The organism is Massilia rhizosphaerae (assembly GCF_016093545.1).
Classification (GTDB): Bacteria; Pseudomonadota; Gammaproteobacteria; order Burkholderiales; family Burkholderiaceae_D; genus Telluria; species Telluria rhizosphaerae.
Map to the genome: position 1 here is coordinate 1 of NZ_JADKYX010000016.1, position 57671 is coordinate 57671.

Annotated in this window: 41 protein-coding genes, 2 tRNA genes and 5 pseudogenes (1 of these 48 running past the window's edge); 27 read left to right on the top strand and 21 right to left on the bottom strand. The window is 64.3% G+C overall.

What is annotated here, in order from left to right:
- Positions 1 to 107, bottom strand: a pseudogene (locus tag ISF28_RS20980) (IS5/IS1182 family transposase); the annotation flags it as partial.
- A gap of 1037 nt (positions 108 to 1144) precedes the next feature.
- On the opposite strand from ISF28_RS20980, the gene ISF28_RS20985 reads away from it, so the two are divergent.
- Together ISF28_RS20985 and ISF28_RS31245 are read left to right on the top strand one after the other, a co-directional pair.
- A complete protein-coding gene (locus ISF28_RS20985) occupies positions 1145 to 3988 on the top strand; it encodes a M16 family metallopeptidase (RefSeq protein ID WP_198119134.1) in 2844 nt (947 codons plus the stop codon).
- A gap of 188 nt (positions 3989 to 4176) precedes the next feature.
- Positions 4177 to 4828 (top strand): annotated as a pseudogene (locus ISF28_RS31245) (transposase); the annotation flags it as partial.
- A gap of 59 nt (positions 4829 to 4887) precedes the next feature.
- On the opposite strand, the pseudogene ISF28_RS20995 reads toward ISF28_RS31245, so the two are convergent.
- Positions 4888 to 5190: pseudogene (locus ISF28_RS20995) on the bottom strand (transposase); the annotation flags it as partial.
- Positions 5191 to 5509: 319 nt separating this feature from the next.
- On the opposite strand from ISF28_RS20995, the pseudogene ISF28_RS21000 reads away from it, so the two are divergent.
- A pseudogene (locus ISF28_RS21000) lies at positions 5510 to 6537 on the top strand (IS5 family transposase).
- Between the two features lie 327 nt (positions 6538 to 6864).
- On the opposite strand, the gene ISF28_RS21005 reads toward ISF28_RS21000, so the two are convergent.
- Both ISF28_RS21005 and ISF28_RS21010 read right to left on the bottom strand, forming a co-directional pair.
- A complete protein-coding gene (locus ISF28_RS21005) occupies positions 6865 to 7122 on the bottom strand; it encodes a hypothetical protein (RefSeq protein WP_198119135.1) in 258 nt (85 codons plus the stop codon).
- 251 nt (positions 7123 to 7373) lie between these two features.
- Entirely contained in the window at positions 7374 to 7589 is a 216-nt protein-coding gene (locus tag ISF28_RS21010; protein WP_198119136.1) for a hypothetical protein, read from the bottom strand.
- A 1400-nt stretch (positions 7590 to 8989) separates the two neighbouring features.
- Between ISF28_RS21010 and ISF28_RS21015 the strand changes: the two genes are divergently transcribed.
- The 3 genes from ISF28_RS21015 (at position 8990) to ISF28_RS21025 (ending at position 13432) form a co-directional block, all read left to right on the top strand.
- Positions 8990 to 10249, top strand: a complete 1260-nt coding sequence (locus tag ISF28_RS21015; protein WP_198119137.1) for an HlyD family secretion protein — start codon at positions 8990 to 8992, stop codon at positions 10247 to 10249.
- An 8-nt stretch (positions 10250 to 10257) separates the two neighbouring features.
- Positions 10258 to 12408 carry a peptidase domain-containing ABC transporter gene (locus ISF28_RS21020; RefSeq protein WP_229519259.1) on the top strand — a complete coding sequence of 717 codons (2151 nt, stop codon included), beginning with the start codon at positions 10258 to 10260 and terminating at the stop codon, positions 12406 to 12408.
- A 571-nt stretch (positions 12409 to 12979) separates the two neighbouring features.
- Complete coding sequence (locus ISF28_RS21025) at positions 12980 to 13432, top strand: cupin domain-containing protein (protein WP_198119139.1); 453 nt, start codon at positions 12980 to 12982, stop codon at positions 13430 to 13432.
- A gap of 346 nt (positions 13433 to 13778) precedes the next feature.
- On the opposite strand, the gene ISF28_RS21030 is transcribed toward ISF28_RS21025, so the two are convergent.
- The 4 genes from ISF28_RS21030 to serS all read right to left on the bottom strand — a co-directional run bounded on the left by ISF28_RS21030 (position 13779) and on the right by serS (position 17226).
- Positions 13779 to 13868, bottom strand: a tRNA-Ser gene (locus ISF28_RS21030).
- Between the two features lie 76 nt (positions 13869 to 13944).
- Entirely contained in the window at positions 13945 to 15279 is a 1335-nt protein-coding gene (locus ISF28_RS21035) for a glycoside hydrolase family 5 protein (RefSeq protein ID WP_198119140.1), read from the bottom strand.
- A gap of 477 nt (positions 15280 to 15756) precedes the next feature.
- Positions 15757 to 15846, bottom strand: a tRNA-Ser gene (locus tag ISF28_RS21040).
- A 90-nt stretch (positions 15847 to 15936) separates the two neighbouring features.
- Positions 15937 to 17226 (bottom strand): serine--tRNA ligase, encoded by a 1290-nt coding sequence (gene serS, locus ISF28_RS21045; protein ID WP_198119141.1) that lies wholly within the window; start codon positions 17224 to 17226, stop codon positions 15937 to 15939.
- A gap of 114 nt (positions 17227 to 17340) precedes the next feature.
- On the opposite strand from serS, the gene ISF28_RS21050 reads away from it, so the two are divergent.
- A complete protein-coding gene (locus tag ISF28_RS21050) occupies positions 17341 to 17874 on the top strand; it encodes a DUF421 domain-containing protein (protein WP_198119142.1) in 534 nt (177 codons plus the stop codon).
- Here the strand turns inward: ISF28_RS21050 and ISF28_RS21055 are convergent, their stop codons facing one another.
- The 3 genes and pseudogenes from ISF28_RS21055 to ISF28_RS31375 all read right to left on the bottom strand — a co-directional run.
- Positions 17875 to 19194, bottom strand: coding sequence for a replication-associated recombination protein A (locus ISF28_RS21055; RefSeq protein WP_198119143.1), 1320 nt, complete (start codon positions 19192 to 19194; stop codon positions 17875 to 17877).
- Positions 19195 to 19274: 80 nt separating this feature from the next.
- Positions 19275 to 19886 carry an outer membrane lipoprotein chaperone LolA gene (lolA, locus tag ISF28_RS21060; protein ID WP_229519260.1) on the bottom strand — a complete coding sequence of 204 codons (612 nt, stop codon included), beginning with the start codon at positions 19884 to 19886 and terminating at the stop codon, positions 19275 to 19277.
- A 105-nt stretch (positions 19887 to 19991) separates the two neighbouring features.
- Positions 19992 to 22571: pseudogene (locus ISF28_RS31375) on the bottom strand (DNA translocase FtsK); the annotation flags it as partial.
- A 241-nt stretch (positions 22572 to 22812) separates the two neighbouring features.
- Here ISF28_RS31375 and trxB point away from each other — a divergent pair.
- From trxB to ISF28_RS21080, 3 genes are read left to right on the top strand one after another with little or no spacing between them, the layout of a single operon-like run.
- Entirely contained in the window at positions 22813 to 23766 is a 954-nt protein-coding gene (trxB, locus tag ISF28_RS21070; protein ID WP_198119146.1) for a thioredoxin-disulfide reductase, read from the top strand.
- A 13-nt stretch (positions 23767 to 23779) separates the two neighbouring features.
- Positions 23780 to 24454, top strand: coding sequence for a Smr/MutS family protein (locus ISF28_RS21075; RefSeq protein WP_198119270.1), 675 nt, complete (start codon positions 23780 to 23782; stop codon positions 24452 to 24454).
- Positions 24455 to 24477: 23 nt separating this feature from the next.
- Positions 24478 to 25083, top strand: coding sequence for a trimeric intracellular cation channel family protein (locus ISF28_RS21080; protein WP_198119147.1), 606 nt, complete (start codon positions 24478 to 24480; stop codon positions 25081 to 25083).
- A gap of 15 nt (positions 25084 to 25098) precedes the next feature.
- Here ISF28_RS21080 and ISF28_RS21085 read toward each other — a convergent pair whose 3' ends face one another.
- Positions 25099 to 25437 carry a P-II family nitrogen regulator gene (locus ISF28_RS21085; protein WP_198119148.1) on the bottom strand — a complete coding sequence of 113 codons (339 nt, stop codon included), beginning with the start codon at positions 25435 to 25437 and terminating at the stop codon, positions 25099 to 25101.
- Between the two features lie 45 nt (positions 25438 to 25482).
- Positions 25483 to 27546 carry an NAD(+) synthase gene (locus ISF28_RS21090; RefSeq protein WP_198119149.1) on the bottom strand — a complete coding sequence of 688 codons (2064 nt, stop codon included), beginning with the start codon at positions 27544 to 27546 and terminating at the stop codon, positions 25483 to 25485.
- Positions 27547 to 27573: 27 nt separating this feature from the next.
- Between ISF28_RS21090 and ISF28_RS21095 the strand changes: the two genes are divergently transcribed.
- On the top strand, positions 27574 to 28743 hold the full coding sequence (locus ISF28_RS21095; RefSeq protein WP_198119150.1) for a GNAT family N-acetyltransferase: 1170 nt from the start codon (positions 27574 to 27576) through the stop codon (positions 28741 to 28743).
- Here the strand turns inward: ISF28_RS21095 and ISF28_RS21100 are convergent.
- Together ISF28_RS21100 and ISF28_RS21105 are read right to left on the bottom strand one after the other, a co-directional pair.
- Positions 28668 to 29213, bottom strand: a complete 546-nt coding sequence (locus ISF28_RS21100; RefSeq protein ID WP_198119151.1) for a GNAT family N-acetyltransferase — start codon at positions 29211 to 29213, stop codon at positions 28668 to 28670. The genes ISF28_RS21095 and ISF28_RS21100 overlap by 76 nt on opposite strands.
- Positions 29210 to 30130, bottom strand: coding sequence for a LysR family transcriptional regulator (locus ISF28_RS21105; protein WP_198119152.1), 921 nt, complete (start codon positions 30128 to 30130; stop codon positions 29210 to 29212). Before ISF28_RS21105 ends, ISF28_RS21100 begins: the two co-directional genes overlap by 4 nt.
- A 349-nt stretch (positions 30131 to 30479) precedes the next feature.
- On the opposite strand from ISF28_RS21105, the gene ISF28_RS21110 reads away from it, so the two are divergent.
- The 10 genes from ISF28_RS21110 (at position 30480) to ISF28_RS21155 (ending at position 41497) form a co-directional block, all read left to right on the top strand.
- A complete protein-coding gene (locus tag ISF28_RS21110) occupies positions 30480 to 32840 on the top strand; it encodes a TonB-dependent receptor (protein ID WP_198119153.1) in 2361 nt (786 codons plus the stop codon).
- 95 nt (positions 32841 to 32935) lie between these two features.
- Positions 32936 to 33808 carry an alpha/beta fold hydrolase gene (locus ISF28_RS21115; protein WP_198119154.1) on the top strand — a complete coding sequence of 291 codons (873 nt, stop codon included), beginning with the start codon at positions 32936 to 32938 and terminating at the stop codon, positions 33806 to 33808.
- Between the two features lie 48 nt (positions 33809 to 33856).
- Positions 33857 to 35053, top strand: a complete 1197-nt coding sequence (locus ISF28_RS21120; RefSeq protein ID WP_198119155.1) for a substrate-binding domain-containing protein — start codon at positions 33857 to 33859, stop codon at positions 35051 to 35053.
- Position 35054: 1 nt separating this feature from the next.
- Positions 35055 to 35822 (top strand): ABC transporter ATP-binding protein, encoded by a 768-nt coding sequence (locus ISF28_RS21125; protein ID WP_198119156.1) that lies wholly within the window; start codon positions 35055 to 35057, stop codon positions 35820 to 35822.
- Between the two features lie 22 nt (positions 35823 to 35844).
- Positions 35845 to 36570 carry an ABC transporter ATP-binding protein gene (locus tag ISF28_RS21130; RefSeq protein WP_198119157.1) on the top strand — a complete coding sequence of 242 codons (726 nt, stop codon included), beginning with the start codon at positions 35845 to 35847 and terminating at the stop codon, positions 36568 to 36570.
- An 11-nt stretch (positions 36571 to 36581) separates the two neighbouring features.
- A complete protein-coding gene (locus ISF28_RS21135; RefSeq protein ID WP_198119158.1) occupies positions 36582 to 37601 on the top strand; it encodes a branched-chain amino acid ABC transporter permease in 1020 nt (339 codons plus the stop codon).
- Positions 37601 to 38671 carry a branched-chain amino acid ABC transporter permease gene (locus ISF28_RS21140; RefSeq protein WP_198119159.1) on the top strand — a complete coding sequence of 357 codons (1071 nt, stop codon included), beginning with the start codon at positions 37601 to 37603 and terminating at the stop codon, positions 38669 to 38671. The genes ISF28_RS21135 and ISF28_RS21140 overlap by 1 nt, the downstream gene beginning before the upstream one ends.
- A gap of 310 nt (positions 38672 to 38981) precedes the next feature.
- Entirely contained in the window at positions 38982 to 39650 is a 669-nt protein-coding gene (locus ISF28_RS21145) for a choice-of-anchor J family PEP-CTERM protein (protein WP_198119271.1), read from the top strand.
- Positions 39651 to 39663: 13 nt separating this feature from the next.
- A complete protein-coding gene (locus tag ISF28_RS21150; protein WP_198119160.1) occupies positions 39664 to 40053 on the top strand; it encodes a post-PEP-CTERM-1 domain-containing protein in 390 nt (129 codons plus the stop codon).
- On the top strand, positions 40040 to 41497 hold the full coding sequence (locus ISF28_RS21155; RefSeq protein ID WP_198119161.1) for a PA domain-containing protein: 1458 nt from the start codon (positions 40040 to 40042) through the stop codon (positions 41495 to 41497). Before ISF28_RS21150 ends, ISF28_RS21155 begins: the two co-directional genes overlap by 14 nt.
- Before the next feature lie 96 nt (positions 41498 to 41593).
- Here the strand turns inward: ISF28_RS21155 and ppa are convergent, their stop codons facing one another.
- Positions 41594 to 42130 (bottom strand): inorganic diphosphatase, encoded by a 537-nt coding sequence (gene ppa, locus ISF28_RS21160; RefSeq protein WP_198119162.1) that lies wholly within the window; start codon positions 42128 to 42130, stop codon positions 41594 to 41596.
- A 284-nt stretch (positions 42131 to 42414) separates the two neighbouring features.
- Between ppa and ISF28_RS21165 the strand changes: the two genes are divergently transcribed.
- The gene (locus ISF28_RS21165; RefSeq protein WP_198119163.1) at positions 42415 to 42615 is read left to right on the top strand and encodes a hypothetical protein; all 201 of its coding nucleotides are present in this window, start codon (positions 42415 to 42417) and stop codon (positions 42613 to 42615) included.
- Between the two features lie 21 nt (positions 42616 to 42636).
- Here ISF28_RS21165 and ISF28_RS21170 read toward each other — a convergent pair whose 3' ends face one another.
- From ISF28_RS21170 to hemC, 4 genes are read right to left on the bottom strand one after another with little or no spacing between them, the layout of a single operon-like run.
- A complete protein-coding gene (locus ISF28_RS21170; protein WP_198119164.1) occupies positions 42637 to 43833 on the bottom strand; it encodes a heme biosynthesis protein HemY in 1197 nt (398 codons plus the stop codon).
- 17 nt (positions 43834 to 43850) lie between these two features.
- Entirely contained in the window at positions 43851 to 45017 is a 1167-nt protein-coding gene (locus ISF28_RS21175) for a uroporphyrinogen-III C-methyltransferase (RefSeq protein ID WP_198119165.1), read from the bottom strand.
- Positions 45014 to 45784 carry a uroporphyrinogen-III synthase gene (locus ISF28_RS21180; RefSeq protein WP_198119166.1) on the bottom strand — a complete coding sequence of 257 codons (771 nt, stop codon included), beginning with the start codon at positions 45782 to 45784 and terminating at the stop codon, positions 45014 to 45016. The genes ISF28_RS21175 and ISF28_RS21180 overlap by 4 nt, the downstream gene beginning before the upstream one ends.
- Positions 45777 to 46754: a hydroxymethylbilane synthase gene (gene hemC / locus ISF28_RS21185; protein WP_267876967.1), complete on the bottom strand. Its 978-nt coding sequence runs from the start codon at positions 46752 to 46754 to the stop codon at positions 45777 to 45779. The genes ISF28_RS21180 and hemC overlap by 8 nt, the downstream gene beginning before the upstream one ends.
- Before the next feature lie 171 nt (positions 46755 to 46925).
- Between hemC and ppc the strand changes: the two genes are divergently transcribed.
- From ppc to ISF28_RS21210, 5 genes are all read left to right on the top strand, one after another.
- On the top strand, positions 46926 to 49733 hold the full coding sequence (ppc, locus tag ISF28_RS21190) for a phosphoenolpyruvate carboxylase (RefSeq protein WP_198119167.1): 2808 nt from the start codon (positions 46926 to 46928) through the stop codon (positions 49731 to 49733).
- A gap of 265 nt (positions 49734 to 49998) precedes the next feature.
- Positions 49999 to 52815, top strand: coding sequence for a type VI secretion system Vgr family protein (locus ISF28_RS21195; protein WP_198119168.1), 2817 nt, complete (start codon positions 49999 to 50001; stop codon positions 52813 to 52815).
- Positions 52812 to 55169, top strand: coding sequence for a T6SS effector phospholipase Tle3 domain-containing protein (locus ISF28_RS21200; RefSeq protein ID WP_198119169.1), 2358 nt, complete (start codon positions 52812 to 52814; stop codon positions 55167 to 55169). The genes ISF28_RS21195 and ISF28_RS21200 overlap by 4 nt, the downstream gene beginning before the upstream one ends.
- Positions 55166 to 56932, top strand: coding sequence for a type VI lipase adapter Tla3 domain-containing protein (locus tag ISF28_RS21205; protein ID WP_198119170.1), 1767 nt, complete (start codon positions 55166 to 55168; stop codon positions 56930 to 56932). The genes ISF28_RS21200 and ISF28_RS21205 overlap by 4 nt, the downstream gene beginning before the upstream one ends.
- A 51-nt stretch (positions 56933 to 56983) precedes the next feature.
- Positions 56984 to 57253, top strand: coding sequence for a PAAR domain-containing protein (locus tag ISF28_RS21210; protein ID WP_198119171.1), 270 nt, complete (start codon positions 56984 to 56986; stop codon positions 57251 to 57253).
- An 18-nt stretch (positions 57254 to 57271) separates the two neighbouring features.
- Here the strand turns inward: ISF28_RS21210 and ISF28_RS21215 are convergent, their stop codons facing one another.
- On the bottom strand, positions 57272 to 57671 hold the 3' portion of the coding sequence (locus tag ISF28_RS21215; RefSeq protein ID WP_198119172.1) for a transporter. Its footprint extends 380 nt past the window's final position; 400 of the gene's 780 nt are visible here — the last part of the coding sequence; its start codon lies off the right edge, out of view — the gene reads right to left on this strand; it ends in the stop codon at positions 57272 to 57274.

Consider the following 57671-nt stretch of genomic DNA (forward strand, 5'->3'; position numbering starts at 1 on the left):
TTGTGACCACCGAGCGGATGCGGTTTGCGTGGCGGCAGAAGCGGTTCCATCTGCTCCCAAATCTCATCTGGCAAACGCCAGCCATCGTCTTGCTTCAGCATGCCCATGATAGTTCTCCTGATCATGGGCTTAGACTCAAAAATGCGTCAGATGTCCCTCTGGATGAGCTCTACTGGGATACGCTCTTAGTAGGGTGGGCACTCCTGTGCCCACCATGCGTTACCGCGGCGCATACATTTGGTGGGCGGGGGCCGCCCACCCTACGAGTTCGCGCCTACCGAGATAGGTTCTTAATGCCTGAGAAGCCTGGGTCGATACGCACCGCCATCCTGCAAACGCGGTCTCGTTGTCGTGCAGGATGGCGCACAAAGAAATTTTTATCGTCACTGCCTGTCGTGTAGTACCAACAACCGCCTCAGGCCAAGAAAATATCCCCGATGCAAACAAAGGTCCGTGGCGGGACCCTATCCTTGGATCGGCACGTCCCCGTAGCCTTCGCCATACCCGTTCCCGACAGGCCCGTCGGTCTGATGTGTTTTGTACATCACTGTAGCGTTGGCTTGTTGCGGCAACCGGCCCAAAAGCCAGTGTGACAATATCTATTGGAGAAAATAATGGAAGAACTCTCAATCGCCCAAATCGAACAAGTGTCTGGAGGCACCACCGTAGAGCCTGTGTGCATCGGCATCATCGTCTGCAGCGACCCTATTCCGGTTGCACTCTACCCTATCCAGAGTTGATGCTTTTTCCGCATCGTCAAGGCGTTGGCTTGTCGCGGCAATGCCTTGGCCTTAGGCATTGGAACGGTTTTTCGCGAAATCGAACTTGACGACTGACGAGTCGACCTCAACGCAGATTTCGATTCATGCCATTCTGACAACCACTGCCTGAGAAAAACTTCCGCGCGGGAGAAGACAAACCGAGGCTGGCTTGCGCACCAATATTCCGCGCACAGTGAACTTCCCGACATCGCCGGTTTTCGCTCGTTATCCGCCCACCCTTGGTGCCCTGCCGGCCCCTCGGCCTGGCGCCTTGTGCGTAAAAGAATGCTGGGCTCGCCACATCGTGACAATGTGCGTATTTATCTGGTCATTTTGCCTGTTATCCTCTGCGGATCGTATTTTATTTCTACTTGGAAATTTCAATGTCACGTCTCTTCCGCACTGCACTGCTCACGGCCGCTATCCTGACAACCATTCCGCCGGCAAGCGCCATCGACCTGAACGCACCCATCCCGGTCGGCCCCCAGGTCAAGGTCGGCAAGCTGCCGAACGGCTTGACGTACTACATCCAGCGCAACGGTAAGCCGGAGCACAAGCTCGAACTGCGCCTCGTGGTGAAAGCGGGTTCGGTGCTCGAAGAAGACGACCAGCAGGGCCTCGCGCACATGCTCGAACACCTGGCGTTCAACGGTTCGACCCACTTCAAGCAGCAGGATCTGGTCTCGTACCTGCAATCGATCGGCCTGAAAGTTGGTGCCGACCTCAACGCCTATACCGGCCCGGACGAGACGGTTTATACGCTGCCCGTCCCCACCGACCGCAAGGAAAACGTCGACACGGCGTTCACGATGCTCGAGGACTGGGCCCATGGCATATTGTTGAGTCCCGAAGCCGTCGACAAGGAGCGCGCCATCATCCTCGAGGAAGCGCGCAGTCACAAGGGCGTCGTGCAGCGCGTGCAACTGGCGCTGCTGCCGAAGGCATACAACAATTCGCGCTACGCGTCGCGAATCCCGATCGGCAAGGAAGACGTGATCCGCACGGCGAGCCCGGACACCGTACGCCGTTTCTACCACGACTGGTACCGCCCCGATCTGATGGCTGTGATCGTGGTCGGCGACATCGATCCGGGCGACGCCGAGCGCCAGATCAAAATGCACTTCCTGGGACTGCAGAATCCGGCCGGCGAGCGGCCGCGCAATTATTCGGACATCCCGGCACGCAAGGGTACCGACGCCTTCGTGTTCACCGATGCCGAAATGCCCGTGAACAGGGTCGGCCTGACCTTTTCGCCGCGCCTCGAGCCGAATCTCGGCACCTATGGGAGCTACCGCGACAAGACGATCGAAAACCTGTACACGCTCATGCTGGATCTGCGCCTGGCGGAACTGGCGCAGCAACCCAATCCGCCATTCATGTTCGGGAACGGCGGCAACGATCCGCTCACCGCGCGCTACAAGGCATTCGCGCTGGGCGCGGTGCTCGGCGCGGGCGGTCAGGCGCCGGCGCTCGCGGCGCTGCAGCAGGAACTGCAGCGCGTGCGCCAGTATGGCTTCACGATGCCCGAACTGGAGCGCGCACGGAAGGACATCCTGACCGGGTTGGAACACGGTTACAACGAACGCAATACGACCGACTCGGCCGCTTATGCGGCCGAATACCAGCGCAACTTTCTGGCCAATGAAAGCATCCCGGGCGTCGAAGCGGAATACCACCTGGCCCAGGCGCTGCTGCCGACGATCAGCCTGGAAGACGTCAACGCCGCGGCCCGCAAGGCCTTCGCGGCGGACGCAGGCAAGCTGGTGACATTCATCGGCGGCACCAAGGCGGGGCCGGCGCCGACCGAGCAGGAGCTGGTGGCCGAGGTGACGAAAGGTGAGCACGCGCAAGTCGCGAAACGAGAAGAAAAAGCACTGCCGACGCACCTGATGGAGCGCCCGGCCAAGCCCGGTACCATCGTCGCCGAAAGCCAGGACAAGAAGCTGGGACTGACCCGGCTGACGCTGTCGAACGGCGTCAAGGTGATCCTGAAGCCGAGCGACTTCCGCAAGGACCAGGTGTTGCTTGGCGCCAAGCGCTACGGTGGCCAGACGCAGTTCGACGCCCAGGACATGCCGAACGCCCGCCTGGCGAGCTCGCTGGCCACCGCGATGGGCGTGCGCGACTACAACCAGCTCGACATGCAGAAGATCCTCACCGGGCGCAACGCCGCCGCTGGCGTCAACCTCGGCACCTACACGGACGAGATCGGCGGCCAATCGGGCAGCAGCCGGGAAGACCTGGAGGCGATGTTCCAGATGCTGTGGCTACGCTTCGATGGCGTGCGCCGCGACGAGAACGTGTACAACGCGATCAGGAACGGCGTGACGGAACTGGTGCGCAACCGTACCGTCTCGCCCGAGGCGCGTTTTGGCGACGCGATTGTCGACGCAATCTATGGCGGCCATCCATATGAGCCGCGCTCGTTCGTTCCGGCCGACGTCGCCAAGATCAATCTCGACCGCAGCATCGCGCTGTACCGCCAGCGCTTCGCCAGTGCCAAAGGCCTGACGTTCGTCCTGGTCGGGGACTTCGACGTAGCGGCGATCAAGCCGCTGGTCGCGGCCTACCTCGGCACGCTGCCCACGCCGGACCTGCCGCTGAACTTCCGCGACGTGGGACTGCGGGAATCGAGGGGCATTATCAAGAAGGAAGTGCTGGCGGGAACCGAGCCGAAGAGCGTCCTGTCGTTGACGTTCTCCGGGCCCGCCAAGTGGTCGCCGGCCGAGTCGCTGCGCATGAGTGCGCTGACCGAGGTGATGAACCTGCGGGTGTTTTCCGTGCTCCGCGAGAAAGATGGGCTGATCTACGGCGGTCAGGCCCGCGGCACCGTCGAGCGTATTCCTTACGAGCACTACCAAATCGGCATGCAGATGCCGACCGGCCCGGACAAGGTAGAAAAGCTGGTTGCGGCAGTATTCGGCGAAATCGACGACCTCAAGGCGCACGGTCCGACGCAGGCTGAACTCGACAAGGTCAAGGCCAACTGGCGCCAGAGTTACCGCCAATGGCAGCATGAAAACAATTACTGGCTCGAGCACTTGCAGTCATCCTTGCTGGACGGCACCGATCCGGCACGCCTGCTGACGATAACGGATGAGATCGAGAAACTCTCGGTAGCCGACGTGCAGCGCGCCGCGCAACGCTACCTGGACAAGAAGAATTACGTTGAAGTGGTGTTGAATCCGGTTGGCTCGGCTGACGCGAAAAGCGCTTCGACCCACTAATCCGAAAGCAGCCGGCTTCTTTTGAAAGGAGCCGGCTTCTCGCCATCAAAAAATCAGCGTGACGCTCACGGCTTTTGTCGGCTAATCACCGGTGGAGTAGTTTGGCCAGTGATAACGCTGAATTACCAAAAATGCGCAAAAGCCAGGTGAACGCAATCCTGGGTTATGCTGGACGGCTTTGTTGCACCATGGAGCTACCTGACGGCGGCATGCTGGAATTCATTCTCGCCGTGCACGAGCTGGCGCTATGGCGACTTTGCCGACCTGCTGGCGCCCTTTCATGCGGAACAATGCGTCAACGCAGAACAGGAAGTGCTGGGTGAAACCAAGTGGATGAACTGCGCCCGATTATCGCCCACGATCTCGGCAATGCGCGCGAAGCCGGCGCCAAGCGCGATGCCGTCATTCAGGAACTCGAGCGCAAGGCTGCCGAATGAAGCGCCAAACTGGACGATCAGGATGGAGGCAAACGCAAGCCCGGCCGCAAGCTCTCCGATGGAGGCGCCCGCGCCCGCTTTTTTACCATGACCTGAAATCAGAAATCGAGATCGGCCCGGTATATCACCGCTTGCCCGACCGCATCCGCGCTCATGCCGCAATCTACTTCATGGCGCTGATTCTGTACCGCATCATGCGTTCCCGTCTGCATGCCGGCGCCACCGCACTCTCGCCGGAGCGGGCGCTGACCAATTTGCGCCGCATCCAGCATCACCGCGTCACCTTGAACGGCGCCGATACGATCGCCGGCGTTTCGACCATCAGCGACGAACAGTCCAGTATTTTTGCCGCCCTGACCATCAAAAAAAGCCGACCCTGAATACCCAATTGACCCTGCTGTAGTGGCATTTCTTAAAGTCGAACCTATACAAATCAATCACTTACGCGTTTAACTGTCGAACTCGGGGGCGCCGGCTGATCGTGCTGAAGTCGGGTACTTTCCAGTCGAGGCCGGACAGTTTGAGAAGGCTTTGCGCCATACCCATCGCCTGGCGCAAGGGCAGGTTGAACAGGCCCTTGATGGTCAGGCAGAACTGGATTGCCGCCTCGCTGTACGTCGGGCTGCGGCCGCGCTCACCGCTGGCACAGCCTTGCCAGTGCATATCCTTATCCAGCCAGATGAGCAGCGAGCCACGCGTCTTCAGCGCCGCGTTGTATTCTTTCCAATTGGTCGTTCGGCACTTCGGCTTTGCAGGCGCACTCATGCCGTCAGCTTACCCGTGCCCCGCCTTTCCCGCTGCCGGGGCGGATTTATGCAACAAAGCCAATTGCAGCGAGTGGTGATCAAGCTTTCGTCCGCCGGAAGTCCGTTTGCATTTCATGCATGCATGATACTAACCTTCTAGCGAGTAAAGTCACGTTTTCTCCTATGCGAGACCATGACTCTACTTTCAAGAAAGCTAGTATTACGAACTAACATTACTTTCTGGATTGTTAGTAAAGACCACCTCGAAAAACCTCGGCCGAGACGCGTACGGCTAAGCAAAATCCTGACATCGAACCAAGCCAGCGAGTGCCGTCATGATGAAACCCCGGATCAGTCTGTTTGCCGAGCAGGAGCGTGAAGACCGACGCACGAAACTGGGCGATCCGTTGGTGGGCTTGACCGAGCACGTGGATTTCGAAGCGCTGGCGGCACGCATCGATGCCGCGGCGCCGCGTCCTTCGCCCGCCAGGGGCGGCCGTCCACCGTATCCGACGGTACTGATGATCACGATCCTGGTGCTGCAACAGCTCTACAACCTGGCCGATGACGCGCTGGAGTATAGTTGCTGGACCGCCGCAGCTTCCTGCGTTTCCTGGACCTGACTGAAAGCAGTAGCATCCCGGACGCCAAGACGATCTGGCTGTTCCGTGATCGCCCGGCGCAGGCCGGCGTCGGCAATCAGATATTCGAACAGGTCCAGCAGCAACTGCTGTCGCAGGGCTATCTGGCACGCTGCGGCCAGATCGTCGACGCCTCGCTGGTGCAGGCCCCGGTCCAGCGCAACAAGCGCGAGGAAGCTGAAACGGTCAAGGAAGGCACGATGCCTTTGAATTGGAAACCGCACAAGCGCGCGCAAAAGGACGTCGATGCAAAGTGGACCCAAAAGCACGGCAAGAACCACTTCGGCTACAAGCTGCACGTGAGCGTCGACAAGCGCTGCAAGCTGATCCGCAAGATCGCCATCACGCATGCTGCCTTAGCCGATACCGTCGTCTTCGAGGAGTTGCTCGACCTGAGCAACACCAGCCGGAACGTCTACGCCGACCGTGGCTACCCCAGCATTGAACGCGAAGCCAGGTTGAAGCAAGCCGGCTGGCGCGTACACATTCAGCGGCGCGGCCATGCGACCAAGGGCATTTCCGAGACGCAGAAACGACGCAACCGCGCAATTGCCACGCCGCGTGCCCGTGTCGAGCATGTATTCGGCGCCTTGGCCCAGATGGGTGAAAAACTGGTGCGTTGTATGGGAATCGTGCGTACCACGTTCGTTCTTCAGTTGAAGGCTGCCAACTACAACCTCAAGCGCCTCGTCTTCTTGAAAGAACGCGGCCTGGCGCCGTTCTAAAACCGCAGTTCGGTAGCCTGCGGCTGCCGGACATGCCAGGCTCGACGCGCTTGGCGCTTTCAAATCAGGCTGCCGAGGCGACGCCGGATGCTGAATCACGCGTCACGCGGCGTCGCTCACTCGAAAATGGGTTATTCGAGGTGGCCTTCAGAAGCTGCCCGGCTTGGTCCGGAATTTCCTCAGGCAGCCTGAATGCCAATATATCGCCACGTGAATTTACTGATCGAAAAATTAGTAACATGGAAGGATTGGACAGATATGACACAGACGCTACTTGGAAGCCGAAATGTGAAACGCCTGTTGCCAGTACCACTGGTTACGGGATAATCAAAGAAATGATCGCAAAGTACCTATTGCAATCATAACGCTTGCGATCCCAATTACTACCAGAAATATTCTTGCTTCACGTCGGAACTTTTTGCGGATGGAGCCACCAAGTGCTAATGATGTTCCAACAAACAGGAGCGAAACAGGGCCCCAAATTCCGTGATAAATGAATACCAATATTGAAGCAACGACTCCCAACAACGTGGTAGCGAGCAAAAATATGTTCAATACTGATTGGGGCTTTTCAATGTCATTCATCGCCTCACCTTGCTAAAATTGCACTAATTGATATTACACTGACAACACATCGAATGCAAGTTGCCAACGTCACGCCGAAAAGCAGGCTGATCACAGATCAGCCTGCTTTTTCGATAATACAACGGGTAATGGACGCGTGACAACCCAAAGAGTCCCTTACCAATCTATCGATTACTGCACTGATCGGGATGCGATCGCAAAAGGTTCGACCTTGATCGGATCAGTTTTCGCTCCGGCCAGTACCGTCGCTATTAAGCGTACTGGCTGTACAGATAAAACCCGCCTGACACACCAGCCATGATGCCGGCGCCCAGTCCAAGGAATGCACCAACGGCTTGTCCACCAGGAATCGTCGCCGCAACCTCGGCACCGGTCCACAGGATTCCGCTAACAGCGGCAAAATTACCTGCCATGTCAGCGCCGCCGACTTCCATAACTTCATCCATGGTCAATTCTTGAAATGCCATTTTTTGCTCGTCCTTCTTTAGTTTGGTTAATGATAATGTTTACTGCCACTACTTTCCTTCAACAGGAAATCTTTCAAGATAAGCCTACGGTGTTCGCAATAATACTAATGTTTTGAAAAGCGCATCACGCCGAAGTACCGATATTCCCTATAGAAACACGTGAATCCGCTTCTAGAAATGTTAGGGAAGTGCTGATTTAATCGGTTTTCCGCGGCCAAGCATGTCGTAAGTAATTGATCTGTATGATGATCAACTTCTTGGGAGCGAATAAATCAGCGGTTCCTTAGCATCGTAGTGCCCCATCCCTCAGAATACGCATCACCCATCAATATTTGCCACCCCAATAGTTAAGACGGCAACATAACGATATTCTTCTATCACTCGCAACGTAACTGCGTCTCGCGCTGCCGCGCCAACGAAGTTGTCCCCGCCTACTTCTTCAATTTCTCAAGCTGTCGACATCATATATAAGTATGCGACGGGACAGCATCACGCCAAAACACGGCCTGGGCCGAAGGGCACTGAGGTCATATACAAAATTCGGGCCGTTCTTGGATTAACCGACCCAAGCCGTTCTGGGATCATCGAGCACACTGCACGGATGCCCCTTTCGTCTGACGTTAATTTCAGGCCAGATGTTTACAGAAAATATTCCAATAGTCAATAAATTTTCCATCATTGCAATTGCGATACTCTTTTAATCAGTTAAAATATCTCCAAATATATCAATCAGCGCGACCGCAGTGATTTTCCATATGGCCATTGATACAATTGGATAGATGATTTTTTTTCGATTATTAAGGATTGATCAAGCAGTCACGAAGTGCCGGACAGGAGCACCTCGACCAACCGCATATTTCATGCGCAGGGATGAAAACTGAACATCGACATTCTTCCGGAGACTCTTCCAAGCCTCCGCTGCCGGTGTCGCACCGGCACCATTGCCGGCGCCACACTATAGCCCGAGCGGCTTCGAATCAGCGCGTGCAGTTCTACGTTTGAATGAAGAGGGCGTCTCACAACGCACAACGGCGATGCCGATCAAGAAGAAATTGCTCATGATTCCGATGTCAGATGGCAGCCCGCAACGTTAGAACACTGGATAAACGGCCACAGAGCCACGTCGCCCCCCCATTTCACCCAGAACTCCCGTATCGCTAACTGGCCGATGAGACGCGTGATTTTTCACATATTCACCACCTGCATTTATATCGAATTATCAAATTAGTGTTGCCCCCCCAAAAAGAACGTGCCAACGAAAACAAAAACATTGACTTAAAAGTTTCCAATAGATAACCTACTCAACTCAACTTGGCCACATGGCTCCATAAAGCGGGAGATTTCCCCCGCCGGGATCGGCCAGCAGCACTCAGCACATAGAAAGCAGTGAAGACAGTTCCATGAGCACAAGACAGTTGTATCGTACCGAGGCATTGAATGCCCGTCAGGTCAAATGGCTCGGTGAAATCGTCCTGATCCGGCCGGTTTCGTTTTCGATCTTGTGCGCCCTCGCCGGCGGTCTGGCTGCAGCGGTCCTGATCTTTCTGTTTTTCGGCACCTACACCAAACGGGCAACCGTTTCGGGACAACTCGTGCCGGATCTCGGCTTGGCGAAGGTCTACGTGCCGCAGTACGGCATCGTCGTGAAGAAAAACGTGGTCGAAGGCCAGACGGTCAAGCGCGGCGACGTGTTGTATGTCCTGTCGAGCGAACGGTACAGCGACACCCAGGGCAGCGTGCAAGCGACCATCAGCAGGCAGGTCAATGCACGCCGGGCGTCGCTGCAGGAAGCGCTGGACAAGACGCGCAGGCTCAACGAGGAAGAACGCGTGGCCCTTCTGAATCGCATTGCCGGCCTGGAATCCGAACTGGCGAAGATCGACAGCCAGGTCGAAGGCCAGGCCGGGCGCGTCAAGCTGGCCGAGGACGCCGTGGTGCGCATGCGCGACCTGGCGGCCCAGCACTTCATCTCGAAAGAGCAACTGCAACAACGCCAGGCTGACCTGCTCGACCAGCGTGCGCGCATGCAATCGCTGGAGCGTGACCGCATCAGCGTCGGCCGCGACCTGACGAGCCAGAAGAACGACCTGACGGCCATGCCGCTGCGCCATCAAAACGTGCTGGCGCAGATCGAGCGCGACATCACGAGCCTCGGGCAAGAACTGACCGAAAGCGAAGCCAAGCGCCGCCTGGAGATCACGGCCCCGGAAAGCGGTATCGCAACGGCGGTCACGGCCGAAGTCGGGCAGATGGCAGATGGCGGAAAGCCCCTTTTGAGTATCGTCCCGGCGGGCGCGAAAATGCAGGCGTATCTGTACGCCCCGAGCCGTGCCATCGGTTTCGTCAAGCCCGGCGACAAGGTGTTGATGCGCTACCAGGCTTTTCCCTATCAGAAATTCGGACAGGCTCAGGGCACGGTCACGTACGTCGCCAAGGTCGCGTTGTCCGGCAACGAATTGACGGGCCTGCCACAACAGGCGAACGGCGGCGAGCCGCTGTACCGGATTACTGTCGACCTGTCGGCGCAAACCGTCAAGGCGTACGGGCGCCAACAAGCGCTGCAGGCCGGCATGCTGCTCGACGCTGACATCCTGCAGGAAAAGCGCCGGCTTTACGAATGGGTGCTCGAACCCTTGTACACCCTCAGCGGCAAACTCTGACATCCAATATGCGTTTCCTCAGCGATATCCAATTCGGCTTCGGCCCCAGACTGCCCACGATCCTGCAAACCGAGGCAACCGAATGCGGTCTCGCCTGCCTCGGCATGATCGCCGGCTATCACGGCCACCGCGTCGACCTTGCGACCCTGCGCCAGCAGTTCGCGATTTCGCTCAAGGGCTCCACGCTGGCGCATCTGATCAAGATCGCCGGACGCCTGCACATGGAATCGCGTCCGCTCAAGCTGGACTGCGACGACATGGACAAGCTGAAGCTGCCCTGCGTCCTGCACTGGAACTTCAATCACTTCGTGGTGTTGAAAAAGGTCGGGACCAGCAGCGTGACGATCCACGATCCCGCCGCCGGTGTGCGCGAGATATCGATGGAAACGCTGTCCGAATCGTTCACCGGCGTTGCGCTCGAATTATGGCCGAGTTCCGAATTCAAACCGTTGGAACAACGCCAGCCGATCAAATTACGCGGCCTGATGGGCCATGTCACGGGACTGACGCGTTCGTTTACCCAGATCCTGATCCTCGCCCTGGCGCTCGAAGTATTCGCACTGGTGAGTCCATTCTTCATGCAGTGGGTCATCGACAACGTCATCGTGTCGGGCGATCGCGACCTCTTGGCGACGCTGGTCCTCGGTTTCGGCCTGCTGATGCTGATGCAGCAGAGCGTCGGCGCCATCCGCTCGTGGGTCATCATGTACATGGCAACCACGCTGAACGTCCAGTGGCGCGCCAACGTGTTCACGCATTTGATTCGCCTGCCGGTCGAATATTTCGAGAAACGTCACCTGGGCGACATCGTCTCCCGTTTCGGCACGGTCGACCAGATCCAGCGCACGTTGACCACGTCGTTCCTGGCGGCGATTCTCGACGGCTTGATGTCGCTGGTAACGCTGGTAATGATGTTCATCTACAGCCCGACGCTGGGCTGCATCGCCGCCGGCACCATGGCGCTGTATGGACTGGCGCGCGTGGCATGGTATCGGCCGCTGCGCGATGCGACCGAGGAACAGATCGTCCACGCGGCCAAGCAGCAGAGCCATTTCCTGGAAACGGTACGCGGCGTCAAGGCAATCAAGCTGTTCCAGCGCCAGGACGAGCGGCGCGCCAACTGGCTGACACTGCTGGTGGACCAGGTCAACGCCGATCTCCGCTCGCAGAAGCTGCAATTGCTTTACCAGACGCTGAACGGCCTGCTGTTCGGCATCGAGAACCTGTTGATCATCTGGCTGGGCGCGAAAATGGTGCTCGACGGCGATTTCAGCGTTGGCGTGCTGATGGCCTTCAATGCCTACAAGGGCCAGTTCGATGGCCGCGTCGGGTCGCTGATCGACAAGTATTTCGAAGTCAAGATGCTGCAACTGCAGGGCGAGCGCCTGGCCGATATCGTGCACACGAAACCCGAATCCCTGGAGGGCGCGCATGCGCTCCTCGACCAGCCCGACCTCGAGCCGACCATCGAGGTGAGCAACCTGCGCTTCCGCTACGGCGAGCAGGAGCCGTATGTGCTGGATGGCGTCAATTTCCGCATCACGTCCGGCGAGTCGGTGGCGATCATCGGCGCATCCGGCTGCGGCAAGAGCACGCTGATGAACGTTTTGCTGGGCATACTGGCGGCCACCGAAGGCGAGGTGAAGGTCGGCGGCGTCAAGCTCCAGCAGATCGGCATCGATACGCTGCGCCGGATGGTGGGCACCGTCCTGCAGGATGACGTCCTGTTCGCCGGATCGATCGCGGACAACATCAGTTTCTTCGACCCGCAAGCAGACCAGGCCTGGGTCGAGGAATGCGCACGGCTGGCGGCGATCGAGCATGAGATCAATGCGATGCCCATGCGCTTCAACACCCTGGTCGGCGACATGGGTACCGTGCTGTCGGGCGGCCAGAAGCAGAGGATCCTGCTGGCGCGCGCCCTGTACAAGCGGCCAGGCATCCTGTTCCTCGACGAAGCGACGAGCCACCTGGACATCGCCAAGGAGCATGAGGTGAATGCCGCCGTCCGCGCCCTGAACGTCACCCGCATCATCATCGCCCACCGCCCGGAAACGATCGCCTCCGCCAACCGCGTGATCGTACTCGATGCAGGCCGCGTCGTGCAGGACGAGTCCACGCAGGCCCTGTACGAGCGCGCCCAACAGCAAGCTGCATGAGCGCGGCGCATCGGGTGCAGGCACCGACGACCAGGTTCGCAGAATGCGGCAAGAATTTACCGGCCCGATTCGGAGAATTGGGCCAGTAATGGTTCCCGATTATAGTAGCGCCATATGAGGGAAGTGAATCCGGGTGCCCGAACAGTCACCCTAACGATATCTACTGGAGAAAACAATGAAACCACTCGCAATCGAAGAAATCGAACAAGTGTCTGGGGGAGACGGCCTTATCGCTCCGCCGAGCCTCCCGTATCTCCCTTACGATCCCGGCATGCCACCGCCAATCGCCCTTCCGAGCAATCCCCCTCCGCAGTACGTCGCGAGCTATTCCTGATCTCCCACTTGGGGCCGACAGGCTCCGCTTGGGACTGCGATGCACCTGACTTAAGCGTTGGTTCTTCACGCAATCGCACTTGAAGCTCAACAAGTCGATATCGAAGTAAGCCGGCCGCCCCGCAAACAGCCTCATCTGTTGTTTGCAGGGCGACGATCCGCGCAGAGCCAGCAACCGCAAAGCCTGCGTGCGCGCGCAATGCGGTGAGTAAACACACCTCAACCTTTACCCCGATCCATGCGACTTCATCTACTTGCCTTGGCCACGATGCTGGCCTGGGGCCATCCGGCCAGTGCGCTCGACAATTCCGCTACCGTCAAAGTGACGCCCTTACTGAAAACCTCCACCAGTTGGGACGGCAAGCCGCTGGTCTATCCGAAGGGGCCGGCCGAGGTCACCGCGCTGATCGTCGAGATCGCGGCAGGAGGGCAGACCGGCTGGCACGAGCACTCTGTGCCCTCGTTCGCCTATGTACTGGAAGGCACGCTGGAAGTCACCCAGGCCAACGGCGCGACCCGGCTGCTCCACGCGGGCGACACCCTGCCGGAAGTCGTGCAGACGCTGCACAACGGCCGCGCGCTGGGCGACAAGCCGGTCAGGCTGTTCGTGCTGTACACGGGCACCGTGAACCAGCCTCTCACCTTCGCCCATCCCGAATTCGCGCCCGCCGCGCCGGTCCAATCCAAATAAGCGCGGCGGCTTTCAGGGCGTGACGCGGCCGTTCTTCAGCGCCATCGCCGTCGCGTGCCCGCGCAGAGACGTTCAGCTTGGCCATGAAGTTGCGCAGGTGGACCTTTACGGCCCAGGGGCTGATGAGGCGGCGAACGGCGCCATGACGGCATCGTGTCGGGAGCGGTGATCGATTGCTGGGTTCATGGGTTTTGCACGGTTTGCCTCGGGAGCGGCAATGATGCGCCAGCGGCGGGGTGTACGCACGCCTCATCGACGGGGGGAAATGCGCTCCCCCCGCAGGGCGCGCAGGCGCCCTGCCCTCTCCGCCAAAACAAAAAAGGCCCCGATGGGGCCTTGTTTGTTTTGGCGGAGAGGGTGGGATTCGAACCCACGGTACGGTCACCCGTACGCCTGATTTCGAGTCAGGTACATTCGACCACTCTGCCACCTCTCCTTGTCACGGTAAGCTGCGGTCGTTTCGCGTGAAGGCCGCATTATAGACGGTGGGTAAGAGAACCGCAAGCGTCCGCTTATTGCGCCGTCAGCCCCGCCATCAACGCGTCCAATGTCGCCTGGCCGCGCACTTGGTACGTCCGGCGGTCGAAGATGCTGCCCGACTGATCGTCCGGTGCCCCGATGTCCCAGAAGAATGGCACCACGCCGTTGGCGCGGGCCGTCTTGACGACGTAGGTGTGGTAATAGTTGCGCGACTTGAGGTGCAGCGCCAGGGCGTCGCCCGTCAGGTTCGTGCGCCGCTGGGCGGCGAATTCGCCGAGCAGGACAGGAATGCCCTTATCGATGAACGCCGTCTTCAGGCTGGCGAATTCCGCATCGACATAGTCTTCCTCGCCCCACGTCGGGTTGCGGTCCGTATCCGTCGTCGAGTGGTTGCCCGCGCCCCAGTAATAGGCCTGTTTGCCCCAGGATTCATCCTTGGTCATCAGCACGAAATTGAACGGCGCGTAGAAGTGGATCTCGGCCATCATCCGGCCAGCCACCTTGTCGGCAGGCAGCGTCGGCATGTATTTCACCATCAGGTCGATGTTGGTCTCCGGGGCCTGCACGACCAGCACTCGGTAGGCGTTCCTGCCGCCGGTCGAGCGCACGGCGTCGACGAAGGTCTGGTGATAGCTCTTCAGCACATCGACGTTCGCCTTCAGCGTCGCGGTATCCGTGTTCTGCTCGTTGCCCGTGGCCGGTTCGTTGGCGCTGGCGAACATGACGTGTTCGTCGAAATCGCGCAAGGTCGTCGCGATCTGTTCCCAGTACGCCTTTTGCTTGGCGTTCACGGCATCCTTCTTGTCGGGCGTGACGTTCTTTTCCAGCCAGCCGCCGTCCCAGTGAATGTTGACAAGGACATACATGTCGTTGTCGACGCAGTACTGGACCACCTGCTTCACGCGGTTGAGCCAGGCGGCGCTGATCTGGCCCGTCTTCTGGTCCGCGTACTGGTCCCACGCGACGGGCAGGCGGATCGCGTTGAAGCCGGCCTTCTTGACGGTCTGGATCAGCTCGTTCGTAATCAGGGGATTGCCCCACCCTGTTTCGCCGCCGGATGCTTCCATCGTGTTGCCGATGTTAAAACCGATGCGGATCGAAGACGCGATCTGCTGGGCGTTGTGCGACATGCCGGTCATGTCGGCGGGTAGCGGGCTCGTGTTGTAGCTCGGGTATGGGCTTGCGGTCGGGGTCGGGGTCGGGGTCGGGGTCGGGGCCGGGGTCGGAGCCGGAGCCGGGGTGGTCGCGGGCGGAGGTGTGGTGGCGACCGGTGCCGCGGCCGCCGATGCGGAACCGCCGCCGCCGCCGCCGCAACCGGCGAGCAATAGCGTGAGCAAGGGGGCGCACAGCAGGGACAACGCTTTCATGGATCTCCTCTTTGTAGTTCTTGAGCAAAACTACAGAATAGAAAGGGTCGATGCGTGGTGGATAGCTCGGATGAGGGAACTGCTATCAGGATGCGAAAAATTGAAGGATTTTTCGTGATCGTGTTAGTTCGGTGGGGGGCTGCTGGGGTGCGTGTCGGGGAGGCGTTGCAGCGCGCGCCCGCGGCGCGCGGGGCTGTCCGCGGGGCGGACAGCAGATGGGCGATTTGAAGGGACCGAGCTTCGCCGGTCCTTCAAATCGGAACTGCGTAGAAAAAGCGCAGGGGCTGCTGTTTCGTCTCTATACGCTTTGCAGCGCGCGCCCTCGGCGCGCGGCGCCGTCCGCCTTGCGGACGGCAAACTGGCGATTCGGGCGGGCTGGGCTTGCAAGCCCAGCCCTTCGAATCCCACCCCGCAGGGCGCGCAGGCGCCCTGCTCTCTCCGCCAAAACAAAAAGGCCCCGACGGGGCCTTGTTGTTTTGGCGGAGAGGGTGGGATTCGAACCCACGGTACGGTCACCCGTACGCCTGATTTCGAGTCAGGTACATTCGACCACTCTGCCACCTCTCCTTGTCACGGTAAGCGTGCGGTCGTTCGCGTGAAGGCCGCATTATAGACGGCCCGGGGCAAAAACGGAAGGGCTATTTGGCTCAAGCGAACTCAGGCAGACAAGCGCTCCAGGCCTCCCATGTACGGACGCAGCACGTCCGGAACCACCACGCTGCCGTCCGCCTGCTGGTAGTTCTCCAGCACAGCCACCAGCGTACGACCCACCGCCAGGCCGGAGCCGTTCAGGGTGTGCAGCAGTTCCGGCTTGCCCTTGGCGTTGCGGAAGCGGGCCTGCATGCGGCGGGCCTGGAAATCTTCGCAGTTCGACAGCGACGAGATCTCGCGGTACGTGTTCTGCGCCGGCAGCCACACTTCCAGGTCGTAGGTCTTGGCGGCGGAGAACCCCATATCGCCCGTGCACAGTTGCATCACGCGGTACGGCAGGCCCAGGTTCTTCAGGATCGTCTCGGCCTGGCCCACCATCTCTTCCAGCGCGTCGTACGACTGTTCCGGGTGTGCGATCTGCACGAGCTCGACCTTGTCGAACTGGTGCTGGCGGATCATGCCGCGGGTGTCGCGGCCATAGCTGCCAGCTTCCGAACGGAAGCACGGGGTGTGCGCGGTGATCTTGATCGGCAGCGATTCCGCCGCCACGATCTCGTCGCGCACCATGTTCGTCAGCGACACTTCCGACGTCGGGATCAGGTAGAAGTTCTCGCCCTCGCCTTCCGCGCCGCCTTTTTTCACGGCGAACAGGTCTTCCTCGAATTTCGGCAGCTGGCCCGTGCCGCGCAGCGAATCCGCGTTCACCATGTACGGCGTGTAGCACTCCGTGTAGCCATGCAGTCCCGTGTGCGTGTCCAGCATGTATTGCGCCAGTGCGCGGTGCAGGCGGGCGATGCCGCCCTTCATCACGGCGAAGCGCGAGCCCGTCAGCTTGGTCGCGGTGTCGAAGTCCAGGCCCAGCGGGGCACCGACGTCGACGTGGTCCTTCACTTCGAAATCGAATGCGCGCGGCGTGCCCACCTTGCGCACTTCGACGTTGCCCGACTCGTCCTGCCCGACCGGCGTGGACGGATGCGGCAGGTTCGGGATCGCGGCCATGAATTGGGCCAGCCGGTCCTGGACCTGGGACAGCTGAGCCTCGTTCGCCTTCAGCTCGTCGCCGATGCCGGCCACTTCGGCCATCACAGCGCTCGTGTCTTCGCCCTTGCCTTTCAGCATGCCGATCTGCTTGGACAGCGAGTTGCGCTTGCCCTGCAATTCCTCGGTGCGCGTCTGGATCGCCTTGCGCTCGGCTTCGAGGGCGTTGAATCCGGCGACGTCGAGCTGGTACTTGCGGCTTGCGAGGCGCGCGGCGACGTTGTCGATGTCTTTGCGGAGGAGTTGGATGTCTATCATTGTCGGGATTGTCGCAGGGTGGGATATCGAAACCGCAATTGTACCAAGTCGTCAGCCATTCTCGCGCGCCGATCTTTGGGCCGGCACGACAGTCCAACGCCAGGGAGGACCGCCATGGATGTCGACTGGGAAGCCTTGTTCACGTTCAGCGTACCGCCGCTCGAACTCGTCGTGCGCGGCACGCTGACGTACATCTTCCTGTTCTGCCTGTTCCGCTTCGTCGTGCGGCGCGACGCCGGCGCGCTTGGCCTCTCGGACTTGCTCGTGCTGGTGATCATCGCCGACGCCGCCCAGAACGCCATGGCCGGCGACTACCTCTCCATCGTCGACGGCTTCGTCCTCATCGGCACCATCATCGGCTGGAGCTATCTGCTCAACTGGCTGAGTTTCCGCTATCCATGGTTCCGCCGCTTCGCGCTGGCGCCGCCGATCTGCATCATCAAGGACGGCGTCAAGCAGGAAGCCGCCCTGCGCCGCGAACTCATCAGCGACGAGGAATTGCGCGCCATGCTGCACGAGCACGAAGTCGACGACATCGCCCAAGTGAGGCGCGCGTGGCTGGAGCCGGACGGCCAGTTGACGGTGCTGCGCCGGCGGGCATCCCGCGACGATGGCGCCGCGCCGGGCGGCCCGCGCCGCGGGTTGTAGCTAGGCGTCGGCGCCGCCGGCGCGCGCATCGTCGTCCAGGCTGCGCAACCACGCCAGCTTTTCCGCGATCTTGGCCTCGATCCCGCGCGGCACCGGCTGATACCAGCCCGGCTCGGGCATGCCGTCCGGCAGATAGGTCTCGCCGGCCGCATAGGCGTGCGGCTCGTCGTGGGCGTAGCGGTATTCGTGGCCGTAGCCCAGTTCCTTCATCAGCTTGGTCGGCGCGTTGCGCAGGTGGACGGGCACTTCGCGCGATTTATCTTTGCGCACGAAGGCCATCGCGGCGTTGAACGCGTTGTAGCCCGCATTGCTCTTGGCGGCGATGGCGAGGTAGACGACGGCCTGGCCCAGCGCGAGTTCGCCTTCCGGGGAACCGAGCCGCTCATAGGTCTCGGCCGCGTCGTTGGCGAGCTGGATGGCGCGCGGGTCGGCGATGCCGATGTCTTCCCACGCCATGCGGACGATGCGGCGCGCCAGGTATTTCGGATCGGCGCCGCCGTCCAGCATGCGGCACAGCCAGTACAGGGCGGCGTCCGGATGCGAGCCGCGCACGGACTTGTGCAGCGCCGAGATCTGGTCGTAGAAGTTGTCGCCGCCCTTGTCGAAGCGGCGCGCGTTGAGCGTCAGCGCGTTCTCGACGAATTCGCGCGTGACATGCGTCGTCCTGGAGGTATCGGCCGACGTCTTCGTCTGTTCGAGCAGGTTCAGGAAGCGGCGGGCGTCGCCGTCCGCGTAGCCGATCAAGGTCTGCACGGCGATGTCGTCGAACTGCAGGTGCGCGAGGCCGCCCTGCCGGTGCGCGCGCTCGAGCAGCTGGCGCATCTCGTCGTCGTTCAGCGCCTTCAGCACGTACACCTGGGAGCGCGACAGCAGCGCCGAGTTCACTTCGAACGACGGGTTTTCCGTCGTCGCGCCGATCAGGGTGACGAGGCCGGATTCCACGAACGGCAGCAGCGCGTCCTGCTGCGATTTGTTGAACCGGTGGATCTCGTCGATGAACAGGATCGTGTGGTGGCCGCTCGCGAGGTGATGCTCGGCCTGTTCGACGGCGGCGCGGATGTCCTTCACGCCCGACAGCACGGCCGACAGCGCGATGAATTCGCAGTCGAATGCATTGGCGGTCAGCCGCGCCAAGGTCGTCTTGCCGACGCCGGGCGGGCCCCACAGGATCATCGAGTGCGGGCGGCCCGACTTGAACACGAGGTTCAGCGGCTTGCCCTCGCCCAGCAGATGGCTCTGGCCGATCACCTCGGCGATCGTCTTCGGCCGCAGGCTTTCCGCCAGCGGGGCGGCGGGGTCAAGCTTGAAAAGGTCATCCACGGGCGGCTCCCGTGACGCGCGAGGCGATATTGTTGTTCATCTAGCCTATATATGGCCGACGCGGCAAAAGCGCAAGTGGCTTACTGGTTGACGACCTCGGCGCCCTTCGGCACCTCGAACTTGAACGTCTGCGGCCCGAGCGCCGGATTGCGCTGGAAGCTCGTGAATTTCAGCAGCACGGTGCGGCCGAAGCTGTCCTTCAGCTCCATCGCCTGCGGGATGCCGTCCTTGAGGCCGATGCCGATCTGCTCGAACGTCGTGTCCTTCGATTTCGGCGTCGCGTTCAGCCATTCCAGGCCGTCGTGCGTGCCCGCCTCGGACAGCGTGAAATTCTTTTCCAGGTCGTTGCTGCCGAACAGGATCGCGGCCGGCGAATTGCCCAGCGCGCCGCCCAGCTTGCGCGTGGTGACCTGGTTCAGGTCCTTGTCGTACAGGTACAGCGTTTCGCCGTCGGCCTGCAGCAGCTGCTCGTACGGCTTCTGGTAGGTCCAGATGAATTTGCCGGGGCGCGCGAACACGAAGGTGCCGCTGGACGTCTTGCCGGCCTTGGGTGATTTCGTGACCTGCGTCTGGGTGAATTCGCCGCGGGCGGACTTGGTGCCGGCGACGAAGGATTTGAATTGGTCGAGGGCGGTTGCGTGGGCCGCGCCGGCGATCAGCAAAGTTGATGCAATCAATGAAATTTTCAGCATTGTTATCCTTGTAGGGTGGGCACCCCGTGCCCACCAAATGCATGCGTCGCGTTGACGCATGGTGGGCACGGGGTGCCCACCCTACCGCATGCGGAGACGAACCGATTACTCCGCGTTCGTTGCCGGCACCAGGATGTCCCGGTTGCCGTTCGACTGCATCGGCGACACGATGCCGCTCTGCTCCATCTGCTCGAGCAGGCGCGCGGCGCGGTTGTAGCCGATGCGCAGGTGGCGCTGCACCAGCGAGATCGACGCCCGGCGGTTCTTGAGCACCACCGCCACGGCCTGGTCGTACATGGCGTCGGACTCGCCGCCGCCCTCGCCCGCCGGCGCGCCGTCGGCGCCGCCGCCTTCTTCCGCCACGCCGCCTTCGAGGATGCCCTCAATGTAATTCGGTTCTCCCGTGGACTGGAGATGTTTTACAACTCGATGCACTTCGTCGTCCGACACGAACGCGCCGTGCACGCGGATCGGCAGGCCCGTCCCCGGCGGCATGTACAGCATGTCGCCCATGCCCAGCAGCGTCTCCGCGCCCATCTGGTCGAGGATGGTGCGCGAGTCGATCTTGGACGACACCTGGAACGCGATGCGCGTCGGGATGTTCGCCTTGATCAGGCCCGTGATGACGTCCACGGACGGACGCTGCGTCGCCAGGATCAAGTGGATGCCGGCCGCGCGCGCCTTCTGGGCGATACGGGCGATCAATTCCTCGACCTTCTTGCCGACCACCATCATGAGGTCGGCCAGCTCGTCGATGATGATGACGATCGTCGGCAGCTTGTCGAGCGGCTCCGGCGCGTCCGGCGTGAGCGAGAACGGGTTCGGGATGTGTTCCTCGCGCTTCGCGGCGTCAAGGATCTTGCCGTTGTAGCCGGCCAGGTTGCGCACGCCCAACTTCGACATCAGCTTGTAGCGCCGCTCCATCTCGTTCACGGCCCAGTTCAGCGCGTGGCCGGCCTGGCGCATGTCCGTGACGACCGGCGCCAGCAGGTGCGGGATGCCTTCGTACACCGACATCTCCAGCATCTTCGGGTCGATCAGGATCAGGCGCACGTCAGCCGGATCGGCCTTGTAGAGCAGCGACAGGATCGTCGCGTTGATGCCGACGGATTTACCGGAACCCGTCGTACCCGCCACCAGCAGGTGCGGCATCTTGGCGAGGTCGGCGACCACCGGCTTGCCGGCGATGTCCTTGCCCAGCGCGACCGTCAGGCTGGACGCGCTGTCGCCATAGACCTTCGAGCCGAGGATCTCCGTCAGGCGCACGATCTGGCGCTTCGGGTTCGGCAGTTCCAGCGCCATGTAGTTCTTGCCGGGGATGGTCTCGACGACGCGGATCGACGTCAGCGACAGCGAGCGCGCCAGGTCGCGCGCCAGGTTGACGATCTGGCTGCCCTTCACGCCCGTCGCCGGCTCGATCTCGTAGCGGGTGACGACCGGGCCCGGATACGCCGCGACGACCTTCGCCTCGACGCCGAAGTCGGACAGCTTCTTCTCGATCAGGCGGCTGGTGAATTCCAAGGTATCGACGGCGACCGATTCCTGCGCGGGCGGCGCGTCGTCCAGCAGCGCCAGCGGCGGAAGCGTGCCGTCGCCGTGGATTTCGAACAGGGTCGACTGGCGCTCCTTCTCGGCCCGTTCGGAACGCGGCACGCTGGTCATCGCCGGCTCGATCTTGATCGGCGACGGGTTCGGCGCGGATGGCGACGGCGGCGGCGCGGCCGGCTTCGCGGGCGGGCGCGGCGCGACGTCGGGTTCGTCGAACGACGGCTCCAGCGCGGCCGGCACGGGCGGCGCTTCCACGCCGTCGACATGCGGCTCGGCACGGGCGCGCGCCAGCTTCGCTTCGCCGCGCGCCTTCACCTTCGCCTTCATCTTGGCCAGGAACCCCGGCGCGGGTGGCGCGGCGTCCTGCGACTCGTCCGAATCGTCGTCGCGCGGGGTCTCGATGCGCAGCGGCGAACCGCCATGTTTTTCCACGTACTTGGCGCGCTCGTGCACGACGACCTCGTCGCGCTTGTGCGCCGCCACTTCGCCGTAGCGGCGGTCTTCGCGGTCTTCGTAGCGCAGGCGGAACCAGTCCCACGTCGTCTCGACGGTTTCGCCGATGCGCTCCGCGACGGCCAGCCACGACACCTGGAAATACCAGGAAAAGCCGAGGCCGAACAACAGCAGCAACAGCAGGGTCGCGCCGGTGAAGCCGAACGCGTTGTGGGCGGCATGGCCGATCACCTGGCCCAGCACGCCGCCGGGCGCGCGCGGCAGCTCGACTTTCAACGACCACATGCGCAGGTATTCGAGGCCGACGCTGCCGGCGAACATCAGCACGAAGCCGATCCAGCGGATCAGCGTCTCGCCCTGGTGCTCGGGCTCGAGGTCTCCTTCCTGGACGATGAACCGACTGTGCAGCCGTCGATACCCCTGCCACACGGCGCGCGTAAAACAGACGCACAGCCACCAGGCGGAAAAGCCGAAGATGAACAATAATAAGTCGGCCAGCCAGGCGCCTGCGCGGCCGCCCAGATTGGCGATGTGGGGCACGACGTTCTCGTGCGAGAAGCCCGGATCGGCCCTGTTGTAACTGAGCAAAATGAGGACGAAATACAACAGCGCGACGGCCGTCGCCAGCCAGCGCGCCTCCGACAACAGGCGCACGAGCCGGTTCGGCAGCGGCTGGCGCGGCGGCCTCGGCTTGTGAGTATAGGTCGTGCTCGTCGATGGACTATTCTTGCTCATTGCAGTGTGAAACGGTACTTCCGGGTAACAATTCCCCAAAGATGCCCATTCTAAGCGATATATTGCCGGCCTGGCCCCACGATTCATGCTTGTTTGCATCATCGTCTATAATCCCCGCTTCAACGCCTCTTGATTCCCGCACCGCCCGGCCCCACTTTCCGGGCATCATCCCGATAGAAGAATTTCAAACATGACCACTCGCAAACATGCCAAAGTCCTGATCCTCGGTTCCGGTCCCGCCGGTTACAGCGCCGCCGTCTATGCCGCGCGCGCCAATCTCAGTCCGATGCTGGTGACCGGTGTCGAGCAGGGTGGTCAATTGATGACGACGACGGACGTCGAGAACTGGCCGGGCGACCCGCTGGGCGTCCAGGGTCCGGAACTGATGCAGCGCCTGCTGCAGCACGCCGAGCGTTTCAATACCGAGATCGTGTTCGACCACATCCACACGACGTTCCTCAACGAGCGGCCGATCCGCCTGCTGGGCGACTCGCACGAATTCACCTGCGACGCGCTGATCATCGCGACGGGCGCCTCGGCGCAATACCTCGGCCTGCCCAGCGAACAGGCGTTCATGGGCAAGGGCGTGTCCGCCTGCGCCACCTGCGACGGCTTCTTCTACCGCAACCAGGAAGTGGCGGTCATCGGCGGCGGCAACACGGCGGTCGAGGAAGCGCTGTACCTGTCGAACATCGCGACGAAAGTCACGCTGATCCACCGCCGCGACAAGTTCCGCGCCGAGCCGATCCTGATCGACCGCCTGATGGGCAAGGTCGCCGAGGGCAAGATCGCGCTGGAGCTGAACCACACGCTGGACGAGGTCCAGGGCGACCAGAGCGGCGTGACGGGCCTGCGGCTGCAATCGACGGCCGACGGCGCGACGAAGGAAATCAAGGTGCACGGCCTGTTCGTGGCGATCGGCCACAAGCCGAACACGGGCATCTTCGAAGGCCAGGTGGACATGCACAACGGCTACATCAAGACCCGCGGCGGCAGCGAAGGCATGGCCACCGCGACCAACGTCCCGGGCGTGTTCGCGGCCGGCGACGTGCAGGACCACGTGTACCGCCAGGCGATCACGTCGTCCGGTTCGGGCTGCATGGCCGCGCTGGATGCCCAGCGCTACCTGGAAGCGCTGGAGTGACATGGGTGGTTCGATGGCGACGATGAAGGACTTCGCTGATCTCAAATCCTTGCGCGACAAGCTCAAGGAAGAAGAACGGCTGCGCGCCATCGAGAAGGCCGAGCGGGAAAAGCGCGAGCGCATCGCGCGCGAGCACGCCGTCGAATTCCGCTCGGCCGTCGCGGACGTCGTCAAGATGCCCGAATCGGACCGCTACGTGTGGCGGCCGATGCATGAATTCGAGACGCGCGGCCAGCCGCTGCCCGCGCGTCCGCGCACGCCTGAAGAAGAAACGGCGGCCGTGCTGCGCGAATCGATGCTGTCCGACCAGTTCGACGTGGACGGCCTGCTCGACGAAGATCCTTCCCTCAGCTGGTCGGCACCCGGCGTCGGCCCCGACGTCGTCAAAAAACTGCGCAAGCGCCACTGGCCCGTCGAGGACGAGCTGGACCTGCACGGCCTCACGCGCGACCTCGCGCGGCGCCACGTCGACGCCTGGCTGCGCAAATCCAATAAACGCGGCATCCGCTGCGTGCGCATCATCCACGGCGTGGGCTATGGCTCGGCCGGCGGCGAACCGGTCCTGCGCGGCATGGTCCACAGCTGGCTCGTGCAGACGAACGAGGTGGTCGCCTTCTGCGTGGCGAACCGGACCGACGGCGGCAACGGCGCGCTGATCGTCCTGCTGCGTCCCGCACTCGAAGACTGAGCGCGTTTCCCGCAGCCCGCCGCATGCACCTCATCACCGTCATCGAGATCGTCGCGATCCTGGTGGGGGCGTTCTCGGGCTTCATCGAGGCCAGGCGCAAGCGCATGGACGTGGTGGGCGTGTTCACGGTCGCGTTCATCGCCGCGTTCGGCGGCGGCACCCTGCGCGACATCCTGCTGGACAAGCGGCCGCTGTTCTGGGTGATCCACCAGGAGTACGCGATCCTGATCTTCGTGCTGGCTCTCGTCGCGACGCCGCTGATCCGCACCCTGCGCCAGATCGTGTCGGAACGGCTGATCGTCGTCGCCGACGCCGTCGGCCTGGGGCTGTTTTCCGTGGCCGGCGTGTCGTCCGCGCTGGACGCGCACATGCCGCTGTTCATCGCGTCGATGATGGGCGTGATCACGGGGATCTTCGGCGGCGTGATGCGCGACATCGTCTGCAACGAAGTGCCGATGGTGTTCAGGGACGGCAAGCCCTACGCCATCTGCGCCTTCCTCGGCAACTGGATGTTCCTGCTGCTGGGGATGAACGGCTTCCCGCACGACTTCGCGCTGTGGTCCAGCGCGCTGTTCATCGTCGTGTTCCGGCTGGTGGCCTGGCGGTTCGATTTCCGCGTGGGGCGCTAGCGCCGCCCCAGCCGCTTATACGGCGTCCGGCCCCGTTTCGCCCGTGCGGATGCGGATCACCTGTTCCACGTCCTGCACGAAGATCTTGCCGTCGCCGATCTTGCCCGTGCGCGCGGCCTTGATGATGGCGTCCACGACCTGCTCGGTGAGCGCGTCGTCGACCACCACTTCGATCTTCACCTTGGGCAGGAAGTCGACCACGTATTCGGCGCCGCGGTACAGCTCCGTGTGGCCCTTCTGGCGGCCGAAGCCCTTCACTTCCGTGACGGTCAGGCCGGTGACGTTCACTTCGGCCAGCGCTTCGCGCACCTCGTCCAGTTTGAACGGCTTGATCACGCAGGTAATCTGTTTCATGGGTATCTCCTTTCAGCTATCGCCCGATTATCGCACGGCATCCCGTCAGTCCGGAATCCTCGCCAGCTGGTCCATCCACACGACCGCTTCCGAATCGCTCGGCGCGCGCCAGTCGCCGCGCGGGGACAGCGAGCCGCCGTTGCCGACCTTCGGCCCGTTCGGCACGCACGAGCGCTTGAACTGGCTCGTCTTGAAGAAGCGCCACAGGAAGATGCCGAGGTTCTTCTTGATCGCCGCGAGGTCGTACTGGTTGCGCGCCGGGCTGCCGCCTTCCGGCCACGGTCCGGCCGCGCGATCGTGCCACGCGCTCCACGACAAGAACGCGACCTTGGCCGGGCCGAAGCCATAGCGGATCGTGTAGTACAGGTTGAAGTCCTGCAGCTCGTACGGGCCGATGAAGTCTTCCGTCACCTGCGCCGGCTTGCCCTCTTCCTTGCCCGTTCCCGTCTTGCCCGGCACGAGTTCGGGCGAGATCTCCGTTTCCAGCACGTGGATCAGGACGTCGGAGCCCGTTTCTCCGATCTGCTTCGTGTCCGCGACCCAGCGCACGAGGTGCGAGATCAAGGTCTTCGGCACGCTCGCGTTGACGTTGTAGTGCGACATGTGGTCGCCCACGCCGTACGTGCACCAGCCCAGCGCCAGCTCGGACAGGTCGCCCGTGCCGATCACGATCGCGTGATGGTGGTTCGCGAGGCGGAACAGGTGACTGGTGCGCTCGCCCGCCTGCACGTTCTCGAACGTGACGTCGTACTGCTCGGCGCCTTCCGCGTACGGATGGCCGAGGTCCTTGAGCATCTGGACGCAGCTGGGCCGGATGTCGATCTCGTGCGCCGTGCAGCCGACCACGCGCATCAGTTCGCGCGCCTGGCGCAAGGTGCGCTCGCTCGTCGCGAAGCCGGGCATCGTGTACGCGAGGATGTTCGTGCGCGGCAGGTGCAGCTTGTCCATCGCCTTGGCGCAGACGAGCAGCGCGTGCGTCGAATCGAGGCCGCCGGAAATGCCGATGACGACCTTCTGGTGCCCGGACGACTGCAGCCGCTGCACGAGCGCCTGCACCTGGATGTTGTAGACCTCCGTGCAGCGCGCGTCGCGCCGGCGGCCGTCGGCCGGCACGTACGGGAAGCGCTCGACGAGGCGCGTGAGCGGCAGGTCGCGCTCGAGCGGCAGCGCCACGGCAAACGTCTGCGTGCGGAATTTTTCGACCTCGTGCGCGTGCCGGCGCACGGACTGCGCGAACGTCGTCGTGTGCATGCGGTCGACGGACAGGCGTTCCAGGTCGACGTCGCCATAGACGATATGCGAGTCGCCCAGGAAGCGCTCGGACTCGGCCAGCAGGTCGCCCTTTTCGTAGATCAGCGACTGGCCGTCCCACGCCATGTCCGTCGTCGATTCGCCGCGGCCCGCCGACGTGTACAGGTAGGCGGCGAGGCAGCGCGCCGACTGCTGCGCCACGAGCTGGTGGCGGTAGCCGCTCTTGCCGACGACGACGTTCGACGCCGACAGGTTCACGAGCACCGTCGCGCCGGCCAGCGCGGCATACGAGGACGGCGGGATCGGCACCCACACGTCTTCGCAGATCTCGACGTGGAAGCGGAACAAGGGCTGGTTTTCCAGCGCGAAGATCTGTTCGGGACCGAACGCCACGTCCTGGCCCAGCAGCGAGATTCGGTCGACGGCCGCGTTGTCCGCCGCGCTGAACTGCCGACTTTCGTAAAATTCGCCATAATTGGGCAGATAGCTTTTCGGGACCACGCCCAGGATGCGGCCACCCGCGACGACGACGGCACAGTTGAACAGCACGTGGTCGACGCGCAGCGGCGCGCCGACGACGAGCGCCAGCGGCAGCGAGCTGGACGCGGCGACCACTTCGGCCAGCGCGTCCAGCACGGCATCGAGCAGCGCGCGCTGGTGGAACAGGTCGTCGCAGGTGTACGCCGACAGGCCCAGTTCCGGGAAGGCGGCCAGCACGGCGCCCGCGTCGGCAGCCTCGCGCGCGAGGCGGATCGTTTCCTGCGCGTTGAAGGCCGGGTCCGCGACCTTGCAACGCGGGCTGGCGACGGCCACGCGCGCGAAGTCGTGGGAATACAGGTTGAAGAATCGCTTATCCATAGGTCTCAACAGCTCACGGAAGTCATCTTGAATTATCGCACGCATATCGTTTCTTCTCTGTCCGAGGTCGGACAAGCCGAATGGGACGCCCTCGTCGCCCAGCAGCGGGAGCCGAACCCGTTTCTGTCGTTCGCCTTCCTGCACGCCCTGCACGAATCCGGCAGCGCCACGCCGGAGACGGGCTGGCAGCCGCAATACATCGCGCTGTACGACAAGGACGACCGCCTGGCCGCCGCCCTGCCCCTGTACGTGAAGGGCCATTCGTACGGCGAATACGTGTTCGACTGGGCGTGGGCCAATGCCTACCAGGAGCATGGGCTCGACTATTACCCGAAACTCCTGTCCGCGATCCCGTTCACGCCCGTCGCGGGCGCGCGCCTGCTCGCGCGCGACGCCCATGCGCGCGCGGCCCTCGTCGACGTGCTGCTGAAAACGCAGAAGGCGACGGACGTGTCGTCCACGCACGTGCTGTTCCCGCCCGACGACGAGGCGAGGCAACTAGCCGACGCCGGCTTCCTGCTGCGCAGCGGCGTGCAGTTCCACTGGATGAACGCGGGCTACGCGACGTTCGACGACTTCCTCGCCACGCTGGAACAAAAAAAGCGCAAGAACATCCGCGCCGAGCGACGCAAGGTACGCGACGCGGGCGTGCTGCTGCGCCGCGTGCGCGGTCCCGGCATCCGCGACGAGGACTGGCGCTTCTTCGCGCGCTGCTACCGCAACACCTACGCGGAGCATTTCTCCAAACCCTACCTGAACCTGGACTTCTTCCGCCGCATCGGCAAGACGATGCCGGAAAACCTGCTGCTCGTGATCGCGGAACGGGACGGCCAGCCGATCGCGGCCTCGCTCGTCGTGCACGACGCGACCACGTTGTACGGCCGCTACTGGGGCGCGCTGGAGCACGTGCCCTGCCTGCACTTCGAGACGGCGTACTACCAGCCGCTCGAGTTCTGCATCGAGCAGGGGATCCGGGTGTTCGAGGGCGGCGCGCAGGGCGAGCACAAGATGGCACGCGGCTTCCTGCCGACCCGGACCTGGTCGGCGCACTGGCTCGCGCACCCGGCGTTCGCGGATGCCGTCGAGCGCTTCCTGGAGCGCGAGGCGGGCGGCATCGACGATTACCTCGATGAGCTCAACGACCGCAATCCATTCCGCGCCGCGCCCGGCAACGGCAACGGCAACGGCAACACGTAACGCGCGTACGGCACGCCGCGGATGGGCGGCAGGTCGTGCTCGCGCACGAAGCCGATGGCCAGGTACATGCGCAGCGCCGCGGCCATGATGGGACTCGTGTGCAGCCCCACCGCGGGCGCCGCCGCGCGCCGGGCGCGGTCCAGCGCGGCATCGACCAGCGCCCGGCCGATCCCGCCGCCGCGCGCGGCCGGGTCGACGACCAGCATGCGCAGCACCGACCAGTCGTCCGGATAGATGTTGCTGCGCGGCCGTCCCGGCCCCACGTGCACGACGGCCCCGGCGACGCGGCCGCCGCGCTCGGCCACCAGCAGGTCGCCGTCGCGCGCCAGATCGGCCATGCTGCCGATACCCGCGCTGAACGCGGGCCAATCGTCGTAATCGCCCGCGTATTGCGCGAAAGCGGCCAGCGCGACGGCGTTGACGGCCGCGCGGTCGGCCTCGGCGTAATCGCGGATGACGATGCCGTTCATGCCGCCCGCCCCAGGTCGCCGTTGTCCCACCACAGCGTGGGATTGTTGTCGGCCAGGTCGCGCAGCAGGTCCCAGACGACTTTCACGCGGCGCAGGCGGTACAGGTCCGTGGGCGCCGCGAGCCAGAACGAGCGCTCCGCGTAAAAGCCCGGCAGGACGGGCACGAGGCGGCCGTCGTCCGGCACCGCGTACGGCGGCGCCATCATGAGGCCCATGCCCAGCGACGCGGCCTCGATCTGCGCCGCCATGCCCGAGCAGCACAGGCGGCGCCGCGGCGTGAACCCGAGCTCGTTCAGGTACGACAGCTCGCGGCTCGCCAGGCGGTCCTGCACGTAGTCGACGAAGTCGTGGCGCTCCAGGTCGGCGTGCGTGCGGACGGGCGGATGCTTCGCGAGGTAGCCGGGCGCCGCGTACAGGTAGAAGCGGAACGACGCGAGGCGCGTCACGATGTAGCGCCCCGTCGACGGCGGGTCGAGCATGACGCCCAGGTCCGCCTCGCGGTTGGCCAGGTTGGCGAAGCGCGGCAGGGCCAGCAGGTCGATCGACAGGTCCGGGTGGTCCTCGAACAGCTTCACGAGCAGGGGCGCCACGACGCGCACCCCGAACACTTCCGGCACGCCCAGGCGCACGACGCCATGCGCCGCCACCTCGGCCCCGCTCAGCTGCTCGGCGGCGGCCAGCGCCGCGCCTTCCATCGCCTCCGCGTGCGGCAGGAGGGTCTGGCCCATCTCGGTCAGCTCGTAGCCTTCGCGCGAGCGGTCGAACAGCGTGGTGCCGAGCTGCTGCTCGAGGCGGTCGATGCGCCGGGCGACCGTCGTGTGCTCGACGTCGAGGCGGCGCGACGCCCCGGACAAGGTGCCGGCCCGCGCCAGCTCCAGGAAAAACCGCAAATCCGTCCACTCCGGCAGGCTGTGCATGGTTGTCTCCTCCGTCCCGATGATCCGCCGCGCATGGGATCGCCATACCGCGCGGCTTATTCGAGAGCCCGTTGTTTGATATCAAGGTGACATATTGTGCACCAGTGCACATTGCCGCTGCAACGTTTTCGGAACCGCCCTTGCGTATGCACAGCAAACCGGTTTTCCGGACGTCGCATCGTGCCGCGCCCTCTGGAGCCACCCGCGATGGGCGGTTCCAACGGGCTGTGCATAAATGCACACCCGGTGGGCGCGGCGTTGTCTTTTCAGCCATCTTCATCCGAGGCACACTCCGATCATGCGAAACGTACCTGAACGCATAACACCAAACAAAATCAGGAGACATCCAATGCGTGTTAGCAAGCCGAAACTGCACCGCCCTGCCCGCTCCGCCGTGTCCATCGCCGTATTGATGGCAATGTACGGCAGCACGTTCGGGGTCGCCCATGCCCAGGACGACGCCGGCAACGCCACCGCCGCGCCACCCACGGGAGACATCAGCAAGGTCGTCGTGACGGCCCGCCGCCGCGCCGAATTGATCCAGGACGTGCCGGGCGCCGTGACCGCGCTGTCCGGCGCCGAGCTCGAGAAACAGGCGATCCCCGACATCACGGTGCTGACCGACAAGGTCCCGAACACGACGCTCAAGACGTCGCGCGGCACCAACACCACGCTGACCGCGTTCATCCGCGGCATCGGCCAGCAGGATCCCGTCGCCGGCTACGAGCAGGGCGTCGGCATCTATCTCGACGACGTCTACCTGGCGCGTCCGCAAGGCGCCCTCACCGACATCTACGACCTCGAACGCATCGAGGTGCTGCGCGGTCCGCAGGGCACGCTGTACGGCCGCAACACGATCGGCGGCGCCGTCAAGTACGTGACCCGCAAGCTCGCGCCGAAACCCATGCTGGATACCAAGGCCACGCTCGGCAACTACGGCGAGGCCGACCTCGTGGTCAAGGCCAGCACGCCCGTCACGGACATCCTGCGCGTGGGCGGCACGCTCGCCACGTTCAACCGCAACGGCTTCGGCCACAACGTCCTCACCGGCCAGCAGAACTACAACAAGGACCTGTGGGCCGGCCGCGTCAGCGCGGAACTGCTGCCGAACAGCGACCTGTTCGTGCGCCTCGCCTACGACCGCACGGTCGACGACTCGCAGCCGCGCCAGGGCTATCGCCTGACGCCGGGCCCCGCGCCGGCCAACATCCAGCCGCTGCCCGGCCTGTACGACACGCGGGCCGACCTGTACACGGTCGTCGGCCACAAGCAGCAGGTGATCAACCAGGGCACGTCGCTGCTGTTCGACTACACCATCGACCCCACGCTGTCGTTCAAGTCGATCACCGCCAACCGCAAGTCGGAATCGTATGCCCCGATCGACTTCGATTCGCTGGAGACGCCGCTGTTCGAGGCGCCGGCCATCTACAGCGACCACCAGACCAGCCAGGAATTCCAGCTGACCTACACGGGTTCGCGCCTGCAGGGCGTGGCCGGCGTGTTCTACATGAAGGCCAATGCCTTCAACAAGTTCGACGTGCTGTACAACGCGGCCGGCGGCCTCTCGCTGCTGACCTACGACGACATCGACACCCGCACGTGGGCGGCCTTCGCCGACGCCAGCTACAGCCTGACGGACACGTTCAACGTCACCCTCGGCGGCCGCTACACGGACGACCAGCGGCGCGCGCGCATCTTCAAGCAGACCTATCTCGGCCTGAAAGGCTCGGCACTGCTGGGCAATCCGTCCGCCATCGCGTTCGGACCGCCGAACACGGACCTCGGCAAGGACCAGCTGGACCGCACCGACAAGAAATTCACGCCCAAGGTCGGCATTGGCTGGAAGATGGCGCCGGACCACAATCTCTACGCCACCTTCTCCAAAGGCTTCAAGGGCGGCATGTTCGATCCGCGCATGGACCTGACGGCGTCCGGCGGCCCGAACACGGCGGCTTCGCTGGCCAAGCGCCGCGGCGTCGCGCCGGAAGAAGTCAGCACCATCGAGCTGGGCCTGAAGTCGTCGATGAACGGCGGCCGCCTGCAGACGAATGCCGCCGTCTTCTACACCGACTACAAGAACGTCCAGATTCCCGGCTCGATCCCGACCTTCGACGCGCAGGGCAACGTGAACGGCTTCGCGGGCACCTTGACGAATGCCGGCAAGGCGAAGATCGACGGCCTCGAACTGGAGATGATCGCCTACCTGACCAATGCGCTCAGCGTCACCGCGATGTACAGCCACATCGACGCCAAGTACAAGGAGTGGTATGTCGCGAACGGCGCCAACCTCGTCAACATCGCGAGCAGCACGGAGTTCCAGAACACGCCGAAGAACGCGGCCAACCTGTCCGTGAACTACGACTGGCCGCTGGCGCTGGCGGGACACGCGGGCACCCTGAGCCTGTCGAACAGCCTCGCCTACAAGAGCAAGGTCTACCAGACCGAGATCGTGCGGCGGACCGGCGTCCCCAGCCTGGATGCCTCCATCCCCGGCAACCTGGCGCTGTCGCAGGGCGGTTTCGGCCTGTGGGACGCGGGCCTCGTCTGGACGAGCGCCGACCGCAAGTACCAGATCGGCTTGCATGGCCGCAACCTGACGGACAAGCGGTACAAGGTGGCCGGCTATAACTTCTCCGGCTTCTACAACTCCGTCACCGCCTTCTATGGCGACCCGCGCAGCGTCCGCGCGACGCTGGACGTGAAGTTCTGATCAATCATCCGGACCGCGAGGAGAGTCCCCGCCGGGGCTCTCCGCCGAGCGCCCCCAAGGAGTCGCCGGCGCCAGTCAACAATCATAACGGTCACATGTCCACATACACCGACATCACCTTCACCAGTGACGATGGCCTGACGCTGCACGCCCGCGACTATGCGGGTGCCGGCGGGCCGGCACGGTTGCCCGTGATCTGCATCCACGGGCTCACGCGCAACGCGTCCGACTTCGACGAGCTCGCCCCGCGCATCGCCGCGACGGGCCGCCGCGTGCTGGCGCTCGACGTGCGCGGACGGGGCGAATCGCAGCGCGATCCGAATCCCGACAACTACGCCCCGAGCGTCTATGCCGGCGACGTCGTCCGGCTGGCATCCGACCTCGGCATCGCGCGCGCCGTCTTCATCGGCACGTCGATGGGGGGCCTGATCACCATGACGGTGGCGGCGCGGCGCATCGACCTGGTCGCGGCCGCCATCCTGAACGACATCGGCCCCGTGATCTCGGAAAAAGGTTTGGCGCGCATCGCCGGCTACACGGGCAAGGTGGCGTGCGTGGGCTCGTGGGAAGACGCCGCCGGCTATGTGCGCGGCATCAACGCCTGCGCCTTCCCGGACAACGACGCCGCCGAGTGGGACAAATGGGCGCGCCGCGCGTTCGCCCCGGACCCGGCCGGCCGGCTGGCGCCCCGTTACGACCCGAACATTGCCATCGCCCTGCAAACCGGTAAACTCAGGCCGACGTCGCTGTCGCTGCGGATGGCGTTCCGCAAGCTCGCGCGCGAACGCCCGGTCATGCTCGTGCGCGGGGCGCTGTCCGACCTGCTGGAAGAACGCCAGGCCGCGTGGATGCGGCGCGCGGCGCCCGCAATGACCTATGTCGAAGTCCCGAACGTGGGCCACGCGCCGATGCTGACGGAACCCGCCGCGCTGGACGCGATCCTGCGCTTCCTGGCAGCCGTGCCTTGATAAGAACGTAGGGTGGGCACCCCGTGCCCACCATCCCTAGGAGACAAGATGAAACGCATGATCAAGCCCCTCCCCTTCGCCCTGTTCGCCGCCTTCACCCTGACGGCAACCGGCTCCGCCCTGGCCGCCCCCGACCTGAAGGTGGCCCTCATCGCCGGCAAGACCGGCCAGCTGGAATCCTATGCCAAGGAAACGGAAACCGGCTTCATGCTGGGCCTCGAATACCTGACGGGCGGCAAGATGGAAATCAACGGCCGCAAGCTGAAAGTGATCGTCAAGGACGACCAGGGCAAGCCCGACCTCTCCCGCACCCTGCTGGCGGAAGCCTATGGCGACGACAAGGTCGACATCGCCGTGGGCACGACGTCGTCCGGCGCCGCGCTCGCGATGCTGCCGGTGGCGAAGGAATACAAGAAGGTGCTGGTCGTCGAGCCGGCCGTGGCCGACGAGATCACGGGCGCCAAGTGGAACAAGTACATCTTCCGCACCGCGCGCAACTCGACGCAGGACGCGCTGGCCGCGGCGTCCACGCTCAAGAGCGGCAGCATCGCCTTCCTCGCCCAGGACTATGCGTTCGGCCACGACGCCATCAAGGCCGGCAAGGAGGCGCTGGCCGCCACCGGCAGCAAGGCGAAGGTCGTGCACGAGGAATACGCGCCGGCCGCCGCGGCGGACTTCACCGCGCCCACGCAACGCCTGTTCGACGCGCTGAAGGACAAGCCGCAGCCGCGCGTGCTGGCGATCGTCTGGGCCGGGCCGAACCCGATGAACAAGATCGCGGACATGAAGCCGGAACGCTACGGCATCTCGCTCGCCCCCGGCGGCAACATCCTGCCCGTGATGAAAACGTGGAAGAGCTACGCCGGCACGGAAGGCACCATCAATTACTACTACGGCTTTCCGAAGAACAAGATGAACGACTGGCTCGTGGCCGAACACACGAAGCGCTTCAAGGCCCCGCCCGACATGTTCACGGCGGGCGGCATGGCGGCGGCGTCGGCCGTCGTCGCGGCGCTGCGCAAGGTCCCGTCCGGGAACGGCGACCAGATGGTGGCGGCGATGGAAGGCATGTCGTTCGAGACCCCCAAGGGTACGATGACGTTCCGCAAGGAAGACCACCAGGCGCTGCAACCCATGTACCACTTCCGCATCAAGAAGGACCAGAAGAACGAGTGGGACCTGCTGGAACTGGTGCGCGAGATCCCGGCCAGCGAATTGCCGCTGCCCATCCGGAACAAGCGCTGACATGACGACACTACGACCGGCGCTGGCCACGCGCGACCTGACCGTCCGCTTCGGCGGCCACGTGGCCGTCGACGGCGTGACGGCCGAGTTCTACCCGGGCACGCTGACCGTGATCGTGGGCCCGAACGGCGCCGGCAAGACGACGTATTTCAACCTCGTGTCGGGCCAATTGCCGGCGACGTCCGGCAGCGTGTCCGTGCACGGCCGGGACGTGACCCGCCTCGGTCCCGCGCGCCGCACGCGCCTGGGCGTCGGGCGCGCGTTCCAGCTGACGAATTTGTTCCCGCACCTGACCGTGCTGGAAAACGTGAGGCTGGCCGTGCAGAGCCGCGCCGGCATGGGCATGAGCATGCTGTCGCTGTGGTTCGGCCACAAGGAAGTCATCCAGCGCGCCGAGCACTATCTCGAACGCGTCGCATTGACGCCCAGGCGGGGCGCGTTGGTCGGCACCTTGTCGCACGGCGACCAGCGCAAGCTCGAGGTGGCGATCCTGCTCGCGCTGGAACCGTCGATCCTGATGTTCGACGAGCCGACGGCCGGCATGAGCGTGGACGAGGTGCCGGTCGTGCTCGACCTGATCCGCCAGGTCAAGGCCGAACGCGACAAGACCGTGCTGCTCGTCGAGCACAAGATGGACGTCGTGCGCCAACTGGCCGACCGCATCATCGTGCTGCACAACGGCACGCTGGTGGCGGACGGCCAGCCGGCCGAGGTGATGCAATCGAAGATCGTGCAGGAGGCCTATCTTGGCACCCCCGAACCCGCATGAGGACTTGACAACGACACTACCCATGAGCGAAGCCATCCTGACGCTGTCCGGCGTCCACACCCACATCGGCCAGTACCACATCCTGCAGGGCGTCGACCTCGTCGTCCCGCGCGGCGGCCTGGCCGTGCTGCTGGGCCGCAACGGCGCCGGCAAGACGACCACCTTGCGCACCATCATGGGCCTGTGGAAGGCCAGCCGCGGCAGCATCACGTTCGACGGCCGCGACATCACCAAGCTCGGCACGCCCGACATCGCCCGCGCCGGCATCGCCTACGTCCCGGAAAGCATGGCCGTGTTTTCCGAGCTGACGGTGCGCGAGAACCTGTACCTTGCCGCCCGCAACGGCCCGCTGGACGCGGCGCGCGTGGACTGGATCTGCGGCTTCTTCCCCGCCCTGAAGAAATTCTGGAACTACCCGGCGGGCAACCTGTCGGGCGGCCAGAAGCAGATGGTGGCCATCGCCCGCGCGATCGTCGAGCCGAAGAAGCTGCTGCTCGTGGACGAGCCGACCAAGGGCCTGGCGCCCGCCATCGTGCAAAGCCTGATGGCGGCGTTTCGCGACCTCAAGGACACGAGCACGACCATCCTGCTCGTCGAACAGAATTTCAACTTCGTGCGCACGCTCGGCGACAGCGTGAGCGTCATGGACGACGGCCGTGTCGTCCACGCGGGCCTGATGCACGACCTGGCGCACGACGAGGCCTTGCAGCAACGCCTGCTCGGCCTGTCGCTCGACTCTCACCAATGAACGAGACAACGATGAGTGCAACTTTACCGATCGCCCAGGCGGACGCCCCGCTGCCGGCGGCACGGCGCGACGTCGCCCCGCTGCTGCTCGTGCCGGCCGTCGTGCTGGCGGCGCTGCCCTTCATGAGCGTCCCCACGTGGGTCACGCTGACCGTCGCCGGCCTGGCAATGGGCATGATGATCTTCATCATGGCCAGCGGGCTGACGCTGGTCTTCGGCCTGATGAACGTGCTGAACTTCGGCCACGGCGCCTTCGTCTCCGTCGGCGCGTTCACGGCGACCTATGTGCTGCTGCCGATGCGCGGCTGGCTCGAGACGGACTCGCTGCCCGCCAACCTCGGCGTGCTGGGTCTCGCCGTGCTGCTGGCGATGGCCGTGACGGCCGTGCTCGGCTGGGCGTTCGAACGGGTCGTCATCATGCCCGTCTACGGCCAGCACCTGAAGCAGATCCTGGTCACGATGGGCGGCATGATCGTGTCCGAGCAGTTGATCGACGTGATCTGGGGCGCCGACCAGATCGCCCTCCCCCTGCCCGCCGCCCTGCGCGGCGCCACCTTCCTGGGCGACGCGGCCATCGAGAAATACCGGCTGCTGGCAGTCGCCGTCGGCCTCGTCGTGTTCGCCACAATGTTCATCACCCTGAACCGCACCAGGATCGGCCTCCTGATCCGCGCCGGCGTCGAGAACGGCGAGATGGTCGAAGCGCTGGGCTACCGCATCCGCCGCCTGTTCGTCGGCGTGTTCGCGGCCGGGTCGGCGCTGGCGGGGCTGGGCGGCGTCATGTGGGGCCTGTACAAGGAAACGCTGGTGGCGCAGATGGGCAGCGAGATCATGGTGCTGACGTTCATCGTCATCATCATCGGCGGCCTCGGTTCCGTCGGCGGCTGCTTCATCGGCTCCCTCCTGATCGGCCTCGTCGCCAATTACGCAGGTTTTCTCGCGCCCAAGGTGGCGCTCGTCTCGAACATCGTGCTGATGATCGCCGTGCTGCTGTGGCGCCCGGCCGGCCTGTACGCGAAAGGACGCCACTGATGCTGATCCAACTGCTTTCCGGCGACTTCCCGCGCAGCCGCACATTGACCGCCATCCTCGTCGCCATCCTGCTCGGCCTGCTGTTCGCGCCCTTCCTGTTTTCCGGCGCGCGCCCGCTGAACACGGCGGCCACGATCTGCGTCTACATCGTCCTCGTCGCGTCGTACGACCTGCTGCTGGGCTATACCGGCATCGTCTCGTTCGCCCACACGATGTTCTACGGCATCGGCGCCTACGGCGTCGGCATTGCCCTGTCGCGCGTGGACGAGCCGACGTGGAGCGCGATCGTCACGGGGCTCGCCGCCGCGCTGCTGCTGACGGTGGTCCTCGCCTTCGTCATCGGCCTGTTCGCGCTGCGCGTGCGCGCCATCTTCTACGCGATGATCACCTTGGCCGTGGCGTCGTCGTTCTCCGTGCTCGCGTCGCAACTGTCCGATTTCACGGGCGGCGAGGACGGCCTCACGTTCAGCGTGCCGGAATTGCTGTCGCCCGGCTACACGCTCGTCGACCACGACGTGTTCGGGCGGGCCGTCGACGGCAGGCTGATCACGTATTACATCGTGTTCGCGGGCTGCCTCGTGCTGTTCCTGTTCCTGCTGCGCCTCGTGAATTCGCCGTTCGGCAGGGTCCTGCAGGCGATCCGCGAGAACGAATTCCGCGCCGAGGCGCTCGGCTACCGCACGGTCGTCTACCGCATCTGGGCGAACGTGCTGGGCGCAGTCGTGGCCGCGCTGGCGGGCGCCCTGATGGCCCTGTGGCTGCGCTACGTCGGGCCCAAGACGAGCCTCGGGTTCGAACTCATGACGGACATCCTGCTCGTCGTCGTCATCGGCGGCATGGGCACGATGTACGGGGCGGTCGTCGGCGCCACCTTGTTCATCCTCGCCCAGAACTACCTGAAAGCGCTGATGGGCCAGGCGTCCGAGTTGCTGTCCGGCGTGCCGCTGCTGGCCGCCGCGCTGCATCCCGACCGCTGGATGCTGTGGCTCGGGGTGCTGTTCATCCTCTCGATCTATTTCTTCCCCATCGGCATTGTCGGCAAGCTGCGCCTGCACCGATCACGCCGTTAATTCGGCAAGCAACGGTGGGCGGAGGCCGCCCACCCTACGATTGCCGTACCGGATGCACGCACCATGATAGCGCCGCCGTAGGGTGGGCGCCCCGCGCCCACCACGCATCACCGCACCACTTGCCGCCACGCCCGGCCGCAATATGCGCCCATCGGCCCCGCCCTGCAGTACCTCCGACTTGTCCAGCCCATTCGTTAGCTAAAAATCAAAAGTCCCGGTCATCCGACTCATAAGATGAGCCCAGTATGGCCTCGTCGACCAGCCAGCGCGAGCGGTCCACCATCCTACTGGCTTCCATGAAAGGGCTTCCATGAAACCCGTAAAAATCTTGCTTGCGGCAGTGGCGGCGTCCCTGTCGCTGGCCGCGCTGGGCGCATCGGGCGCGCGTGCGGCCGGGGTCGAAGTGCTCAACGAAGGATTCGACGACGTTGCCGGCCTGGACGGATGGGCCCAGGTCAACAACAGCGTCCCCGCCGGCAACGGCTGGTTCCAGGGCAACGAGGCCCTGTTCCCGGCCCAGGCCGGCGCGCCGGACGCCTATGCGGCCGTCAACTTCCTCAGCGCCGCGAACGGCAGCGGCACCGTCGACAACTGGCTGATCACGCCCGTGCTCGACCTGTCCGGCACGACGACGCTGCGCTTCTACACCCGGCACGACGCACAGCCGGGCTTCAACGACCTGCTGGAAGTGCGCTACGCATCCGGCACGGGCACCGACATGGCCGACTTCACGACCTTGCTGACGACGGTCGGCGGCGCGGCCGGCTACCCGACGGACTGGCAGCGGTTCACGGCCACCGTCACGGACAACGGCAGCGGCCGCTTCGCATTCCGCTACCTGGGCCCGGCCGACACCCTGAACTATGTGGGCCTCGATACGGTCTCGGTCGTGACGGCGGTGCCGGAGCCGGCGCGCTGGATGATGCTGGCGCTGGGCCTGGGCATGTTCAGCCTGCTGCGCCGCCAGTCGCGTCTTTGATCGGGAGAACGCCATGTCCAAGGAAAAACTGCTCACCATCGCCACGCTGGCCGCGCTGTGCGTGCTGGCCGCCTTCACGCTGCATGCGAAGGCCGCCGGCCAGCAAGGCATGGTCGTCGTGCGCGACCCGCTGACCGGCAAGATGCGCGCCCCGACGCCGGACGAACTGAAGGAATTGCGGGCCAAGGCGCCTCCGTCCACGAGCCTCGCCCCGCGCGGGCCCACCCCGGTCGGCCCGCGCGACGGCGCGCGCGGCGTGCGCCTGGGCGACCAAAACATGGTCTACGACGTCGTCACGCGCGGCCCCGACGGCAAGCTGACGCGCGAATGCGTGCATGGCGAGGCGGGCGTCGGCCGGGTCCTCGGCCACAACGAGGGGGAGAGAACCGATGAAACCCGCTGATCGTTCGCGCCTGCAACGGGCGCTGGGTGCCGTCGCCTGCGCGGCCGCCGCCTGCACTTTCGCCCTCGGCGCCGCCGCGCCGGCCCGGGCCGCCGCCACCATCGTGATCGTCAACCAGAACGACCCCGGCGTCGGTTTCAACGACCCGACGCCGGTGGCGCCCGTCGGCGGCAATCCCGGCACGACGCTCGGCCAGCAACGCCTGAACGCGTTCCAGCGCGCGGCCGAGATCTGGGGCGCGACGCTCACGAGCACGGTCCCGATCCGCATCGGCGCGTCGTTCGTGCCGCTGGCCTGCACGGCCACGAGCGCCGTGCTCGGGTCGGCCGGCGCCGACGAGATCTGGTCCGACTTCCCGAACGCGCCGCGCGCTTCGACGTGGTATCCGAGCGCCCTGGCGAGCAAGCTGGCCGGCCAGGACGTCTCGACGCCGGGCGAGCCGCACATCGTGGCCCGCTTCAATTCGCGCCTGGGCCTGGCCCAGGACTGCCTGCCCGGTTCCGGCTTCTACCTCGGCCTGGACGACAATTTCGGCAACGAAATCGACCTCGTCACGGTGCTGCTGCACGAGTTCGCGCACGGCCTGGGCTTCCAGACGTTCACGGACGACCAGACGGGCGCGGAAATCCAGGGCATCCCATCGGTCTGGGATTACTACCTGCTGAACAACCGCACGGGCAAGCTGTGGGTGGAAATGACGGACGCCGAGCGCGCCGCGTCGGCCGTGACGTGGCGCGGCCTGTCCTGGAACGGCCCCGTCGTGACGGCCGCCGTGCCCCGGGTGCTGGTCCCGGTCTCGAACCTGGCCATCAGCGGCAGCGCCTCCGGCCCGGCCGCGGGCAACTATGCGGTCGGCGACGCCTCGTTCGGCCCGCCGCTATCGAATCCGCCCGTCACCGGCCAGTTGATGCCCGTCGTCGACCAGGCCGACGGCACGGGCCTCGCCTGCGATCCGCTGAACGCCCTGAACGCGCTCGCCGTGCACGGCAACGTGGCGCTCGTCGACCGGGGCACGTGCGACTTCGTCACCAAGGCCCGCAATGTGCAGGCGGCCGGGGCGGTGGGCATGATCGTGGCCGACAACCGGCCGGGCGACGTGGCCGGCATGAGTGGCAACGATGCCTCCATCACGATCCCGTCCGTGCGCATCACGCAGGCCGACGGCGTCACCTTGAAGGCCGCGCTGCAGCGCCGCTCGCGCACGCAGTCGGGCGTCGTCGCCAGCCTCGGCCTCGACCCCACGCGCCTGGCCGGCACCGACGGCGCGGGCCGCATCCTGATGTACACCCCGACCACGTACTCGCCGGGCTCGACCGTGTCGCACTACACGACGGAGGCCAAGCCGAACCAGCTGATGGAACCGGCGATCAACGACGACCTCACGCACGCCGTGGCGCCGCCGCGCGACCTGACCTTCCCGCTGCTGCGCGACATCGGGTGGTGACCGCCTGGGTGGCAATCTCCAACGACAAAGGGCCGCTCACCCGAGGGTGACGGCCCTTGCTGTCTGCGGAGCGGCGCGATGGCCGCCGTCGGCGAATTACTTGCCGCTGGACTCGTAGTTCTTCACGCCCGCCAGGATCTCGGCCTTGGCCGCGTCCGGGCCTTCCCAGCCTTCGACCTTGACCCACTTGCCTTTTTCCAGGTCCTTGTAGTGCTCGAAGAAGTGCTGGATCTGGCGCAGGGTCAGTTCCTGGACGTCTTCGACTTTCTGCAGGTGCGAATAGACCGGCAGGATTTTTTCGATGGGCACGGCCAGGATCTTCGAGTCGCCGCCGGCTTCGTCGGTCATCTTCAGGACGCCCAGCGCGCGGCAACGGACGACGACGCCCGGGATCAGCGCGAACGGGGTAATCACCAGCACGTCGCACGGGTCGCCGTCGTCGGCGATCGTGTCCGGGATGTAGCCGTAGTTGCACGGATAGTGCATGGCGGTACCCATGAAGCGGTCGACGAAGATCGCGCCGGATTCCTTGTCCACTTCGTACTTGATCGGATCGGCGTTCATCGGGATTTCGATGACGACGTTGAAGTCGTTCGGCACATCGCGGCCGGCGTTGACGTTATTCAGGCTCATGGATAGTCCTTGGTTGCTGGGGAAACAATAAAACAACGATTATAACGAATCGCCTTCGCCTTGTGCGCTGCACAAGGTCGCAAGGCAACGCGACGCGCTGTCGCGCCGGCGGGCCGCCGTGTTGGCCCGCACCCGACAGTCACGCCAAACTGTTGCGCCGGTCCCGACTCGGCAGGCCCGCAACAGCCTGTCGGCGCCCGCTGGAAGGCTGGCACGCCACGTGCTGGATCGATGCCGTGAGCGCCACCGCTCACGCATCCGCCACCCGCATCGAGGAGAACAGCATGAACATCCAGAAACACATGGAAGCCATCTTCATCACCACGCTCGCCGTCGTCGGCGCCGGGTCGATCGTCATCGATCGCCTGCCGGACGCCCAGGCCGGCACGGTCCGGCCGGCCGTTCCGGCCGAAAACGCCGTCGGGACGCCGGACCACATGGCCGTCATCGTCGTCCACGGCCACAAGCTGCCGCGCCGCGCATGAGCGTCCGCGGACACGGCGCCGTCACAGCACCGTCGCGAGCGCGCACTGGCGGTAGTGGTTGTCGGCTTCTTCCCGCTGGCCCAGGGCTTCGTGCAGCTGGGCCAGCTTCAAATGGGCCTCGCGCACCATGTGCGGCTCGGTGGCGTCGGACAGCGCCTGCTCCAGGTAGCGCTGGGCCTTGCCCCACAGTTTCTGGCGCAGGCACAGGGAACCCAGCGTCAGTTCCAGTTCCGGATCGTTCGGATGGGTGTGCTGCCACGTCTCGCAATTCTCGATCTGCGCGAGCAAGGTGCTCGATCCTTCCGGACCGGCCGCCTCGCGGTAGGCGCGCACGACGCGCTCGTCCCAGCCGGCCTTCAGGGCGTCCTCGACGATGCCGCGGGCCTCGTCGTGCAGGCCGCGGGCATTGAACGCGGCGGCCGCGCGGGCCGCGATGTACGGCTTGACGCGGTCGCTGCCCGGCACCGTGTTCCACACGCGGCGGATCGACTCGGTGTCGTGGCCGCCCTCGGACAGCAGCGCGTCGTAGGCCATCTCGCGCAAGCGCGCGGACAAGGCCGGATGCAGCGCGTTGCGCTTGTCCAGGATGCGCACGAGGCGCAGCACCTCGGGCCAGTTGCGCGCCTGCTGGTTGGCCTTCATGGCCCATTGCAGCGCATGGATGTGGCGCTGGCCGCTGGCATTCAGTTCCGCGACGGCTTCCAGCGCGCCCTCCGGTTTGTGGTCGTCGACAAGCAATTCCGTGACCGTCATCAGGCGCGCCGTCTTGAGCGACTGGTCGTGCGCGATCCCGGCCAGCCAGGCGTCGCGCCGTGCCGGCTCGCGCATGCGGTGGGCGGCGCGGGCGGCGATCAGCGCGGCGAGGCCGGCATTCTCGGGCAGGTCGGCGGCGCGCTTGGCGGCCTTTTCGGCATGGCCGAAGCGGCCTTCGAACAGGGCTTTCAAGGCGTCGCGCAGGCCGCGGTTGGCTTCGCGCTCGCGCTTGCGGAACCGGTACTCGGCCACGCGTTCCGGCATGTCGAGCGTGGCGCGCACGGCCCGCGCCAGCAGGTACAGCACGAGGAACAGCGCGCAGGCCAGCACGACGAACAGGTTCAGCGACATGTCGATCCGGTGCGGCGGATAGAAAAAGACCACGTTGCCGGGATTGAAGCGCGCGGTCACGGCGATGCCGATGGCCGCGGCCATCAGGGCGACTAACCAGAGTAATAAACGCATCGTTCAGGCCCCGCGCTTCACGGCTTCGATTTGTAATTGCGCACGGCGTTCAGGCTCTCCGACAAGTCGGGCACGTCGATGGTGACGTTGTTGGCCTGCACCTGGCGCAGCAATGCCTGCGCGGCCTGGGTCGAGCGTGCCTTCGTGTCGAAGTACTTCTCGAGCATCTGCTGTGCGCTGGTCAAGTCGTCGCGGAACGTGCCCTCGTTGCGCGACAGCAGCGCCAGGCGCGCGTTCAGCAGGCGCAATTTGAGGTTCTCGCGCACGAAGTACGATTCGCTCGGCGACAGCATCAGCGCATCCGGATTCTCGACCGTGCGCACGCGGATCAATTGGCGGATGTCGTCCCACATCTCGTGGCTCCAGCTGCGCCAGGTGTCCGCGACGCGCCGGGCCAGGCTCTGCTCCGCCGGCGCCGCGGCCGTCTTGCCTTTGGACCTGGCGCCGCCCGGATTCGCGCGCGTGGGCGCGATCGGCTCGGCCGGCTTTTCGTCGGACAGCAACGGCAGGCTGTCGATCTGCGAAATCACGTTGTCCAGGCGCAGCGCCATGCCGGGCTGGTCGACGGACGGCAGCGCCTTGAGCTTGTCGATGTCGCGCGCGATGGCGCGGCGGATCGTGATGAATTGCGGCTTGTCGGCACGCGACAGCGAGCGGTCCGCGTTCTGCAGCGCGATCAGCGCCCCCTGCACGTTGCCGGCCAGCTGCAGCTGCTGGCTCGCGGTGGACAGCACCTGTTCGATTTCCGACAGCGCCCACTCGTCGCGGTTCTTGGAGATGTCCTGGTACATCTGCTCCAGCGCGGCCTGCTGGCTCTGCGCTTCGGTCTGGCGGTTTTCCAGCACGCCGACCTTCACCTGCAATTCCTTGGCGGCCTCCTGCACGTCGCGGACGGCCTGCGCCGTCTCCGCGTTCGAGGCATTGTCCTTCTGCAAGGTGCGCGCGACGTCCTCGCGCAGGCGGTTGAAACGGGTATGCGTGGACCAGGTTTGCAAGGCCAGCAGGACGGCCAGCGCGATGATGGCCACGTTCTGCGGCTTTTGCAGTATCCCGCCGAGGCCGGAACCTTCTGGCACGCGAGGCTCGCCGGGCCCGCCCGCCGATGCCGGCGCGGCATAGCTTTCCGGCGGCACGACCGCACCGCCCATGTCTGGTTTTTCTGGATTGTTGGGCAATTCGTTCATGCTCGTGATTGTAACGCGGCAAGCAGCCGCTCGTCGCCGGACCCTGTGAGGGTCACGGCCTTGAAACCGAGTGCCTCCGCCGTTTCCGCGATGCGGGCGTGCGGAACGATCAAGCGCTGCTGTTGCAGTTTTGCCACACTTGCGCCGCCGTCAAGCTGTTCGACGAGGCCGGCCAGGCCGCGCAGGGCTTCCGAGCTCGTGACGATCCAGTCGTTCGGCGCGGCCAGCAAGGCGCGCAGCGACGCCGCCAGGTCCGGGCTCAGGGACGGCACGGCGCGGCGGTACGCGGCCACCGTTTCGACGTCGATGCCGGCCGCGCGCAACGCGTCCGGCAACAGTTCGCGGCCCGTCTCGCCGCGCACGACGAGCACCTTGCGGCCGGCCAGCGCGGCCGTGTCGAGCGCCTGCAACAGGTGTTCGGAATCGCTGTGGGAAGCGTCGAGCGGGGCGTGGATGCGGTAGCGGTCGCCGCAGACGCCGTGGCGCGCCAGCGCCGCCCGGCTGCCCTCGCCCACGACGGCCAGCGCCACGTCGTCCGGCCAGGCATCGATGTGGGCGAACGCGGCGTCGACGGCGTTCGGCGACACGAAGGCGACGAGCGCGTAGTCGCGCAGCCGGGCGAGCGCGGCGCGCAACTGCGTCTCGTCGGGCAGCGGGGAGATGTCGAGCAACGGCAGGATCAACGGCGTGCGGCCGAGCGCCGCCACCGCGCGGGCCAGCGGCTCGGCCTGCTGGCGCGGACGTGTGATGACGACCGTGTCAGGCATCGCCGGCGGTTGTCGCCTTGCATTCGGCCAGGATGCCGGCGGCGTCCTGCTCGGCCAGCTTCTGCGCCACCTGCTCGCCCACCGCTTCCGGCAGCGCCGCGGGGCCGCTGCCGGTGGCGAAGGCGCTGCGGCGGCCGTCCGGCGTGGCGACCATCGCCCGCAGGTGCAGCGTGTCGCCGTCGACCGTCGCGTGCGCGGCCAGCGGGATCTGGCAGCTGCCGCCGAACACTTGCGACACTTTGCGCTCGGCCATCACGGCCTGCGCCGTGTGCACGTGGTTCAACGGGGCCAGCAGCGCGCGCACGTCGAAGCCGGCGCCATTGCCCGACAGGATCTCGATCGCCATCGCGCCCTGGCCGGCGGCCGGCAGGCTGTCGTCCGGCTCCAGGTAGGCGCGGATGCGGCGCGTGAGGCCCAGGCGCTTGAGTCCGGCGGCGGCGAGGATGATGGCGGCGTAGTCGCCACGGTCGAGCTTGCCGAGCCGCGTGTCGAGGTTGCCGCGCAGCGGCTTGATCACGAGCTGCGGATAACGCGCGGCGATGAGGGCCTGGCGGCGCAGGCTGCTCGTGCCGACGATGCTGCCGGCCGGCAGCGCGGCCAGGCTGTCGAAATCGTTGGAGACGAAGGCGTCGCGCGGGTCTTCGCGCTCGAGGATTGCCGCCAGTTCAAAACCTTCCGGCAATTCCATCGGCACGTCCTTGAGGGAGTGCACGGCGAGGTGGGCGCGGCCGTCGGCCATCGCCACTTCGAGTTCCTTCACGAACAGGCCCTTGCCGCCCACCTTGGACAATGTCTTGTCGAGAATCTGGTCGCCGCGCGTCGTCATGCCCAGAATATCGATTTGGCACTGCGGATATAATGCTGCGAGCCGGTCGCGCACATGCGTGGCCTGCCACATGGCCAGCCGGCTTTCGCGCGATGCGATGATCAATTGCGCGGGAACGTGCTGCGTCGTGTCGTTAGAGTTCAAAACGGATTCTTTCACTGTCGTTGCGCCCGGATCGGGCAGCGCCGGTCAGGCCCATACCTGAGACCACAAATTCTAGCATGGGCCCACCCGCAGGCCATGGTTATCGCCGCCCTGCAGCTGTATCAAAACACTACCGATTAGTTGTTCTCAACAATTCAACCCGTGGTCGATATGGACAATCCCGCCGCACTCAATCCCCAGCCCGGCAGCGTCGACAAGGACGCGCCGCTGAAAGAAGACATCCGCCTGCTCGGCCGCCTCCTCGGCGACGTGCTGCGCGACCAGGAAGGCGCAGACGTGTTCGACGTCGTCGAAACGATCCGCCAGACCGCCGTACGCTTCCGCCGCGAAGACGACGAGCAAGCCGGCACCGAACTCAAGACGCTGCTTGCCGGACTGTCGCGCGAAGAGACGAACTCCGTCGTGCGCGCGTTCTCGTATTTCTCGCACCTGGCCAACATCGCCGAAGACCAGCACCACATCCGCCGCCGCCGCGCCCACCTGCTGGCCGGCTCGACGCCGCAGCCGTCCAGCGTCGCGTACGCCCTCACCCGCCTGAAGGACGCCGGTGTCGGCCAGGACGCCGTCGCCGCGTTCCTGCGCGAGGCGCTGATCGCCCCCGTGCTGACGGCGCACCCGACCGAAGTCCAGAGAAAAAGCACCCTCGACGCCGAGCACGACATCGCGCGCCTGCTGGCCGAACGCGACCTGCCGCTGACGCCGAAGGAACGCGCCCGCAACCTGCAACTGCTGCAGGCCCGCATCGCCACGTTGTGGCAGACCCGCATGCTGCGCTACGAAAAACTGACGGTGGCGGACGAGATCGAGAACGCCCTGTCGTACTACCGCACGACCTTCCTGCGCGAGCTGCCGGCCGTGTACGACGACGTCGAGGAAGAGATCGCGGCGCACTACGGCGCGGGCGCCGACGGCCTCGACGACGCGGCCTATATGCAGATGGGCAGCTGGATCGGCGGCGACCGCGACGGCAACCCGAACGTCAACGCGGCGACGATGCAGCGCGCCCTCGTGCGCCATTCGACCACGATCTTCGACTTTTACCTGGACGAAGTGCACGCGCTGGGCGCGGAACTGTCGCCGTCGACGCTGCTCGTGTCCGCGAGCCCGGCGCTGCTGGCGCTGGCCGACGCGTCGCCGGACCATTCGCCGCACCGCAGCGACGAGCCGTACCGCCGCGCCCTGATCGGCATCTACGCGCGTCTCGCGTCGACGGCGCGCGAGCTGGGCGCCACCAACATCCTGCGCAAGGAAGTGGGCCATGCGGACGCCTACCGCGACGGCGCCGAGTTCCGCGCCGAGCTGCAGGTGCTCGTCGATTCGCTGAACGAAAACCACGGTGCGATCCTGGCCGTGCCCCGCTTGAATGGCCTGGTGCGCGCGGCGCGGATCTTCGGCTTCCACCTCGCCTCGCTCGACATGCGCCAGAGCTCCGACGTGCACGAGAAAGTGCTGGCCGAGCTGTTCGCGCGGGCCGGCGTGCAGGCCGACTACGCGGCGCTCGACGAAGACGCGAAGGTCAAGCTGCTGCAGGACGAACTGGCGCAGCCGCGCCTGTTGTACACGCCGTACGAAAGCTATTCGGACGTCACGAATTCCGAGCTGCAGATCCTGCGCACGGCGCGCGAGATCCGCAAGCGCTACGGCACGCGCGCCATCCGCAACTACATCATCTCGCACACGGAAACGGTGTCCGACCTGCTGGAAGTCCTGCTGCTGCAAAAGGAAACGGGCCTGTACCGCCCCAGCGAAAAGAAGAGCGACGTGATGGTGATCCCGTTGTTCGAGACCATCCCCGACCTGCAGCGCGCCGGCGACATCATGCACGAGTGGATGGCGCTGCCGGTCGTCGCGGACGTCGTCGAGCACCAGGGCCGGCTGCAGGAAGTCATGCTCGGGTATTCGGACTCGAACAAGGACGGCGGTTTCCTGACGTCGAACTGGGAACTCTATCAAGCGGAGCTGAAACTCGTGCAGGTGTTCGCCGACGCGAACGTCAAGCTCCGGCTGTTCCACGGCCGCGGCGGCACGGTCGGCCGCGGCGGCGGCCCGAGCTACGACGCGATCCTCGCCCAGCCGCCGGGCACCGTGAACGGCCAGATCCGCCTGACGGAACAGGGCGAGATCATCTCGTCGAAGTTCAGCAATCCGGAAATCGGCCGCCGCAACCTCGAGCTGCTCGTCGCCGCGACCCTGGAAGCGGGCCTGATGCCGCACGGCGCCGACCGCGAACAGATCGAGCGCCTGTCCCGCTTCGAGCCGGTGATGGCCGAGCTGTCGCAGCGCGCGTACAAGGCCTACCGCAACCTCGTGTACGAGACCCCGGGCTTCACGGACTACTTCTTCGCCGCCACGCCGATCGCGGAAATCGCGGAACTGAACCTCGGCTCGCGTCCGGCGTCGCGCAAGTCGACGCGCCGCATCGAAGACCTGCGCGCGATCCCCTGGGGCTTCTCGTGGGGCCAGTGCCGCCTGCTGCTGCCGGGCTGGTTCGGCTTCGGCGCCGCGGTATCGAGCTGGCTGGCGGACGGCGACCGCGACGAGCGCCTGGCCCTGCTGCGCGAAATGGCGCAGCACTGGCCGTTCTTCGCCACGCTGCTGTCGAACATGGACATGGTGCTGGCCAAGTCCGACCTCGCCATCGCCTCGCGCTACGCGGAGCTGGTGCCGGACGCCGAGCTGCGCGAGCGCATCTTCAAGCGCATTTCGGCCGAGTACGCGGAAACCCTGCATTGCCTGGCGCTCGTCACGGGCACGGCAGACCGCCTCGTGAACAATCCGCTGCTGGCGCGGTCGATCCAGAACCGCTTCGCCTACCTCGACCCGCTGAATCACTTGCAGGTCGAGCTGATCCAGCGGCATCGCGCGCTGTCGGCCGAGGAGAAGGTGGACGAGCGGGTGCATCGGGGGATCCACCTGTCGATCAACGGGGTGGCGGCCGGGTTGCGCAATACCGGTTGATCGTCACACTTCGCGCGCATGCGGGCCTTGGCAACCAGGGCACGCATGCCGTTCGCACGCGCCATACGCTTCCACTCTCCGCCTTCGGGCTCCTGACCTCCATCCGAAACACTGGACACGCCACGCTTTGCGGCGGCGGCCTGGTTGTGTTCGCTCAAATTCCACATAGGCATGTCCTTGAATAATTACACGGTTCCGGAACGGGACCGGTAGCGATGACTGCTGTGGTCTAGAACCATGCGAGGTGACTGGAGGGCGGAAGAAGATGGCAAATACATACGTCGCAAAGGCATTCAGCCTCGCGGAATACAAGCTTGTAGCGCGCCATCGCCCGCTCCGCCTTCGCCTCGATGGCCTGGACAAAAACGACGACGAGACGCTGCTGCCGCAGAGAATCATCGGCAACGAGGCGGTATGCGGCGGGCTGGAGTTCCGAATGTTGTGCGTGTCCGAAAGCGCGACACTCCCGCTCAAGAACTTCATCGGCGTGCCGGCCGAGCTGCAAATCGTCACCGACAGCGGCGAACTGCGCCGGGTTTGCGGCATTGTCACGGAGGCCGCGTCCGGCCAAAGCGACGGCGGTCTCGCGACCTATCGGCTGGTCATGCGCGATGCCCTGTCGGTGATGGGCAACAAAGTCAACACGCGAATCTTCCGGGACAAAAGCGAACTGGACATCATCAGGATACTGGTCGACGAATGGCGAAAAAGTATCCCCGGGCTGGCTGCCACCTTCGACATGATCATCGACGCCGGCCTTGCCAACCGTACCATGCCACGCCGCGAATTCATCATGCAGCACAACGAATCGGATGCCGACTTCGTGCGCCGCCTGATGCAGCGACGCGGCATCGCCTGGTTCTTCCGTGCCGGCTTGGCGACAGGCCGGCGCGGCGCGGGGAACAGGCGGCAAAGCGAACCGATCGGCCACACGCTGGTGCTGTTCGACGACGCCAACCGGCTCGACCAGAACGCGGCCGGCAGCGTCCGTTTCCATCGCGACGACGCCACCGAGCAGCGCGACACCATCACAGGCTGGAGCGCAGTGCGCACGCTTCGCCCAGGCAGTTCCTCCCTGTTCAGTTGGGATTACGTGCAGCCGGTCGGCAAAGCGTTCATGGCGGCCCAAACACCATCGCAAGCCGACCAGGGCATGCACGGCAACCGGTTGGCCCGCCGGCTCGACGATTACCACGTCGCCGCCCCGCACCTCGGCGATAGTCCACGCGATCTTCTGGAACTGAACGATACGCAGATGGCGCACCATGAGTACGCCTCAAAATGGTTCAAAGGCGAAGGCAGCGTGCGCGATCTGGCCGTTGGCGAGTGGTTCAGCCTGCAAGGCCATCCAGAAATCGACACGCATCCCGCCAACGAACGGCAGTTCGTCATCACGTCACAGCACATCGTTGCCGACAACAACCTGCCGGTGGAAATCGGTGCGCGCGTCGAACGGCTGTTCGAGCAAAGTGGCTGGCCTGGCGCTGCGAGCGCGTCCAAGCCCAACGGTGACGCATCAGGTCCGCGCTACAAGACGAGCTTTACCTGCGTTCGCCGAAGCGTTCGCATCGTGCCGCCGCGCCCGGCCCTGCCGCACCCGCAATTGCAGACGGCGATCGTGGTCGGCCCCGAGAACGAAGCCATCTGGTGCGATTCTCTCGGCCGCGTCAAGGTCCGCTTCCTTGCTACGCGCCCCGAGGATCACGAACACGCCGCAGGTGCCGGCAGTTCCAATTCGGATCGCGACTCTGCCTGGGTGCGCGTCGCGTCCAACTGGGCCGGCAGCGGCCCCGGCACCATTGCGCAGTGCGGCACGCGCCTGCTGCCGCCCATCGGAACGGAGGTGCTCATCGACTTCGCGGGCGGAGATCCCGACAAGCCCGTCATCATCGGGCAACTATTCAACGGCGACGCGCCACCACCAGCGTTCGCTCGCGAGGATGGACTACCCAGTACCCGCTACCAGTCCGGCCTGCGCAGCCGCGAGGTACGGGGCCGGCGCGGCAATCAGCTTCGGCTGGACGATACGCCTGGCCAGATCAGCGCGCAGCTGGCGAGCGATCATGGCGCAACCGAACTGAATCTTGGATATCTCACGGAGGCGCGGGGACACAACGGAACAAACGCGCGCGGCGACGGCGCCGAGTTGCGCACCGACGAAGCGATTGCGCTGCGCGCTGCGCGCGGCATCCTGCTGAGCGCCTGGAAACTACTCGGCGGCACCGATAGCAAAGGACCCCAGCTTGCGCGTAACGAGTACCTGGATCTGCTGCGCGAGTGCGGCGAACTGTGCACTTCACTCGGCAACTATGCCGCCGAACACAACGGCCTTGCGGTGGACACCAAGGAACAGGAAGCACTACATGCACGGTTCAAGCAGTGGGACGATGGCAGCAATATCGCCCCCGAAGCCATCGCACCGAGGGAACCGGTGATCGCAATGACGTCGCCGGCAGGCATCGGCTTCGCCAGCTCCAAGGCCATTGTCAGCTACTCGGCCAGCAACATCGACACGGCCTCCCAGCACCATCTGCAGCTCACGGCCGGCCAACGATTCACGGTCAATGCCGGCAATGGCGTATCGCTCTTTGCCCGCGGCGGCGGACTCAGCGCCATCGCGCACAACGGCAAATTGTTACTCCAGAGCCAGCACGACGACACCGCCATCAACTCGGCGAAGGACGTGCAAATCACCGCCAGCGAGGGCGCCATCACGATCTCCGCCAAGACGATTCTGTTGGTCGCACAAGACGGTTCGTTTTTCAAGCTGGGAGAAGGCTCACCCGTCCTGGGGAGCAAGCAGGCACTCAAATTCCACGGCCCGGATTTCATTTGGGAGGGCCCTGAAACAATGAGTACGCAACTCCCGTCATTCAAGAAAGACGGGACGGATCTCAAATTCGAGCCGCGTCTTTATCCCCATCTCGACGGTGGCGTGCCGGCTTCCGGCCTGGCCTACGAGATCGATTCCGCAGCCGGCGCCGCTGCGGGCAGCACGGACGCTCAAGGGAAAACCATCATCCTGAAGCATGACCGGATGCACATTGCACACATCGATCTCAAGGAGGAAGGCCAGCCATGACCGACGCAAAGAGCGCTTCGCTTTACAAGAAGCTGCCGTTCAGTCGCGGCAACGGAGAAGGCGTGACGTTGCCGGGGCACGGCAACAAGAAAATCGTCGGAGTGAGACACAATCTGCCAGGTTCGATCATCCTCGTGCACGGCGTGAATGACATCGGGGTCAGTTACGACGCCGTGGAATCCGGCCTGTGCGAAGGGCTGGCGGAGCGCCTGCGCGGCGATCTGACGCCCGGAACGTATCGCATGCCGCAGACTGCGGACCGCGACAAGCTGGAGGAAGATCCCGACGCCGTTTTCTACAAGCGCCAGATCACGGACGATACGCATAGTCCGGTCATTCCGTTCTATTGGGGATTCCGGGAAGAGACCGCGCACGTGACCGACTGGAGGAAGACCCCGCACGGCCAGGCAATCGACCGCTACGGCAATCGGCTGGACAGGGATTATTCGAAGGAAGGCGGACCGTTCGCCAATGCGACGACCTCGCTTCCGGAGATGTGGAATCGCGGCAAAGGCGATGCATATGGCAGCCTGGATTGGGCATCGCACGATGCAACCCATCCCATCCTGAAAAATCCGGGCCGGCTCTACATGATCCTGGCGGCGCGCCGGCTCGCCGCCCTCATTTCAATGATTCGCGACTACGACGCAGACGAAACGGTCTCGATCGTCGCACACAGCCAGGGTTGCCTGCTCAGCCTGCTGGCCCAGGCTTTTCTGCTCGACCCGCAGATGCAAAAGGATCAGCCCGGCGGGCGGCCGGCCGACACGCTCATCCTGTGCAATCCTCCTTACAGCCTGATCGATGAACTGCCGATGAGCGCGGCGCTCGCCAACGGATATTCCGGCGCGGACCCGCTGATGACGGCCACCCAAGATCGTTACCGCTACATCAGCGGTGGCCAGACCTTGCATGCCCGCTTGACCACGCTGGCGAACATCGTCAACGGCGTCCACGGCAAAAAACACCAGGCGCCCGCATTAGCGGAACTGACGGATACGAAAAAACATGTCGGCGCGGTCGGCCCCAAATGGGACGCGGCCAGGGACCGCGATAACCGCGGCAAGGTCTATCTCTATTTTTCTCCGGAAGACATGACCGTGGCATTCGCGGGCGTGGAAGGCATCGGTTGGCAGGGCGTCCCCGACTTCCAGCGGGGCCACCGTCGTGAAACTCCCGAAGTCGACACGATAACCTCGATCGACGATTTTCGGCCACCTCACTCCGTGCCGACGGCGGTCATACGCAAACCCCTTTCCGAGCTGGGCCCGGGATTCTTTCAACGTGTCTTCACGCTGAAGCGCCGGCCGGATTTTCGAAGCGGCAAACCGGTTCTGGTTGGACAAGCCCCTCATGACTTCGCGCTGCGCGTTCCCGGCGAAGACGACCAGGCCCATACCGCCGTCAGCGACTCATGGATCAGCAACCATAGCCTGCGCGAGCACTTGCCCAGCACCGGCGACGCGCCCGACAGCTTGCCTCCCGAAGAACGTGAGCGGTTCGGGTTGCGACGCATCACCGGCGAAGCCTTGACGAAACCCGTCCCGGCCAGCATGGGCGAAGGCGCATTTCCGGACGCACAGCACCGCTACGGCGCCAGCGAAAACGTCGACCAGATCGACGCCGCGATTTCCATTACGAGCAAATACGGCATCGACGGCCACCGCTGGGAATGCATCGCCGATCCGGGCAACGTCACCGAGGCGCTGCACCGCTATCAGCCGGTGGCGAGTCCGCGTCCGGATCTGTATTCAGCCAGAGTGGCAAAGCTGAACGAGCAGTGCGCGACACTGACGGAAAAGCTCAACCACGACAAGAAAGTCGAGGACAGGTGCGAGGTGAAGTCCGTGTACGTGTGCCTGGAAGTCGGCTTTGAACGCCCGCTCAAGCCGCCCAAGTTGTTGATCGAACGAACCGAAACGCCGAACGAGGCGCGTCTGCGCTGGCAAAAGATGGCCACGCCGCGTTCGTTTCACAGCGCGATTTATGGCGGACGTAAGAATCACAGCCAAGTGACTGCGTACGACGTGGCGATCGGTGGCGGCAAGGCGCCGACGCATCCGTTGTTTTACAAATACCTGTGCGCGGTGGCGGATTGGCGGTTGAAAGATCCACCCGATAAGGAAAAATCTCGACCAGGTATCCTCGAGTGGAGCAAGTTCCTGGAACAGTTTGCGGCCTACTGGGAGGACGAGCGCCCTTGGCGGAAAACGCTAATCGAAGGTAATCAAATATATTACACAACCGGGAAATTACCCGCTGACCTGCCGCTTCCCCCAGAGGGACTCCCTCAGTGCATTATCGTGGAATCGATGACCGGAACGGTCGGGAAGGCTGGACGGGTGACCACATGAGGACGTTCCATCAAAAGCGGTATCCGACAGCAAAAAGCATATTAGCCAATGCGGTATTTCACTTAGCGCGCGTGGCGTTCTTTACTATTTCAATCAACGCAATCGCGGCGACCGATCCGACGGAGATAACAATGAGAAAACCATGGTGGCTTCTGGTAACCGCGCTGGGAATCGGACTGGTACTTGGCGGGCGTTTGGTATTAGCAGCCCGCGAAGCCGACGCGCGACAGGCACAGGCATCGGCTGCGGCGGAGAAGGCACGCGAGCAGGCCGCAGCCACACACACCGAACAAGGACGACGGGAATACGTATTAGAAGTGATCAATCTGGGCGTCACCCTGGACAAGTACCGACAGGGCAAACTGTGGGATGCACTGCAGTCAGGCAACCCTTATGCATCACTTCGCGAACATGACCCCAAAAAATATCCATGGACAGAGTTTGACAAACTCGGTCAGAGCGGCGGGCGTGGTGGCGACACGTTGGAAAACGGAGCCGGGTACACCGTGACTGAATGGGGCACGCCAGTCTTCAACGCAAGACCTCCCGATATGAGTAAGTATGCGGGAAATCCGCTCATGCCCGACATGGGTCTCGCCGGGTCAGCGGAATCATCCGGCATGTCCACCAGCCTGTTCGTGGCCGGTCCGGCGCGCTTTTCCGAACGGCCGGACCGCATCGTAGAAGACGTTTTCGAGTTCTTTGACGCCAACCCGGATGTCCCATATGTCGTGTTGAACTCGGACGACGGCATGGACGTCCGGGACATGTCCAGGCCACCCGGGTCGCCACCACTCGTCAAAGAAGGCTATTACGTCCCCGAAATGCCGGATGCGTCGGCGCTCTTCGTGCTTGCCCGCCGCGAGCGGGTCGAACCAATCCGTCCTTTCGCCTACGAAGATATCGATGACTACCGGACTCCGATGGAAGTGCTTAATCGAGACGGCGTCGCGAGGCGCCTTTTTCTGGGTTATCTCGACTTGCAAAAATCGGTCCCCCAGCCAAACGATCGAAATTTGCCACAAGGTCGGCCGGTAACGGCCGCCGAATGGCTCGAATACGCCGCCAAATTCAGCAAGCGTCCCGACATCCGCGGCACCGGCCAGATCAGCTTCCTGGACCGCGAATTCAACGCGAAGCATCGTCCACCGCTGGACTGGAAGCCAACGCCATGGTTCCCGATCCCGTGGAGCAAGCTGCAACTCAAGCAATTCGACGACATGGCCTCGCTCGGTTTCATCCATCGCCCCGTCTTCGTGAAGACGACCGACGAACATGGCAAACCGCTGCCCCGGCGCGACGCGCGCCAAAAAGCGCTCATGGAAGGCCTGGAGCAGGCGCTGCGCACCTTGCCGGAGGCCGAGCGTGCGAAAGGTCCCGCGCGCGTGATCGCCGCGACGAACAATCAGACGGAACAACTGGTCGCCCTCGAAGGCATGCTGCACCAGTACGCCGCGCAAGGCGGACCGGAAATCGACAGCGGCAAGCTCGACCAGTTCATCAACATCGACCGGCGCCTCGGCAACACCGGCGCGGCGACCTTGTTCATGGAAATGGCGATCGGCGTGATGGGCAGTTATCGGGCCGGCGGTCCGAGCCTCGCCGTCAACCTGCGCGATCCGCACGAGGCGAGCTTCATTTTCGTCACGCCCCCCTCCGAGGAAAAGCGCAAGGCCCAGCAACAATCCCGCGGCGATGTATTCCGGAGTATCAAATCGATGGCAGTCGATCCGGAGAACTATGCCGTTCCGGCCGCAAAGTAACAAGGGCGCTGCAGCGTTGCCCTCCGCATTTGTCAACGCAAAGGGGCTGTCATGAAGAACGTCATCCGGCTAGGGGACGCCACGACGCACGGCGGCAAGGTGGTCAGCGCCAGCGCTTCCAACTTCAAAGTACACGGCATTCCAGTGGCCTGCGTGGGCGACACCTGCAGTTGCCCCGTCCCCGGTCACTCAGGGTGCACGATTACGAGCGGGTCACCTCACCACACAATCGACGGGAAGCAAATCGCCTTCGATGGCGACAGTCTCAGTTGCGGGGCAAAACTGATCTCGAGCTTCACACATTTCGGCACGACGACATGACGTTTGCCGCGTTCGGCATCATCGCCTGACGGACAGCCCGAACGCCAGGCTGAGCCCCGGCGTATTCCGGTTCAATCCATGCACGGCCATCGCGTCGAGCTGGCAATCCCGGCTCAGGAGCCACGACGCGCCCGCGTCCACGACGGTCTGCGAACCGCCATGCGCCGCCCGCGCGATCCGCGGCGCGGCCAGTTCCGCGAAGCCGTGCAGCCGCTCGCTGTACGCCTTGCCCAGCGACGCCGCGAACACGCCATACAGGTAATGCGCGCCGGCATCGTCGCCGTCGCGCCCCACGCCCGGCATCACGCCCAGCGACCAGTCGCGGCCGAGGTCCCATTCGGCCGGCACGTTCAGGGACGGCCGCAACCCCGTCCCGCGCACCGCGCGGCTGCCGGTCGGCAGGGCCGCTTCCGCGATC

What these genes read in the sequence shown, in the direction of transcription:
- ISF28_RS20985 (WP_198119134.1), top strand. Translation starts at nt 1,145, where the DNA reads ATGTCACGTCTCTTCCGCACTGCACTGCTCACGGCCGCTATCCTGACA.
- ISF28_RS21005 (WP_198119135.1), bottom strand. Translation starts at nt 7,122, where the DNA reads ATGAATGACATTGAAAAGCCCCAATCAGTATTGAACATATTTTTGCTC.
- ISF28_RS21010 (WP_198119136.1), bottom strand. Translation starts at nt 7,589, where the DNA reads ATGGCATTTCAAGAATTGACCATGGATGAAGTTATGGAAGTCGGCGGC.
- ISF28_RS21015 (WP_198119137.1), top strand. Translation starts at nt 8,990, where the DNA reads ATGAGCACAAGACAGTTGTATCGTACCGAGGCATTGAATGCCCGTCAG.
- ISF28_RS21020 (WP_229519259.1), top strand. Translation starts at nt 10,258, where the DNA reads ATGCGTTTCCTCAGCGATATCCAATTCGGCTTCGGCCCCAGACTGCCC.
- ISF28_RS21025 (WP_198119139.1), top strand. Translation starts at nt 12,980, where the DNA reads ATGCGACTTCATCTACTTGCCTTGGCCACGATGCTGGCCTGGGGCCAT.
- ISF28_RS21035 (WP_198119140.1), bottom strand. Translation starts at nt 15,279, where the DNA reads ATGAAAGCGTTGTCCCTGCTGTGCGCCCCCTTGCTCACGCTATTGCTC.
- serS (WP_198119141.1), bottom strand. Translation starts at nt 17,226, where the DNA reads ATGATAGACATCCAACTCCTCCGCAAAGACATCGACAACGTCGCCGCG.
- ISF28_RS21050 (WP_198119142.1), top strand. Translation starts at nt 17,341, where the DNA reads ATGGATGTCGACTGGGAAGCCTTGTTCACGTTCAGCGTACCGCCGCTC.
- lolA (WP_229519260.1), bottom strand. Translation starts at nt 19,886, where the DNA reads ATGCTGAAAATTTCATTGATTGCATCAACTTTGCTGATCGCCGGCGCG.
- trxB (WP_198119146.1), top strand. Translation starts at nt 22,813, where the DNA reads ATGACCACTCGCAAACATGCCAAAGTCCTGATCCTCGGTTCCGGTCCC.
- ISF28_RS21075 (WP_198119270.1), top strand. Translation starts at nt 23,780, where the DNA reads ATGGCGACGATGAAGGACTTCGCTGATCTCAAATCCTTGCGCGACAAG.
- ISF28_RS21080 (WP_198119147.1), top strand. Translation starts at nt 24,478, where the DNA reads ATGCACCTCATCACCGTCATCGAGATCGTCGCGATCCTGGTGGGGGCG.
- ISF28_RS21085 (WP_198119148.1), bottom strand. Translation starts at nt 25,437, where the DNA reads ATGAAACAGATTACCTGCGTGATCAAGCCGTTCAAACTGGACGAGGTG.
- ISF28_RS21090 (WP_198119149.1), bottom strand. Translation starts at nt 27,546, where the DNA reads ATGGATAAGCGATTCTTCAACCTGTATTCCCACGACTTCGCGCGCGTG.
- ISF28_RS21100 (WP_198119151.1), bottom strand. Translation starts at nt 29,213, where the DNA reads ATGAACGGCATCGTCATCCGCGATTACGCCGAGGCCGACCGCGCGGCC.
- ISF28_RS21105 (WP_198119152.1), bottom strand. Translation starts at nt 30,130, where the DNA reads ATGCACAGCCTGCCGGAGTGGACGGATTTGCGGTTTTTCCTGGAGCTG.
- ISF28_RS21110 (WP_198119153.1), top strand. Translation starts at nt 30,480, where the DNA reads ATGCGTGTTAGCAAGCCGAAACTGCACCGCCCTGCCCGCTCCGCCGTG.
- ISF28_RS21115 (WP_198119154.1), top strand. Translation starts at nt 32,936, where the DNA reads ATGTCCACATACACCGACATCACCTTCACCAGTGACGATGGCCTGACG.
- ISF28_RS21120 (WP_198119155.1), top strand. Translation starts at nt 33,857, where the DNA reads ATGAAACGCATGATCAAGCCCCTCCCCTTCGCCCTGTTCGCCGCCTTC.
- ISF28_RS21125 (WP_198119156.1), top strand. Translation starts at nt 35,055, where the DNA reads ATGACGACACTACGACCGGCGCTGGCCACGCGCGACCTGACCGTCCGC.
- ISF28_RS21130 (WP_198119157.1), top strand. Translation starts at nt 35,845, where the DNA reads ATGAGCGAAGCCATCCTGACGCTGTCCGGCGTCCACACCCACATCGGC.
- ISF28_RS21135 (WP_198119158.1), top strand. Translation starts at nt 36,582, where the DNA reads ATGAGTGCAACTTTACCGATCGCCCAGGCGGACGCCCCGCTGCCGGCG.
- ISF28_RS21140 (WP_198119159.1), top strand. Translation starts at nt 37,601, where the DNA reads ATGCTGATCCAACTGCTTTCCGGCGACTTCCCGCGCAGCCGCACATTG.
- ISF28_RS21145 (WP_198119271.1), top strand. Translation starts at nt 38,982, where the DNA reads ATGAAACCCGTAAAAATCTTGCTTGCGGCAGTGGCGGCGTCCCTGTCG.
- ISF28_RS21150 (WP_198119160.1), top strand. Translation starts at nt 39,664, where the DNA reads ATGTCCAAGGAAAAACTGCTCACCATCGCCACGCTGGCCGCGCTGTGC.
- ISF28_RS21155 (WP_198119161.1), top strand. Translation starts at nt 40,040, where the DNA reads ATGAAACCCGCTGATCGTTCGCGCCTGCAACGGGCGCTGGGTGCCGTC.
- ppa (WP_198119162.1), bottom strand. Translation starts at nt 42,130, where the DNA reads ATGAGCCTGAATAACGTCAACGCCGGCCGCGATGTGCCGAACGACTTC.
- ISF28_RS21165 (WP_198119163.1), top strand. Translation starts at nt 42,415, where the DNA reads ATGAACATCCAGAAACACATGGAAGCCATCTTCATCACCACGCTCGCC.
- ISF28_RS21170 (WP_198119164.1), bottom strand. Translation starts at nt 43,833, where the DNA reads ATGCGTTTATTACTCTGGTTAGTCGCCCTGATGGCCGCGGCCATCGGC.
- ISF28_RS21175 (WP_198119165.1), bottom strand. Translation starts at nt 45,017, where the DNA reads ATGAACGAATTGCCCAACAATCCAGAAAAACCAGACATGGGCGGTGCG.
- ISF28_RS21180 (WP_198119166.1), bottom strand. Translation starts at nt 45,784, where the DNA reads ATGCCTGACACGGTCGTCATCACACGTCCGCGCCAGCAGGCCGAGCCG.
- ppc (WP_198119167.1), top strand. Translation starts at nt 46,926, where the DNA reads ATGGACAATCCCGCCGCACTCAATCCCCAGCCCGGCAGCGTCGACAAG.
- ISF28_RS21195 (WP_198119168.1), top strand. Translation starts at nt 49,999, where the DNA reads ATGGCAAATACATACGTCGCAAAGGCATTCAGCCTCGCGGAATACAAG.
- ISF28_RS21200 (WP_198119169.1), top strand. Translation starts at nt 52,812, where the DNA reads ATGACCGACGCAAAGAGCGCTTCGCTTTACAAGAAGCTGCCGTTCAGT.
- ISF28_RS21205 (WP_198119170.1), top strand. Translation starts at nt 55,166, where the DNA reads ATGAGGACGTTCCATCAAAAGCGGTATCCGACAGCAAAAAGCATATTA.
- ISF28_RS21210 (WP_198119171.1), top strand. Translation starts at nt 56,984, where the DNA reads ATGAAGAACGTCATCCGGCTAGGGGACGCCACGACGCACGGCGGCAAG.